Source organism: Burkholderia sp. 4M9327F10 (genome assembly GCF_005503145.1).
In the GTDB taxonomy this organism is placed as follows: domain Bacteria; phylum Pseudomonadota; class Gammaproteobacteria; order Burkholderiales; family Burkholderiaceae; genus Paraburkholderia.
The window spans coordinates 115,343-158,437 of the sequence record NZ_SCNV01000014.1; the positions used below are offsets into that span (position 1 = coordinate 115,343).

At 60.6% G+C, this 43,095-nt stretch carries 38 protein-coding genes (1 of these 38 running past the window's edge); 6 read left to right on the top strand and 32 right to left on the bottom strand.

Going from position 1 to position 43,095, the window contains the following annotated elements; translation table 11 throughout:
* From hflX to ndk, 10 genes are all read right to left on the bottom strand, one after another.
* A protein-coding gene (hflX, locus tag FFS45_RS15710) for a GTPase HflX (RefSeq protein ID WP_137955567.1) crosses the window boundary here: on the bottom strand, positions 1–96 show its start. The gene continues 1,095 nt to the left of window position 1, outside the view; the window shows 96 of its 1,191 coding nt (coding positions 1–96); the start codon lies at positions 94–96; its stop codon lies beyond the left edge, outside the window.
* A gap of 58 nt (positions 97–154) precedes the next feature.
* Positions 155–391, bottom strand: a complete 237-nt coding sequence (gene hfq, locus FFS45_RS15715) for an RNA chaperone Hfq (RefSeq protein WP_006051315.1) — start codon at positions 389–391, stop codon at positions 155–157.
* 142 nt (positions 392–533) lie between these two features.
* On the bottom strand, positions 534–1,871 hold the full coding sequence (der, locus tag FFS45_RS15720) for a ribosome biogenesis GTPase Der (protein WP_137955568.1): 1,338 nt from the start codon (positions 1,869–1,871) through the stop codon (positions 534–536).
* A 425-nt stretch (positions 1,872–2,296) separates the two neighbouring features.
* A complete protein-coding gene (gene bamB / locus FFS45_RS15725; RefSeq protein ID WP_137955569.1) occupies positions 2,297–3,442 on the bottom strand; it encodes an outer membrane protein assembly factor BamB in 1,146 nt (381 codons plus the stop codon).
* A gap of 60 nt (positions 3,443–3,502) precedes the next feature.
* Positions 3,503–4,132, bottom strand: a complete 630-nt coding sequence (locus FFS45_RS15730) for a tetratricopeptide repeat protein (protein WP_137955570.1) — start codon at positions 4,130–4,132, stop codon at positions 3,503–3,505.
* A gap of 67 nt (positions 4,133–4,199) precedes the next feature.
* Entirely contained in the window at positions 4,200–5,540 is a 1,341-nt protein-coding gene (gene hisS, locus FFS45_RS15735) for a histidine--tRNA ligase (RefSeq protein WP_137955571.1), read from the bottom strand.
* Between the two features lie 20 nt (positions 5,541–5,560).
* Complete coding sequence (gene ispG / locus FFS45_RS15740) at positions 5,561–6,877, bottom strand: flavodoxin-dependent (E)-4-hydroxy-3-methylbut-2-enyl-diphosphate synthase (protein WP_137955572.1); 1,317 nt, start codon at positions 6,875–6,877, stop codon at positions 5,561–5,563.
* A gap of 82 nt (positions 6,878–6,959) precedes the next feature.
* Complete coding sequence (locus FFS45_RS15745; protein ID WP_137955573.1) at positions 6,960–8,159, bottom strand: helix-turn-helix domain-containing protein; 1,200 nt, start codon at positions 8,157–8,159, stop codon at positions 6,960–6,962.
* A 215-nt stretch (positions 8,160–8,374) separates the two neighbouring features.
* A complete protein-coding gene (gene rlmN, locus FFS45_RS15750; RefSeq protein WP_137955574.1) occupies positions 8,375–9,526 on the bottom strand; it encodes a 23S rRNA (adenine(2503)-C(2))-methyltransferase RlmN in 1,152 nt (383 codons plus the stop codon).
* Positions 9,527–9,638: 112 nt separating this feature from the next.
* Positions 9,639–10,064 (bottom strand): nucleoside-diphosphate kinase, encoded by a 426-nt coding sequence (gene ndk, locus FFS45_RS15755; protein ID WP_074299811.1) that lies wholly within the window; start codon positions 10,062–10,064, stop codon positions 9,639–9,641.
* 268 nt (positions 10,065–10,332) lie between these two features.
* Here ndk and FFS45_RS15760 point away from each other — a divergent pair, with 268 nt between their 5' ends.
* Positions 10,333–11,031, top strand: coding sequence for a Bax inhibitor-1/YccA family protein (locus tag FFS45_RS15760; protein WP_137955575.1), 699 nt, complete (start codon positions 10,333–10,335; stop codon positions 11,029–11,031).
* Positions 11,032–11,200: 169 nt separating this feature from the next.
* On the opposite strand, the gene FFS45_RS15765 is transcribed toward FFS45_RS15760, so the two are convergent.
* The 10 genes from FFS45_RS15765 to FFS45_RS15810 all read right to left on the bottom strand — a co-directional run bounded on the left by FFS45_RS15765 (position 11,201) and on the right by FFS45_RS15810 (position 20,477).
* The gene (locus FFS45_RS15765; RefSeq protein WP_137955576.1) at positions 11,201–11,974 is read right to left on the bottom strand and encodes an MBL fold metallo-hydrolase; all 774 of its coding nucleotides are present in this window, start codon (positions 11,972–11,974) and stop codon (positions 11,201–11,203) included.
* An 8-nt stretch (positions 11,975–11,982) separates the two neighbouring features.
* Positions 11,983–13,119: an outer membrane protein assembly factor BamC gene (gene bamC / locus FFS45_RS15770; protein ID WP_137955577.1), complete on the bottom strand. Its 1,137-nt coding sequence runs from the start codon at positions 13,117–13,119 to the stop codon at positions 11,983–11,985.
* A 111-nt stretch (positions 13,120–13,230) separates the two neighbouring features.
* The gene (gene dapA, locus FFS45_RS15775; protein WP_137955578.1) at positions 13,231–14,163 is read right to left on the bottom strand and encodes a 4-hydroxy-tetrahydrodipicolinate synthase; all 933 of its coding nucleotides are present in this window, start codon (positions 14,161–14,163) and stop codon (positions 13,231–13,233) included.
* A gap of 42 nt (positions 14,164–14,205) precedes the next feature.
* Complete coding sequence (locus tag FFS45_RS15780; RefSeq protein WP_137955579.1) at positions 14,206–14,862, bottom strand: class I SAM-dependent methyltransferase; 657 nt, start codon at positions 14,860–14,862, stop codon at positions 14,206–14,208.
* Between the two features lie 58 nt (positions 14,863–14,920).
* Positions 14,921–16,123 (bottom strand): tryptophan--tRNA ligase, encoded by a 1,203-nt coding sequence (locus FFS45_RS15785; RefSeq protein ID WP_137955580.1) that lies wholly within the window; start codon positions 16,121–16,123, stop codon positions 14,921–14,923.
* A gap of 4 nt (positions 16,124–16,127) precedes the next feature.
* Positions 16,128–16,793, bottom strand: a complete 666-nt coding sequence (locus tag FFS45_RS15790) for a site-2 protease family protein (RefSeq protein ID WP_137955581.1) — start codon at positions 16,791–16,793, stop codon at positions 16,128–16,130.
* A 107-nt stretch (positions 16,794–16,900) separates the two neighbouring features.
* Positions 16,901–17,536: an L-threonylcarbamoyladenylate synthase gene (locus FFS45_RS15795; protein WP_137955582.1), complete on the bottom strand. Its 636-nt coding sequence runs from the start codon at positions 17,534–17,536 to the stop codon at positions 16,901–16,903.
* A gap of 80 nt (positions 17,537–17,616) precedes the next feature.
* On the bottom strand, positions 17,617–18,447 hold the full coding sequence (locus tag FFS45_RS15800; RefSeq protein ID WP_137955583.1) for a 3',5'-nucleoside bisphosphate phosphatase: 831 nt from the start codon (positions 18,445–18,447) through the stop codon (positions 17,617–17,619).
* 106 nt (positions 18,448–18,553) lie between these two features.
* The gene (locus FFS45_RS15805) at positions 18,554–19,438 is read right to left on the bottom strand and encodes an alpha/beta hydrolase (protein ID WP_137955584.1); all 885 of its coding nucleotides are present in this window, start codon (positions 19,436–19,438) and stop codon (positions 18,554–18,556) included.
* A gap of 121 nt (positions 19,439–19,559) precedes the next feature.
* Positions 19,560–20,477, bottom strand: a complete 918-nt coding sequence (locus FFS45_RS15810) for a ferritin-like domain-containing protein (protein WP_137955585.1) — start codon at positions 20,475–20,477, stop codon at positions 19,560–19,562.
* Between the two features lie 242 nt (positions 20,478–20,719).
* On the opposite strand from FFS45_RS15810, the gene FFS45_RS15815 reads away from it, so the two are divergent.
* The 3 genes from FFS45_RS15815 (at position 20,720) to FFS45_RS15825 (ending at position 22,776) form a co-directional block, all read left to right on the top strand.
* A complete protein-coding gene (locus FFS45_RS15815) occupies positions 20,720–21,244 on the top strand; it encodes a gamma carbonic anhydrase family protein (RefSeq protein ID WP_137955586.1) in 525 nt (174 codons plus the stop codon).
* Positions 21,245–21,311: 67 nt separating this feature from the next.
* Complete coding sequence (hslO, locus tag FFS45_RS15820) at positions 21,312–22,262, top strand: Hsp33 family molecular chaperone HslO (protein ID WP_137955587.1); 951 nt, start codon at positions 21,312–21,314, stop codon at positions 22,260–22,262.
* A 121-nt stretch (positions 22,263–22,383) separates the two neighbouring features.
* A complete protein-coding gene (locus FFS45_RS15825; RefSeq protein WP_137955588.1) occupies positions 22,384–22,776 on the top strand; it encodes a hypothetical protein in 393 nt (130 codons plus the stop codon).
* A gap of 81 nt (positions 22,777–22,857) precedes the next feature.
* Here the strand turns inward: FFS45_RS15825 and ftsB are convergent, their stop codons facing one another.
* From ftsB to FFS45_RS42890, 6 genes are all read right to left on the bottom strand, one after another.
* On the bottom strand, positions 22,858–23,295 hold the full coding sequence (gene ftsB / locus FFS45_RS15830) for a cell division protein FtsB (protein WP_137955589.1): 438 nt from the start codon (positions 23,293–23,295) through the stop codon (positions 22,858–22,860).
* Positions 23,296–23,430: 135 nt separating this feature from the next.
* Positions 23,431–24,714 carry a phosphopyruvate hydratase gene (gene eno, locus FFS45_RS15835; RefSeq protein WP_090685539.1) on the bottom strand — a complete coding sequence of 428 codons (1,284 nt, stop codon included), beginning with the start codon at positions 24,712–24,714 and terminating at the stop codon, positions 23,431–23,433.
* A 168-nt stretch (positions 24,715–24,882) separates the two neighbouring features.
* Positions 24,883–25,737, bottom strand: coding sequence for a 3-deoxy-8-phosphooctulonate synthase (gene kdsA, locus FFS45_RS15840; RefSeq protein WP_137955590.1), 855 nt, complete (start codon positions 25,735–25,737; stop codon positions 24,883–24,885).
* Entirely contained in the window at positions 25,734–27,395 is a 1,662-nt protein-coding gene (locus FFS45_RS15845; protein ID WP_137955591.1) for a CTP synthase, read from the bottom strand. Before FFS45_RS15845 ends, kdsA begins: the two co-directional genes overlap by 4 nt.
* Positions 27,396–27,605: 210 nt before the next feature.
* Entirely contained in the window at positions 27,606–28,409 is an 804-nt protein-coding gene (locus FFS45_RS15850) for an alpha/beta hydrolase (protein WP_137955592.1), read from the bottom strand.
* 66 nt (positions 28,410–28,475) lie between these two features.
* The gene (locus FFS45_RS42890) at positions 28,476–28,601 is read right to left on the bottom strand and encodes a hypothetical protein (RefSeq protein WP_349292318.1); all 126 of its coding nucleotides are present in this window, start codon (positions 28,599–28,601) and stop codon (positions 28,476–28,478) included.
* Between the two features lie 284 nt (positions 28,602–28,885).
* On the opposite strand from FFS45_RS42890, the gene FFS45_RS15860 reads away from it, so the two are divergent.
* Together FFS45_RS15860 and FFS45_RS15865 are read left to right on the top strand one after the other, a co-directional pair.
* The gene (locus tag FFS45_RS15860; protein ID WP_137955593.1) at positions 28,886–29,284 is read left to right on the top strand and encodes a hypothetical protein; all 399 of its coding nucleotides are present in this window, start codon (positions 28,886–28,888) and stop codon (positions 29,282–29,284) included.
* Positions 29,285–29,452: 168 nt separating this feature from the next.
* A complete protein-coding gene (locus tag FFS45_RS15865) occupies positions 29,453–30,025 on the top strand; it encodes a hypothetical protein (RefSeq protein WP_137955594.1) in 573 nt (190 codons plus the stop codon).
* 62 nt (positions 30,026–30,087) lie between these two features.
* On the opposite strand, the gene FFS45_RS15870 is transcribed toward FFS45_RS15865, so the two are convergent.
* From FFS45_RS15870 to FFS45_RS15895, 6 genes are all read right to left on the bottom strand, one after another.
* Positions 30,088–31,380 (bottom strand): hypothetical protein, encoded by a 1,293-nt coding sequence (locus FFS45_RS15870; RefSeq protein ID WP_137955595.1) that lies wholly within the window; start codon positions 31,378–31,380, stop codon positions 30,088–30,090.
* Between the two features lie 561 nt (positions 31,381–31,941).
* Positions 31,942–33,309, bottom strand: a complete 1,368-nt coding sequence (locus FFS45_RS15875) for a TolC family protein (protein ID WP_349292319.1) — start codon at positions 33,307–33,309, stop codon at positions 31,942–31,944.
* Between the two features lie 151 nt (positions 33,310–33,460).
* Positions 33,461–34,882: an HlyD family type I secretion periplasmic adaptor subunit gene (locus FFS45_RS15880; RefSeq protein WP_074302015.1), complete on the bottom strand. Its 1,422-nt coding sequence runs from the start codon at positions 34,880–34,882 to the stop codon at positions 33,461–33,463.
* A gap of 29 nt (positions 34,883–34,911) precedes the next feature.
* Positions 34,912–37,041, bottom strand: a complete 2,130-nt coding sequence (locus FFS45_RS15885; RefSeq protein WP_137955596.1) for a type I secretion system permease/ATPase — start codon at positions 37,039–37,041, stop codon at positions 34,912–34,914.
* An 86-nt stretch (positions 37,042–37,127) separates the two neighbouring features.
* Positions 37,128–41,645: a DUF3060 domain-containing protein gene (locus tag FFS45_RS15890; RefSeq protein ID WP_137955597.1), complete on the bottom strand. Its 4,518-nt coding sequence runs from the start codon at positions 41,643–41,645 to the stop codon at positions 37,128–37,130.
* A gap of 39 nt (positions 41,646–41,684) precedes the next feature.
* On the bottom strand, positions 41,685–42,371 hold the full coding sequence (locus FFS45_RS15895; protein WP_137955598.1) for a hypothetical protein: 687 nt from the start codon (positions 42,369–42,371) through the stop codon (positions 41,685–41,687).
* Between the last annotated feature and the right edge of the window lie 724 nt (positions 42,372–43,095).

Genomic DNA, 43,095 nt, shown 5'->3' on the forward strand with positions numbered 1-43,095 from the left:
CGCGAGCAGGCTGAGTTCTTCGAGACTGGCTTCGAAATCGATCTTACCGAAGTCGATACCGACAAGCGCTGCGTTGGTCAAATTGGAGGGTGTCAAAATGAAGCGGCCGGGAGAGATCGCCAACGGGCGACACTACGCCGGCCGCGACGAGAGGTTAGGACTGTTCGGAATCCGGGTGGAAATTCACCGGACGGGCCGGCACGACAGTGGAAATGGCGTGCTTGTAGACCATCTGGGTAACCGTATTCCGGAGCAACACGACGTACTGGTCGAACGATTCGATGTTCCCTTGAAGCTTGATGCCGTTGACCAGGTAGATCGACACCGGCACGTGCTCTTTACGCAGTGCGTTCAAAAACGGGTCTTGTAACAATTGCCCTTTGTTGCTCATAGCAAACTCCGTATTTTTTTGCAGGTTGACTAAATTGACGGCGAAGAAAAAGAAATCCGCCGTCAACCGCTACACTATAGCCGATTTTCGTTTTTGCGCGAGCGGGCCGGCCATCCGGCCAAACCCAACACACACGCGGGTTTCAGCCTTTGTCCGCGTAAGGGTTCGTCGATGATCTGAACTCTATGCGCAATGGAGTCCCGGTCAGCCCGAAAGTTTCCCTGAAGCGGTTTTCGAGGTAGCGTTTGTAAGTGTCTGTGATCGCGTCGAGCGCGTTGCCGTGAATCACGATGATCGGTGGATTCTGGCCTCCCTGGTGCGCGTAGCGCAGCTTCGGACGCACCGGACCCCGGCGGCGCGGCTGCTGGAATTCCACGGCTTCGATCAGCGCGCGCGTGAGTTTGGGCGTGGGCAGCTTCGACATCGCGGCTGCATACGCATCGTCAACCGAGCGCATCAATGCACCAATCCCCGTCTTCTCCACCGCTGAAATAAAGTGAAACTTGGCGAAGTCGAGAAATTTTAGTTTGCGTTCGAGATCGGCCTTGGTGCGCTCGCGCACATGCGAGTCGAGGCCGTCCCATTTGTTTACGCCAACCACCAGCGCGCGGCCCTGCTCCACCACGAATCCGGCAATGTGCGCGTCCTGATCGGAGATGTCCTGACGGGCGTCGAGCAGCAGGATCACCACGTTCGCATCCGAAATGGATTGCAGCGTCTTCACCACCGAGAATTTCTCGATCGCTTCGAAGACCTTGCCGCGGCGGCGCAGGCCGGCTGTGTCGATCAGCGTATAGGGCTTGCCCTGACGCTCGAAGTCGACGTAGATCGAGTCGCGCGTGGTGCCGGGCATGTCGAAGGCGATCACACGGTCTTCGCCGACCAGCGTGTTGATGAGCGTCGACTTGCCGACGTTCGGACGGCCCACGATGGCGATCTTGATGCCGTGTGCGGCCTTCTCCTCGTCGCTCTCCTCCGGCTGACCCGCATAGGCGACTTCCAGCGCCTCGTTGATCATCTCGGTCACGCCGTCGCCGTGCGCCGCCGAAATGGCGCGCGGGTCGCCCAGACCCAGCTCGTAGAAATCCGCCGCCACCGCGCTGTACTTCATCCCCTCGGCCTTGTTGACGACGAGGAAAATCGGCCGGCCAGTCTTGCGCAGATAGTCGGCGATTGACTTGTCCTGCGGCGCGAGGCCGTTACGGCCGTCGACGATAAACACGACAATGTCCGATTCCTCGACCGCCTGGCGGGTCTGGCGCGCCATCTCGTGGAGAATGCCGTCCTTCGCGACCGGCTCGAAACCGCCGGTATCGACGACCAGATAGGGGCGCTCGCCCGTGCGGCCTTCGCCGTAGTGACGATCGCGCGTGAGACCCGGGAGGTCGGCAACGAGCGCATCACGCGAGCGCGTGAGGCGGTTGAATAGCGTGGATTTCCCCACATTGGGGCGCCCAACAAGGGCAATTACGGGTTTCATCAGATGTTGTTCACGGTGAAACGCGAGGCCGAGATCGACCACCCCGCGCACGACGCCATGCGGCCGCGTCGCGGCTGCGTTTGACGCAAATTATCACGAATTCGGCCGGCCCCGGATGCGCAGTAGATATGCCCATCCAGGCGGACGCTGGGTTGGCTGTATGGGCGGCGCCGGGGCACTGGGGCCGGCGCAGCGCCTTGTGCCGTAGCACGGACAGCGCTTTGTACTTGTTGATCTTTACTTATTGACCCGGGTTGCCGGACCGCTTCTACGACAGCACGGCCCCGGATATTTCAGGCGCAGGGCGACCGGCGGCTGACAAGCGCGGCGGCATGCCACGGCCCGACGCGACAGACGCCCTGCGGCAAAAACGCACGCGGCCGGCTAAGCCGGCCTGCGCGTGACCGCATCGGCCCTGGCCGCGCTTAACGCGGACGGAAGCCGTACAGGTCGCCGTCGTGCGTCTGCACCACCAGCGTGTCGCCCGCCAGCACCGGCGCAGCGGTAATCGGGCTGCCGTCGGTCGGCATGCGTGCGACAAACGTGCCGTCGTCACGCGAGAGGAAATGCACAAAGCCCTGATAATCGCCCATCACGGCGGCATGGCCCAGCAGGAACGGCACGCTGACTTCGCGGTTCTTCAGCTTGTCGTTGGTCCACAACGGGTTGCCGTTGGTCGCGTCAAATGCGTTCACCACGGACCAGTCATCGCCACCCACCACGGTGTTTTCATCCTGCGCAACACCGGTCGTGCTCGAGAACGGCTTCTCCCACAGCGGGCGGCCGGAGTTCGCGTCGAAGCAGCCAATCTGTCCCTGGAACGTCACGGCACAGGTCTCGGCGCCGACCAGCGTCGGCGGCCCGGTCACGTCATTGATCCGCTCGACTTCCGTCACGCCCTTCGGATAGGACACCGGCGTTTCCCAGAAGCTGTCGCCGGTCTGCAGGTTGATGGCGGCAAACCCGCCGCCCGGGAAGCCTGCGAGCACCGCCGCATCGCCCGCGAAGGTCATGCCCGAGGACACCCGCAGGTTGAGCGGTACCGCGCGATTGCGGTACACCCACTTCTGCTCGCCGGTCTGGGCGTTGAACGCGGTGATCTGGCCGTCGACCGTGCGCACGATCACGTAGCCGTTGCCCACCAGCGGCGGCGAGATGATTTCGCCGGGCGCCGTGTTCTTCCACAGCAGCTTGCCGTCCTGGCCGAGCACATAGACTTCGCCCTTGAGCGCGCCGACGGCCGTCAGCGTGCCGTCGGTGCCTACACCTGCCGACAGGTCGCTGCCGACCTTGATGCGCCAGATGTCCTTGCCGGTCTGAGCGTCGATCTTGGCGACCGAACCGTTCGCGCCCGCGGCATAGACCGCGTTGCCGAACGCCACCGGCGAGAACAGGTAGCGCCCTGCCTTACCGACGCTGGATTTCCAGGCCTGCTGCACGTTCAGCACGGGTTTGAACTCGGTGAGCGGCGTCGGCTCGCGGCGCTCGTCCTTCGTGGATGAGCAAGCCGTCAAGACGAGGACGGTCATCGCACAGGCAACGGGCACAGCGTAGCGTTTCAGCAGATTCATCGGTTGACGTTGCATTTAGGAAGATTAATCAAATAGGGCTGGCGAGGCGTCACGCGACGCTCAACCGCCCAACGCGTCCAGCTTGAACTGGATCAACTGGCGCGTGGATGTATCGGTTTTCGGCAGCGAATCGAGTGCGAGCTGGTAGGCGGCACGCGCGTCCGCACGCTTGCCCTGGGCTGCGAGCAGATCGCCGCGGCCATTTGCCACCACACCCTTGAATGCGTCGGACTGCGGCTCTGCGAGCAGCGCGAGGCCCTGGTCGTAAGACTTGTCGTCGAGCAGCAGCGAGGCGAGACGCAGCTTGGCGATCTGCTTGAACTCGTCGTCCCTGGCGTGATCGATGGTCCATTGCAGTTGGGCCTTGGCGCCCGCTTCGTCGCCGGCCGCGTACAGCGCCTTGGCCGCCAGCAGCGCCGTCATCTGCGCATACGCGGTGCCGCCGAACTTGTCTTCCATGTCGCCGGCCACGCGGGTTACCTGAGCCTTGTCGCCGGCAGTCACCGCCTGTTGAACCTGGTCGTACAGCACCGCGGCTTCCGCTGCCTGGTGCCGTTGCCAGTAATTCCAGCCGTTCCAGCCTGCGGACGCGAGCAGCGCCACCAGCACGATCCACGTGGTGGCATTGCCCCACTGCGCCCACCATGCCTTCAGACCTTCAATTGATTCTTGTTCGTCGTGGTAACTCATCGCCAGGCGATTCCTTCTCTTTTATTACCTTGTATGTGTCGAACCACATGGCCGACGACATGACGCGTCAGTCGTCGCCGTCTTCGGCGGATGCAACCATCGCATTGATTAGAAATTCGGTCAAGTCTTCGGCCGGCACGTTCTGTTGCTCGCTCTTACCGCCGTCCTGGCCGGCGTTGCGCAGCGGCTTCACGCCGACCGTGCCGTTGGCGATCTCGTCTTCGCCGAGGACCACCGCAAAGGCCGCACCGCTTGCGTCCGCACGCTTCATCTGCGACTTGAAGCTGGCGGTCTGGCCGTCGGCGCTGCAATGCAGGATGACGTCAAGACCGGTATCGCGCAGCCGCTCGGCAATGATGAAGGCCTGCTCGCGCGCCGCGTCGCCCTGATGGACCACGTAGACATCGCAACCCTCGTCTTCCGGCACGAGGTTCTCTTCCTTCAGCAGCTCCAGGATACGCTCGATGCCCATCGCCCAGCCGCAGGCCGCCGTCGGCTTGCCGCCCAGTTGCTCGATCAGCGGATCGTAACGGCCACCGGCCGCCACCGTGCCTTGTGCGCCGAGCTTGTCGGTTACCCATTCGAACACGGTCTGATTGTAATAATCGAGACCGCGCACGAGACGCGGGTTGATCGTGAACGGCAGGTTGTTCGCCTTCAGCAGACGCTGCAGCCCTTCGAAGTGCGCGCGCGACGCCTCACCGAGGAAATCGATCAGCTTCGGTGCGTTCTGCGCGATTTCCTGCAGCGCCGGGTTCTTCGTATCGAGCACACGCAGCGGGTTCGTGTAGAGACGGCGCTTCGCGTCTTCGTCCAGCACGTCCATGTGCTTTTCCAGATACGCGATCAGTTCGACACGGTGCGCCGCGCGTTCTTCGGCGAGGCCCAGCGAATTGATTTCGAGACGAATGCCGGTCAAGCCGAGGTCGTCCCACAGACGCTGGCACATCATGATGATTTCAGCGTCGGCATCCGGGCCGGCAAAGCCGAGCGCCTCGATACCCACCTGATGGAACTGGCGATAGCGGCCGCGCTGCGGGCGCTCGTGCCGGAACATCGGGCCGATGTACCACAGACGCTTTGGACCGTCGTACAGCATGTTGTGTTCAATCGATGCGCGCACAACGGCCGCGGTATTCTCCGGACGCATCGTCAGATTTTCACCGTTCAGCGCATCGGTAAAACTGTACATCTCCTTCTCGACGATGTCCGTCACTTCGCCGATACCGCGCGTGAACAGTTGCGTGTGCTCGACGATCGGTGTGCGAATGTTCTGGTATCCGTAAGAACGGAGCATCGACTTGACGGTCGCTTCGAAAAACTCCCACAGCCCTGCGTCCTGAGGGAGGATGTCGTTCATGCCCTTCACACCGGACAATTTCTCGAGCTTTTTCTTCTGTTCAGTCATCTGTGTTCGCTTGATACTTCTTAGTTGAGCGCAGTCGCGCGGCCATAAGTGCGCTCGACGTAGTCGCTCACGATTTGCTGGAATTCTTCGGCGATATGCTCGCCGCGCAGCGTCTTCACCTTTTCGCCGTCGATAAACACCGGCGCAGCCGGGTTCTCGCCCGAGCCCGGCAGGCTGATGCCGATGTTGGCCTGCTTCGATTCGCCAGGCCCGTTGACGATGCAGCCCATCACGGCCACGTGCATCTTCTCGACGCCAGGATACTGGTCGCGCCACACCGGCATCTGCAGGCGCAGATAGGTCTGGATCTGCGAGGCGAGCTCCTGGAACAGCGTGCTGGTGGTGCGGCCGCAACCCGGGCACGCAATCACCATCGGCGTGAATGAGCGCAGACCCATTGTCTGCAGGATTTCCTGACCGACGATCACTTCGCCGGTACGCGGGCCACCCGGCTCCGGCGTCAGCGAAATGCGGATCGTGTCGCCGATGCCCTGCTGCAGCAGCACCGAGAGCGCCGCCGTCGACGCCACGATGCCCTTCGAGCCCATGCCGGCCTCGGTCAAGCCGAGGTGCAGGGCGAAATCGCAGCGGCGCGCGAGTTCGCGGTACACGGCGATCAGATCCTGCACGCCGCTGACCTTGCACGACAGGATGATCTTGTTGCGGCCCAGGCCCAGTTCCACCGCGCGCTCGGCCGAGCCGATCGCCGACTGGATCAGCGCTTCGTACATCACGCTCTGCGCTTCCCACGGCGTGGAACGCGCGGCGTTTTCGTCCATCATCTTCGCGAGCAGGTCCTGGTCGAGACTGCCCCAGTTCACGCCGATCCGCACCGGCTTGTCGTACTGGATCGCGGCTTCGATCATTTGCGCGAACTGCGTGTCGCGCTTCGCGCCGTGGCCGACGTTGCCCGGATTGATCCGATACTTCGACAGCGCTTCCGCACACGCGGGGTAGTCGCGCAGCAGCAGGTGGCCGTTGTAGTGAAAGTCGCCCACGAGCGGCACCGACACGCCCATGCGATCGAGCTGGTCGCGCACGGCCGGCACGGCCGCCGCGGCTTCCGGCGTGTTGACCGTAATGCGCACCAGTTCCGAGCCGGCCTGAGCCAGTTCCTTGATCTGGATCGCCGTACCAATCGCGTCCGCGGTATCGGTATTGGTCATCGACTGCACGCGCACCGGCGCGTCGCCGCCGATCGTCACGAGATTGCCGGCCCAGCGGACGTCGACAGCATGCGACTTGCGCCGCGGTGCCTGGCCGCCGAAAACCGGTTCGTTCGAAGAAATCTGACTGCTGGATTGGGATTGAGCTTCGGAGTGCATCGAAAAACCCATTTACGCCGCATGCGTCACGCGCGACGCATGCCACATGAATTGAAAAAGCGCCGCCGCCCTGAGGGCGGCGACGCATACCGTATTAAGGCAGCGTCAGGCGTGCCACATTGCCCTTGGCGGACGCATACTTCGCCGGATCGACAGGCTGGCCGTCGAGCGACATCGACTCGAGTCCCGCCTTGTTGCCGACCGTCACCTTGAAAGGCCCGACGCCGGAAATTTCCTTGCTTTCGCCTGCGTGCACGAGGCCGGAGAACAACTCCTTGCCGTCGCTCTGACGCACGCTGAACCAACTGTCTTCGCTCACGCGCACAGCGACGATCGACTCGCCCTCAGCCGCTGCCGCCGCATCCGACGCGCCGTTGGCAGTCGTCGCCACGGCGGGCGCACTGGCAGCCTTCGTCGTGGCAGGCGCGGCCGTCTGCGCCGTTGCCTGGGCGTTGACCTGCGCGGCTGACTGCGCGTTTGCCTGCGTACTTGCCGGGCCACCCGCCTGCGAAGCCGCTTTCGGCGCCGCCACAACCGCCGTCGACGAACCCGCTTCGTCACCCGACGGCAACGGCGCCGGCAGTTGCGCAGCCGAAGCCGCATTGTCCGTTGCTGCCTGGGCCTGATCGGGCGCAGATGCGCCAGACGCCGCGTCGTCGCTCACGGCTTCCGAGCCGCCCGCCGGCGCCTGCGCCACCGCACCCGAGGCGCCGTTCGCGTTGCCTGCACCGTTGCCGGCGCTGGCCCGCAGGCGTGCAAGCCACGCGGACGAATCGCCGCCATTGGTATGCCACATGCCCAGCGCGATCACGGCCACGATAACCGCCGCGACACCCCACAGCCACGAGCGATGCTTCTGGGTACCGCTGCCGCCGAGCGACAGCGACACCTTGCCGCGCGGCAGATCTCTGCCCGACGAGGCCGGCATCGACAGGTCCGGCTCCGGCACGCCCTTTTCGCGGCGCAACGCCTGCGTGAACGGCGCCGGATCGGCGCCGAGCATCTTGGCGTAACTGCGCACCACGCCAAGCGCAAAGGTAGTGTCCGGCAACTGGCTGATATCGCCCGCCTCGAGCGCGCGCAGTTTGGCCGAAGACACCTTCAGCCGCGCCGATACGTCGTCGATCGACCAGTTTTTCGACTCGCGGAGTTGCGTCAGCCGCGCCCCCACCGCCATCAGCGAATCCAACCCCGTCTGCACAGCGGGCTGCACCACTGCCCGTGCGGCTGCGGGCGCCGGATGGCTTGTGTCGGTCCCTGTGTCCTGCGGGTGCGGGTGCTGCGGCTCACTCATCCCAAATCCTTTCGCGTCGATTCTTTTTCACTCGTGCGAACCGCCGGGCAGCATGCCTCAAGCCGGTTGCGCAGACCGTTTATAACAAAATGTGCGGCCTCATGTGCCGCTTCCGATCGCTTCTGCAAACTTTCTTTTCAATACCATGTGACACGCCGGTTTTTTCGCGCCCCGCTACCTGACGGTTTCGCGATGCGCACTCCCCGCCGCCGTGCTCACACTGCGCGGACCTCGATAACCTTGGCCGCCTTGCCCATCCGCTCCGCGAGGCGCGTGCGATCCTGCACCGCCCCTGCCAGTTGACCGCAGGCCGCGTCGATGTCGTCGCCGCGCGTCTTGCGCACCGTGGTGACAACGCCCGCGTCCATCAGCACCTGGGCAAACCGCTTGATCTGTTCAGGCTTCGAGCGGATCAGCCCGGACTCCGGGAACGGATTAAACGGGATCAGGTTGAATTTGCAAGGCACGTCGCGCGTCACGGCCAGCAGTTCGCGCGCCTGCGCCTCGCTGTCGTTGACGCCGTCGAGCATGCAGTATTCAAATGTAATGAAATCACGCGGCGCGACTTTCAGATAGCGCTGGCAAGCCGCCATCAGTTCGCGCAACGGATACTTTTTGTTCAGCGGCACCAGCATGTCGCGCAGCGGATCTGTGGGCGCATGCAGCGAAACCGCCAGCGCCACCGGCAGATCCGCGCCGAGCCGGTCCATCATGGGCACCACGCCTGAGGTGGACAACGTGACGCGCCGGCGCGACAGGCCGTAGGCGTTGTCGTCGAGCATCAGGCGCATGGCCGGCACGACCGCGTCGTAATTCAGGAGCGGCTCGCCCATGCCCATCATCACGACGTTCGTGACGACCCGCTCGCCCTTGCCTTCGCCTCCCACCGCCCGGCCGCCGGCCTCGCCACGCGAGGCGCGCAGCGCGAATTCGGCCATGCGGAGCTGGCCGATGATTTCAGCGGTGGTGAGATTGCGTGAGAAACCTTGTTTGCCGGTGGAACAGAACCGGCAGTTGACCGCGCACCCGGCCTGCGACGACACGCACAGCGTGCCCCGCGTTTCTTCCGGGATGTAGACGGTTTCAACCGCGTTGCTGTTACCGACGTCGATCAGCCACTTGCGTGTGCCGTCGCTGGAGATGTGATCGCTGACGATGCCGGGCATTGCGATGGTTGCGCGGCCCTTGAGCTTTTCGCGCAACGACTTCGCCAGATCGGTCATACCGTCGAAGTCTGCAGCGTTGTACTGGTGAATCCAGCGCTGCAATTGCTTGGCGCGAAACGGCTTCTCGCCCAGGCTGTCGCAGTATGCGACAAGCCCTTGGGCGTCCAGATCGAGAAGGTTGACGGTTGGACTGCTCGTCATATCGAATCCTGCCATTTCAGTGCGAGACTTTACGTTCATGCAACAAGCTGCATGAACGTATATGCCGTTCGCGCCCGTTCCTGCTGCTTTACCTTACTACTTCGCCGAGCGATTAGCGCGAGTAAACGTTGACTTCCGGGAAGAAGAAAGCGATCTCGACCTTGGCGGTTTCCGGTGCGTCCGAACCGTGCACGGCGTTCGCGTCGATGCTGTCAGCGAAGTCAGCACGGATGGTGCCCTTTTCTGCCTTCTTCGGATCCGTTGCGCCCATCAGGTCGCGGTGCTTCAGGATGGCGTTTTCGCCTTCGAGCGCCTGCACGATCACCGGGCCGGAGATCATGAAGTCGACGAGGTCCTTGAAGAACGGACGTGCAGCGTGCACAGCATAGAACTTCTCTGCGTCGGCGCGCGACAGATGAACCATGCGGGCAGCAATGATCTTCAGGCCAGCGTTTTCGAAACGGCTGTAGATCTGGCCGATCACGTTCTTGGCCACAGCGTCCGGCTTGATAATCGACAGGGTGCGTTCGATCGCCATAAAAACTCCAGAAAATTAAGAGGTTACAGATTCAAATGAATCAGCTATTGTAGCATGTTCCCATGTATCATTGCGATTGAACCCTTTCAGCATTGAAAGACTCCAAGGAGGAGTCTGTATTTCTCTGTAACAGGGCGCCGCGGGGGATTGAAACTCCCCGCCCCGGCGCTAATCTTAGGGTTGTACGGATCAAGCGACTGGCGGCAGGTTTGCCGGCCGGCGCTGCATAAACCACGGCGAGTCACTGCGCCTGACGCAAGGAGAAACCATGAACGAGCATCCCTATAGCTTTGGCCGCAATGGCGCTGTCAGCACGGCCGAAACCCGCAACCGCGTGCTGCGCAACACGTACTGGCTGCTGGCATTGTCCATGGTGCCAACGGTGCTGGGGGCATGGGTTGGCGTCGCCACCGGGTTCTCGCTGTTCGCGGCCACCAGCCCGGCCATGAGCATGCTGGCGTTCTTCGCCATCGCGTTCGGCTTCATGTTCGCCATCCAGCGCACCAAAGACAGCGCAGTCGGCGTGTTCGTGCTGCTCGGCTTCACGTTCTTCATGGGCCTGATGCTCTCGCGCATGCTGAGCTTCATCCTCGGCTTTTCGAACGGACCGTCGCTGATCATGCTGGCGTTCGGCGGCACCGGGGTGATCTTCACCGCCATGGCCACCATCGCCACGGTCAGCAAGCGCGACTTCTCGGGTCTCGGCAAGTGGCTGTTCGTGGGTGTGATCGTGCTGCTGCTCGCCATGGTCGCCAACATGTTCCTGCAGTTGCCGGCGCTCATGCTGACGGTCTCGGTGCTTGCCATCGCCATCTTCTCGGCGTACATGCTGTTTGACGTGCAGCGCGTCGTGAACGGCGGCGAGACGAACTACATCACCGCGACGCTGGCCATTTATCTGGACCTGTACAACGTGTTCGTGAACCTGCTGGCGCTGCTCGGCATCTTCGGCGGCAACCGCAACTAAGCGCGAAGGCGTCAGCGCAGAGGCGCTGGCGCGGTAACTCCACGCAACCATGCGGGCCTGGCGCCCGCATGAAAAAACGCCCATCACGGTCAACCGTCATGGGCGTTTTCTTTTGTGCTGCTGCGCTTGCCTTCGGGCGCCCGTTACGCCGTGCGTGCCGATTAAAACTTCAAAGGCTCAGCCAGTCGAAGCCGTCATCCTGCGACGCCACCACCACCTCGGTGGCCGCCGTACCCAATACGCCCGCCATGGCGGCCCGGGCAAGTTCCGGGGAATTGTTCTGCTGGCTCAGATGCGCCGCGACCAGATGACGCAAGCGCGAGCGGTCGAGAGAGGCGAGGATTTCCGCTGCCGCTTCGTTGTTCAGATGGCCGTGATTGCCGCCGATGCGCGCCTTCAGCGATTGCGGATAACGGCTCGCCGCCAGCATCCGCAGGTCATGGTTGCATTCGAGCACGAGCGCATCGCATCCGCTCAGCACGGCGCTGATGTGCGGCGTCGAAGTGCCGACGTCGGTCAGCACGCCCAGCCGGCTCGCGCCGTCGGACATCACGTATTGCAAAGGCTCACGGGCGTCGTGGGGAACGGTATAGGGCAGCACGCTCAGGTCGCCGATGGCAACCGCCTCGTCGCCCCACAACACGCGCAGGTCGACCTCGGCCTCGTCGGCGCCCACTGCGCGCGCCGTGCCCCAGCTCATGTACAGCGGAATCGACCATTTGCGCGCCAGCGTCAAGGCGCTGCCGATATGGTCGCTGTGTTCGTGGGTGATAAGAATGGCGTCGAGACCCTCGACGCCCGAGCCGAGCCGCCCAAGACGGCGTTCGACTTCCTTTGCCGAGAAGCCGCAGTCGAGCAATACGCGCGTGGTGGTCGCGCCGCTTTGCACTTCCACGAGCAAAGCATTGCCTTCGCTGCCGCTTCCCAGGCTGGCGAACCGCACGGCTCGCCTTAGTTCAGTTGCGCGTGCAGCAGCGAAACGATGTGCTGCGCGTCCGACGAGGTGTCCACCTGACCGTTGGCGTCGACCACCGCCACCTGGGTGAGCGCGTCGCCCTTCGGCCGCACGTTGACGAGGAATTCCTGGGCGGGCTTCTTCGAATTGCCGCTATAGAACAGCTTGCCGAGCAGGCCTTCCTTCTTCAGCTCCTGCATCGTGTCCGCATAGCGCACGTAGTAGATGCCCTTCTCGCGATCACGGTTGTCGACGGCAAAATTCGTACGGTCAAGCGCAAGGCCCACGCGCAGCCAGGCACGGTCGAAGGATTCCTGCAGGTCGAGCGTCGCAGCGCCCGCAGCCATATCCACCGTGACCGGCGCGGTAGCCGGGACAGCATCGGTCAGCAGTTGCTTTGCCTGGGCGTCCGTCAGACCGAACTTCTCCATCAGCTTGGCGAGGAACAGCGCTTCCAGCGCCGGATCGCGCGGACGCTCCACCCAACGCGACGAGGTCTTGTCCTGGCCCGTCAGCATTTCTTCCATCTTGCTGTGGGTGATGGAAATGTCCGTGGCGTCGTTCGGACCGCGCGAGACCAGCGTGCGGAAGCTGTCGCGGGTGCCCGACGAGTAAGCGAAGTCCACCACCTTGCCGATCGTGTTGCGGAACCAGTCGTCCGGAATGTTGGCGCGATTCTCAGCCCAGTCGGTCGACATGATGCCGGTCGTCGGCGCGTCGGTCTTCAGCACGAAGCCGTTGTCCTGCCAGAAGTCCTGCAACTGGGGCCACAACTGTTCGGGCGTGCGGCCATCGACCACCAGCCAGCGATGGTCGCCGTCGCGCTCGATGTGCATGCCGAGCGGGTCTTGCGCGTTGGGCACGCCTTCGGTCGAGTTGCCGGCCGCCGTGACAGCGCGCGTCGGTGCACCACCCAAGGCCAGGTTGGCCGGCGGTGCGACATATTTCTGCTGGGTCGGCGTAGATTGCAGGTCGCTCGGCACGTTCAGCGGCGGTGCAATGGACGTGGCCTTGTAATTGACGCGATCGGAAGCAAACCAGTCGTTCAGCGTGTCACAGCCGGCGAGCGTCACCAGGGCAAGCGCCAGCGCCGCCATGCGGGTTGCGTGGAGGGAAAGTGCGGAACGTTTCATGAGGTCCTTCGTGAAGCTGGAACGCGGTGCCTGGTTCAATGCCGGGAACGCGGGCGATATCGACGTCGGTTAAAAAAATGCCGGTGACGGGCTGCTCTGCACTGAAACGGCTCAGCCGAGCAGACCCGCTTCGCGCAGCGCCGCACGCACCACTTCGTGGTAGCGCGCATCGAGCGGGGTGAGCGGCAGGCGGATTCCGCCTTGCACGCGCCCCAGTTGCTGCAGGGCCCACTTTGCCGGAATCGGGTTCGATTCGATAAAGAGGTTCTTATGCAGCGACAGGAGTTTCAGGTGAATCTCACGCGCGGTTTTCGCGTCGGCCGCGAGAGCAGCCTTGCACAACTCGCTCATGGCGCGCGGCGCAACGTTCGCGGTCACCGAAATATTGCCGTGGCCGCCCAGCAGCATCAAGGCGATCGCAGTCGGATCGTCGCCGCTGTAAATGCCGAAGTGCGCCGGAGCCGACTTGATCAGGTGCGCCGCGCGGTCGACATTGCCCGTCGCTTCCTTCACGCCCACGATGCCCGGCACCTGCGCACAACGCAAAATCGTTTCGTTAGACATATCCGCGACCGTGCGGCCGGGGACGTTGTACAGGATCACCGGCAGATCCACCGTCTCGGCGATCTTGGCGAAATGGCGGTAGATGCCTTCCTGCGTCGGCTTGTTGTAGTACGGCACTACTTGCAGGGTCGCGTCCGCGCCAACCTCTTTGGCCTGCTGCGTCAGCTCAATCGCCTCGGTCGTGGAGTTGCCGCCCGAGCCGGCGATCACCGGAATGCGGCCTGCCGTGTGATCCACAGCGGTCTTGACCATCAGCACGTGCTCTTCGACCGACAACGTAGCCGATTCGCCGCTGGTGCCGACCACGACGAGCGCGTTCGTACCCTCTTCGATATGCCAGTCGATCAGCTTGCGGAACGCCGGCAGGTCGAGGCTGCCGTCTTCGAGCATCGGGGTGATGATGGCCGGAATGCTGCCGCGAATCTGGGGACCGTTACCGTGGATGCCGCCTTGAGTGCCGCTTTGAGTACCGTTAGACATGAAACGCCATGAATTTAATCAGTAAACCGCGATTGTAGCGGATTAGCCAGCCAGTTCGTAACAAGGCGGGGGCGGTACCGGCGTATCTGCCTTTCCGTCTCCCCGTACCTCACCGGAAGCCGGCTCCGCCTCCAGAATTGCGCAGATCCGCTGAACGTAAGCCGGGCGCGGCTGCGCAAGAAAACCATCTTGAAATGCAATCACCCGCAAGCGCAGGCGCACGACGTCGAGCAACTCCCCCGGCTGCAGCAGGAACGCCGGGTTGGACGGCTTGCCGACAGTCTGGTTGCCGTGCGCGAAGGTCTCGTAAATCAGCACGCCGCCTGGCGCAAGTGCCTCGAGCAGACGCGGAAACAACGGCCGATGCAGGTAGTTCGTCACCACCACCGCGGCGAATTTCGCATCGTCGGGCAACGGCCAGGGCGCGCCTTCGAGATCGGCCACGTGCGCCGTAATCTGGGGCTCGTCCCGCATGGTGGAGAGCGCTGCCGCATCGCGATCAAGCGCCGTCACGGGATGGCCATGCGCGGCGAACCAGCGCGCGTGCCGCCCTGCCCCCGCGGCTACATCGAGCACCGCACCGCCGGGCGCCACCAGATGAGTCCAGTGACGCACCCAGCGCGACGGCTCGCCGAGCGTCACGCCGGCCGCGCTGGGAAGCGCGGCGCCGGTAGAAATGGCGGATACGGGTTCGCTCATGGCCTGCGGAAAACGGTGTACACGGTTCGTGTCCCGCGAGTCACGGACAACGACGCCCTCAATTGTACGAGAGGCCCATCGCCTCGCGCACATCGCGCATCGTTTCGGTGGCGAATCTGCGGGCCTTGTCGCAGCCGTCGGCGACGATGGCGCGCAGCAGCGATGGGTCGTCCATGTATTTCTGGGCGCGCTCGAGCATCGGTTGCTGTTCGCGCAGAATGCCTTCGATCACCGGCTGCTTGCACTCGAGACAGCCAATGCCGGCCGAGCGGCAGCCCTTTTGCACCCACTCGTGAGTGGTTTCGTCCGTGTAGACCTGATGCAGTTGCCACACCGGGCACTTGTCCGGATCGCCCGGATCGGTGCGGCGCACGCGCGCCGGGTCGGTCGGCATGGTGCGGACTTTCTTCGTGATGGTTTCCGCGTCTTCCCGCAGGCCGATCGTGTTGCCGTAAGACTTCGACATTTTCTGGCCGTCGAGACCGGGCATGCGCGACGCCTCGGTCAGCATGGCTTGCGGCTCGACCAGGATGATCTTGCGCGAGCCTTCGAGGTAGCCGAACAGGCGCTCGCGGTCGTTCAGCGACAGGCTTTGCGACTCTTGCAGCATCGCGCGGGCCTGTTCGAGCGCTTCGTCGTCGCCTTCCTGCTGGTAGGCGTTGCGCAGCTCGTGATACAGCTTCGAGCGCTTGCCGCCAAGCTTCTTCGCCGCTTCGTTGGCCTTCTCTTCGAAGCCCGGTTCGCGGCCGTACAGGTAGTTGAAGCGCCGGGCAATTTCGCGCGTCATCTCGACGTGCGGCACCTGGTCTTCACCGACCGGCACCAGCGAGCCGCGATACAGCAGGATGTCCGCCGCCATCAGCACCGGATAGCCGAGGAAACCGTAGGTGGACAGGTCCTTGTCCTTCAGCTTCTCCATCTGCTCCTTGTAGGTCGGCACGCGTTCGAGCCAACCGAGAGGCGTGCTCATGCCGAGCAGCAGCGCCAGTTCCGCATGTTCCGGCACCTTGCTCTGGATAAAGAGCGTGGCCTGGGCCGGATCGATGCCCGAGGCGAGCCAGTCGATCAGCACTTCCCAGACGTTCTTTTCGATAACCTCGGGCGTTTCGTAGTGCGTCGTGAGGGCGTGCCAGTCGACCACGCAGAAGAAGCACGGGTATTCGGACTGCAGCCGGACCCAGTTTTTCAGCACACCGTGATAGTGGCCGAGGTGCAGGGAGCCGGTAGGCCGCATGCCGGAGAAAATACGGTCAGGGAACATGGTTTTATTGAAAAAGCGAAACGAGAGGGGTCAGGATGGCGTTGACAGCATCGTAGCCAAGATAGACGAGCGGGTTCAGCCAATAGCGGGTCAGCACGCCTGTCATCACCAGCGCCATCACGATGAAAAAACCATACGGTTCGAGGCGCGACAACGCAATCGCCTGACGCGGCGGCAGCAACGCCGCCAGCACGCGCCCGCCGTCGAGCGGCGGCAGCGGAAACAGATTGATCACACCCAGCACCAGATTGACGAGGATGCCCGCCTGAGCCATGCGCGTGAAGAACGGCTCGTCGACGCCCAGCACTCCCAGTGCGATGCTCACCACGGCCCACGCCAGCGCCTGGACGAAATTGCACATCGGGCCGGCCAGCGCGACCCACAGGCTGCCCCAGCGTGGATTTCGCAGGTTGCCGAAGGCCACCGGCACCGGTTTGGCGTACCCAAACATGAACATGCCCTTGGTGGCGATATACAGCACCAGCGGAATGACAATAGTGCCGATCGGGTCGATATGGCGCATCGGATTGAACGACACGCGACCCAGCGCGTAAGCGGTATTGTCGCCGAGCAGGCGCGCCACGTAGCCATGGGCGGCTTCGTGCAACGTGATGGCGAAAATCACGGGCAACGCGTAGACCGCGATGGTCTGTATCAGGGAAGAGTCCATAACCAGTTATTGTAACAACGCCATTGCCTGCATCTGTCCGCTTTCATCCATACAGGCGTCAGGATGGACTGTCAGGCCGGCCAGCTTGCGCGCACCGGGGCAGACTCTCATGCCGGCTGCTCAAGCCCGAATGGCGCGAGACTGCCGCGCCCTGCGCGCACCAGTACCGGTTCCGGCCCGGTCAGATCGACTACCGTCGACGGCTCGCAGCGGCACGCCCCGCCGTCGATCACCAGATCGACCTGCTTTTCCAGGCGCTCACGGATCTCCTCAGCGTCGTTCAGCGGCTGGGTCTCGCCCGGCATGATCAAGGTGGAGCCGAGCAGCGGCTGGCCCAGTTCCTCGAGAATCGCCAGCGTGATGGCGTGATCCGGCACCCGCAGCCCGATCGTCTTGCGCGACGGATGCGACAGGCGCCGCGGGACCTCCTTGGTCGCCTCGAGCACGAACACGTACGGACCCGGCGTGACCGATTTGATCAAACGGTATTGACGATTGTCGACCATCGCGAAGTTCGCGAGCTCGGACAGATCGCGCACCAGCAGCGACAGCAATTGACGCTCGTCGAGTCCACGAATCCGCCGCAGACGCTCGACCGCGTGCTTGTCGTCGAGGTGGCAGGCGAGCGCATAGCTCGAATCGGTCGGCAGCGCGACCACGCCGCCGTCGTTGATGATCTGCGCGGCCTGCTTGATCAGACGCGGCTGCGGATTATCCGGATGGAGCCGAAAGAATTGGGACATGGTTGTTATCGGGAGAGTCGGAGTGGCCGGGGCCTCTTACTGCAACCGCGGCAAGCGCGCCGCCGCGGCGCGGCCTGCCCTCACAACCAGCGTTCCCAGACGGGCTTCAGGTCGGACGGCAAGGGCGGCAAGCTGCCGAGTTCGACCCGGCCCTCACCCGCTGCATGGAAATCAGAGCCGCGTGAAGCCTCGAAACCGAAGCGGCGCGCGACGTCTGCGTACTCGCGATACTGGTCCGGCGTATGGCTGCCCGTCACCACTTCGATGGCCTTGCCGCCCAGATCGATAAACTCGCCGAACAGCGTATCGAATTCCAGTGGGGTGTAGTCGTAGCGCCCCGGATGGGCGATCACGGCTTCGCCGCCCGCCGCCTGAATCCAGCGGACCGCATCCGCGAGCTTGGACCAGCGGTGCGCGATATAGCCGGGTTTGCCGTCGCCCAGGTAACGCGTGAACACGTCCTGGGTCGATTGCGCGTAGCCGTGTTCCACCATGAAGCGCGCGAAATGCGTGCGCGAGATCATGTCCGGGTTCGACACATACTTCAGCGCGCCCTCGTAGGCGTTCGGCACGCCGAGCGTATCGAGCAGCTCGCCGATCGCCTCGGCACGCGCGGCGCGGCCGTTGCGGGTGCGCGCGAGGCCGTCGATCAGCGTCTGGCAGGTGTCGTCGACATGCAGGCCGACGATATGCACCGTGCGTGCGGCCCACGTCACCGAAATTTCCACCCCGCCCACGTAGCGCATGCCGAGCTCCTTGGCGGCCTGGCGTGCTTCGGCCTGACCGCCCACCTCGTCGTGATCGGTCAATGCCCACAGGGTCACGCCGCCGGCGTGCGCGCGGCGCGCGACGTCGGCTGGCGCAAGCTGGCCATCGGAAACGGTGGAATGACAGTGCAGGTCGGCGTTCATCTGTATTTTGGGAGGGTTCTGGGCTCATTTTACTGCAACGCAGTAAGCCCAGCAGACGATTCGCCAACGCACAACTCTTTGCGAAAAACGCGCTGACCGAAAAATGTTATGCGCAAAATCCCTCGATCAGCGCAGCAACCTGCTCCGGTTGATCGTGATGGACCATATGCCCTGCGTCGTCGATGATCTTTTCGCGCCAGTCGGGAAACGCGTTGAAGCGCGCCTTGAATTCCGCAAGCGGCACTTCGCCGGCAATCTGCGCGAGCGTGGGCGAGCCGGCCGCCTCGACGTGCAGCACCTTGGCGCGCACTTGCGACCAGACCGCCATAATTTCGTCGAGGCGGTACAGGAGCGGGCCACGCACCTTATGGGCCGGGTCGGCGAGCAGCATGAAGCCGCCCTCGCCATCCGGCTTCGACCAGTGTTCGGCCAGAAAGCGCGCACGCTGCGGCGCGAGACGCGGGTTGGTCTTCGTCAGGCGAGCCGCCACCTCGTCGAGCGACGCGTAGGGCCTCAAACGCGGCGGCTCGCGCAACTCGTCGAGCCAAAGGCGCAAACGCTTCGGCGCCTGGCTGGATTTGGCGGCGGCAAGGCCGAAGCCTTCCAGATCCACCACCCGGCGCACCCGCTCGGGGCGTGCCCCGGCGTACAGGCACACTACGTTCGCCCCCATGCTGTGGCCGATCAGGTTCACTTCGCCGCTCGGGGCGTAATGATCGAGCAGCGCATCGAGGTCCGCCACGTAGTCCTGAAACCAATAGCTGCCGCCGCCACGCTCGGCCACCGTCCAGTCGGACAGCCCAAAACCGCGCGCATCCGGAGCGATCACCTGCCAGTCGCCGCCGAGCGCGTCGACCACGAACTGGAACGACGCCGCCACGTCCATCCAGCCGTGCAGCATGAACAGCGCCGGGGCGCCCGGATTGCCCCAGCGCCGCACGTGCAGGCGTACACCGCGCACGGAGATGAAATCGGACTCTGAAGTGTTCATGAGCAGGCAGCGCCTAAAAAAGAATGATCGTTCGATTATAACGAGGTGGGCGGCGGGAAGGCGGCGGCGTGTCTCGAGTGTCAGTTCAGACAACCGCTCGGGCGCCGGACCGTACGCCGGCTCAAACCCCGGGCGGAGGATTCGAGCCGCTATCGTCAGGTCGGCCAGGTCCGCCAGCTCGGCCAGATCCGTCAGATCCGTCAGATCCGTCGAGTCCGGCGAGCGCAGCCAGTTCGGCCTCGTCGAAACCGGCGTCGCGGCGAGCCTCGAAATTGAACGGACCGCGCAATTTCGGCGCGTGATACTGGTCGGCAAGTTGCGTGTAGGTGGTGTGCGGATCGAGACCGCCCTCGTCGCACAGGTAGCGGAACCAGCGGTTACCGATCAGCACATGGCCGATCTCGTCGCGCAGAATCACGTCCAGAATCGCCGCCGAAGCGTGGTCGCCAGCCTGCTGCAGGCGCGCCCGGATCGGCGGCGAGGCGTCGAGGCCGCGCGCCTCCAGCGTGCGCGGCACCAGCGCCATGCGTGCCAGCACGTCGCCGCGCGTGCGTTCGCACATATCCCACAACCCGTCGTGGGCGGGAAAATCGCCGTATGCGTGACCGAACTCGGCGAGCCGTGCGACCAGCAGCGAGAAATGGTGAGCTTCTTCCGCGGCCACCTTCAGCCAGTCGGCGTAGAAAGCCGCAGGCATGCCGCCAAAGCGCCAGACCGCGTCGAGGGCGAGATTGATGGCGTTGAACTCGATATGCGCCAACGCGTGCAGCAGCACCGCACGCCCTTGCGGCGATTGCATGCTGCGGCGGCCGAGCTTGCGCGGCTCCACCAGTGCGGGCCGATCCGGCCGTCCGGGCAGGCCAGCGGGCTCGACGATCGGCGTGGCTGGCAGGTAGGCGGCGTTACCGTCCAGTGCCGTGGCGTACAAAGCGCGCACGGTGGCCGCCTTGGCCAGCGGGTCGCGCTCGCGCAGCGCCTCCAGCGCCTCGGTACGGGCGCAGCGCGTTGAGCAGGATGCAAGAGGAACGGCGGAATTCATCGTGGCGGAACGAGCAAGCAACTGGGGAAAGGGACAAACACCGGGACGGGCGCGCCCCGGAAACACAAGGACAAGAGCAAAGACGGGCGCAAGGACAAACCGCTCAGCTTGCCTGGCGGCGCCTTCGAGCGGCCTATCTACGCAACCGTTTACAATACGCCATTCGACCATACGGCGCGCTGCTCGCGCTGCCGTCACACCCGCCGGCGACGACGCGGCGACCGATCGACCCAGGAGACAGTGTGGCAATCTACAAGCTTGGCGATGCAGCCCCGACCATCCACGAAAGCGTGTTCGTGGCCGATACCGCAACCATCATCGGCAAGGTCACGCTCGAAGAAAATTCGAGCGTCTGGTTTGGCGCCGCAATCCGCGGCGACAACGAGCTGATTTCGGTCGGCGCCGGCAGCAATGTTCAGGAAGGCGCCGTGCTGCATACGGACCCCGGCTATCCGCTGACGATCGAAGCCAACGTCACCATCGGCCATCAGGCCATGCTGCACGGCTGCACCATCAAGGAAGGCGCCCTCGTCGGAATTCAGGCGGTGGTCTTGAATGGTGCGGTGATCGGCCGCAACTGTCTGGTCGGAGCAGGCGCCGTCGTCACCGAGGGCAAGGTATTTCCTGACAATTCGCTGATTCTGGGCGCGCCGGCCAAGGTTGTGCGCGAACTGACGGAAGCCGACATCGCCGGCCTGCGCCGCAACGCGGCCAATTATGCCGAGCGGCGAGCCTATTTCAAGGCGCAACTCGTGCGGATCGGCTGACCAGCCGTTCTCGCGCGGCGCGCGCACGCGTGGCATCACTGCTGCGCCATTCGACCGAGGAAAAGTTGTGAACGACCAGTTGCAAAAATTCATGTTCAGCGCGGCGCCGGTGCGCGGCGAAATCGTTTCGCTGCGCAACACGTGGCAAGAAGTGCTGACGCGCCGCGACTACCCGGCGCCGGTGCGCACGATACTGGGCGAAATGATGGCCGCCTGCGCGCTGCTGTCGGCGAACCTGAAGTTCGACGGCACGCTCATCATGCAGATTTTCGGCGACGGTCCAGTCAAGATGCTGGTGGTGCAATGCAGCTCCGACCTGTCGATGCGAGCCACCGCCAAGTTTTCCGGCGAGGCGGCCAGCACCATCGGCGACGACACCACGCTGATCGAACTCGTCAACGCCAGCGGCCACGGCCGTTGCGTGATCACGCTCGACCCGCGCGTCAAGCAGCCGGGCCAGCAGCCCTACCAGGGGATCGTGCCGCTGTCGGGCGTCGACGGCCCGCTCAACTCGATGTCGGAAGTGCTCGAGCACTATATGCACCACTCCGAACAGCTCGACACGCGTCTGTGGCTCGCCGCCAATACCGAGCGCGCAGTCGGCATGCTGCTGCAGAAGCTGCCCGGCGACGGCGGCATCGTCCCGCATCCAGGCGAGCTCGACGTGGATACCTGGGAGCGCGTCTGCACGCTGGGCAGCACGCTGTCGCAGGACGAACTGCTGAAGGAAGAGCCGGAAACCGTGTTCCGGCGCCTGTTCTGGCAGGAAAATGTGCAGCATTTCGAGCCGGCGCAGGCGCGTTTCGAATGTTCCTGCTCGCGCGAAAAGGTCGGCGCGATGCTGAAAATGCTGGGCCGCGAAGAGGTGGATAGCGTGATCGAAGAACGCGGCCACGTGGAAATTCATTGCGAGTTCTGCAACCAGCGCTACGAGTTCGATCCGGTCGATGTGGCGCAACTTTTTGTCGCCAGCGGGCTCTCAGAAGGAGTCTCTCCCGCTGCTGAGCAGCGGCATTAAAACGCGCCGGACGCGCCCTCTGCAAAGCTGCTCAGGCAGCGCGCCGCGCGATATCGTTGAACATTGGCCGCGCCTGCATTTTCCGGTTTGCTCGGGCATGCGACCGATGGAGGTCAGAAAAATGAACAACCCTACTCCGTTTCCTTTCCTGCACGGGCTTCGCAGCGCCGTCGCACTGTCGCTCGTGGCGGGCAGCGTCATGCTGAGCGGCTGCGTGATGGATCCGCCCGGCCCGTCGCCTATCTACAGCCGGTTGCCGGCCGACCAGTCCGGCCTGCCGAACGGCGCCCGCCCGCTCACTGAGGAAGAACGCCAGCGCTACGACGCCATCGACAAACAGGTGATGGCCGAGCAGAACCAGGCAATCGCCGCCGACAACGCCGCGCAGGCGTGGGCACGCTACTACACGCCGCCGGTGACGGTGTACGGCGGCTACTATGGCGGAGGCTGGGGACCGGGCTGGGGTGGCGGCATCGGTTACGGCTATGCGCCCGGCTGGGGATGGGGCTGGTAATTTGCAGGACGCGGGTCAATCCGGCGTGGAACCGGGCATCCAGCCCAGCATCTAGCCCCTGCGGCCCGAAGGCTATCCGGCTCAATGCGCCGGTTTCTTCTCTTTCGTAGTCTTGTCCTTGCCACTGTGCTTGCGATCCGGCTTCGCACGCGATTCCGGATTCGGCACCACACGCACCGGCGCGGCCGAGACCTCACCGCGCGTCGAAGTAGCCACCGGTGCGTTATTCGGCGCAGGCAACGGCGCATTGGGCGCGACGAACTGCACGAACACTTCGCCGTCCTTGACCATGCCCATCTCGTAACGCGCGCGCTCTTCGACCGCAGCCGTGCCGTTCTGCAGATCCTGCACTTCGCCCGCAATGCGTTCGTTGCGCAGCTTCTCGTCGACGTTCTTCTGCATCTGCTGCGCCAGTTCGCCTTGCAGTTCATGCACGCGCAGCCAGCCGCCATGCCCCCACCAGAGCGGGTACTGGATCAGCGCCAGCAGTACGATCAGGACAGCAGTGACAAGCCGCATGAAGTAAGCACAATAAATACACGCCGCCCTGCGCTATACGCAGGGCGGCGTGCTGAATCAGAAACGAAAGAGAACCGGCTCAATGGTCAAAACCTGCGTCAAGCCTCACGGTCACGTCGGGTTACCAACGCACAATCAACGCAGATTGTAGAACGCCGACTTGCCCGGGTAGCTGGCGATATCGCCGAGGTCCTCTTCAATACGCAGCAACTGGTTGTATTTCGAGATACGGTCGCTACGCGACAGCGAGCCCGTCTTGATCTGACCGGCGTTCAGGCCAACGGCGATATCGGCAATCGTCGAATCTTCCGTTTCGCCCGAGCGGTGCGAGATCACAGCCGTGTAACCCGCGCGCTTGGCCATTTCGATCGCAGCGAAGGTTTCCGTCAGCGTACCGATCTGGTTAATCTTGATCAGGATCGAGTTGGCGATGCCCTTTTCGATGCCTTCCTTCAGGATGCGCGTGTTGGTGACGAACAGATCGTCGCCCACCAGCTGGATCTTCTTGCCGAGCTTGTCGGTGAGGATCTTCCAGCCGGCCCAGTCGCTTTCGTGCATGCCGTCTTCGATCGAGACGATCGGGAACTTGTCGGCCAGCGCGCCCAGGTAATCGGCGAATTCACTCGACGACAGTTGCAGGCCTTCTCCCGCCAACTGGTACTTACCGTCGTGGTAGAACTCGCTCGCCGCGCAGTCCAGCGCCAGCAGCACATCTTCGCCGGCACGGTAGCCGGCCTTTTCGATGGCTTGCAGGATGGTCGACAGGCACTCGTCGTTGCTGCCGAAGTTCGGCGCGAAGCCGCCTTCGTCGCCCACGGCCGTGCTCATGCCGCGGTCTGAGAGAATCTTCTTCAGCGCGTGGAACACTTCGGCGCCGCAACGCAGTGCTTCGCGGAAGGTCGGCTGGCTGACCGGCACAATCATGAATTCCTGGATGTCCAGGCTGTTGTTGGCGTGCGCGCCACCGTTGACGATGTTCATCATCGGCACCGGCAGTTGCATTGCGCCCGAGCCGCCGAAGTAGCGGTACAGCGGCAGGCCGGCTTCTTCAGCCGCGGCCTTGGCAACCGCCATCGACACGGCCAGCATCGCATTCGCGCCGAGACGCGACTTGTTGTCGGTGCCGTCGAGTTCGAGCAGGGTCTTGTCGAGGAAAGCCTGCTCGGAAGCGTCGAGGCCCATGATCGCTTCGGAGATTTCGGTGTTGATGTGCTCAACGGCCTTCAGCACACCCTTGCCGCCGTAGCGCCCGGTTTCGCCGTCGCGCAGTTCGATCGCTTCGCGCGAACCCGTCGATGCACCCGACGGAACCGCGGCACGACCCATCGTGCCGGACTCGAGCAGCACGTCGCATTCGACGGTGGGGTTGCCTCGCGAATCGAGAATCTCTCGACCGATGATATCTACGATAGCACTCATGGTTTCCTCAAGAAATGACGTTGGATTCTTACGGTGAAACGGCATCTGGCGTGCGAGGCACAGCCTCTAACCAGACACCCTGGACAACCATTGGGTTCAACTCGGGATTTAAAACGAATTCGGACGCGCCGCGTCGGCCCGGAAGTCGACACAGCGCACGGACCAGCATCAGTTGAAATCGCTTTCGAGGAACGGCGTGCGCTTCACGGCCTGATCGAGCGTCAGCAACGTTTCGAGCAGGTCGGCCATGCGATGCAGGGGCACGGCGTTCGGACCATCCGACTTGGCTTCCGCCGGCTTCGGATGGGTTTCCATGAAGAGCCCGGCCACACCGGTCGCCACAGCGGCACGTGCAAGCACCGGCACAAATTCGCGCTGGCCGCCCGAACTGGTGCCCTGCCCGCCCGGCAACTGCACCGAGTGAGTTGCATCGAACACGACCGGTGCGCCGGTTTCGCGCATGATCGCGAGCGAGCGCATGTCCGAGACGAGGTTGTTATAACCGAACGACACACCGCGCTCGCAGGCCATGAAGCGGTCTTCCGACAGACCGGCTTCACGGGCGGCGGCGCGCGCCTTGTCGATCACGTTCTTCATGTCGTGCGGCGCGAGAAACTGGCCTTTCTTGATGTTGACCGGTTTGCCCGAACGCGCGCAAGCGTGGATGAAGTCCGTCTGGCGGCACAGGAACGCCGGCGTCTGCAGCACGTCGACCACCGAGGCGACCTGCTCGATCTCGTGTTCCGCATGCACGTCGGTCAGCACCGGCAAGCCGAGCTGGCGCTTCACTTCCGAGAGGATGCGCAGGCCCTCGTCCATGCCCAGACCGCGGAACGAGGTGCCGCTGCTGCGATTGGCCTTGTCGTACGACGATTTGTAGATGAACGGGATGTTCAGCTTCGCGCAGATTTCCTTGAGCCGGCCGGCCGTGTCGATCGTCATCTGTTCGGATTCGACCACACAGGTGCCCGCGATCAGGAAAAACGGCTTGTCCAGCCCGATTTCGAAATCGCCCAGTTTCATGCTTTCTCCTCGGCGAACGACTGCTGGTGCGCCAGCGCCGCTTCGACGAACGATTTGAAGAGCGGATGCCCGTCACGCGGCGTGGACGTGAATTCCGGGTGGAACTGCACGCCGACGAACCACGGGTGCAGATCGCGCGGCAACTCCATCATTTCCGGCAGATCTTCGCTCGGGGTACGGGCGCTGATGATAAGGCCGCCGGCTTCGAGCTGGGGCACGAAGCGGTTATTGACTTCATAACGGTGACGGTGACGTTCGTTCACATCCTTGCCATAAATCTCTTCGGCCATCGTGCCGGGCTTGATCGGGCAGCGCTGCGAGCCGAGACGCATCGTACCGCCGAGGTCCGACTCTTCGGTGCGCGTTTCGACGCGGCCGTCGCGGTCGTACCACTCGGTAATCAGGGCGACCACGCGGCTCGGTGTGTTCGGATCGAACTCGGTGCTGTTCGCGCCTTTCAGGCCGACCACGTCACGCGCGAATTCGATCACGGCGAGCTGCATGCCGAGGCAAATGCCAAGGTACGGCACTTTCGCTTCACGCGCGTATTGAATGGCCCTGATCTTGCCTTCGGTGCCGCGCCGGCCGAAACCGCCCGGCACCAGCACGGCGTCGAGATGCTTCAGGCTTTCGACACCTTGCGTTTCGACCTCTTCCGAATCGATGTATTCGATGTTCACCTTGGTCGACGTGTGAATCGACGCATGGCGCAGCGCTTCGATCAGCGACTTGTACGACTCGGTCAGATCGACATACTTGCCGACCATGCCGATGGTGACTTCGTGCTTCGGATGCTCGAGCTTGTCGACCATCCCCGACCACATCGACAGGTCGGCGGGCTTCGGCGTCAGGCGGAGCTCTTCGCAGACGATCGCGTCCATGCCCTGATCGTGCAGCATTTGCGGAATCTTGTAGATGCTGTCCGCGTCCCACACCGAGATCACGGCGTCTTCCGGCACGTTGGAGAACATCGATATCTTCGCGCGCTCGTCGTCCGGGATGGGACGGTCGGCACGGCACAGCAGCACGTGCGGCGAGATGCCGATTTCACGCAGCTTCTGCACGCTGTGCTGGGTCGGCTTGGTCTTCAGTTCGCCGGCCGTGGCAACCCAGGGCACCAGCGTCAGGTGCACGAAGCACGAGCTGTTGCGACCGAGGCGCAGGCTCATCTGGCGAGCGGCTTCTAGGAACGGCAGCGATTCGATATCGCCCACCGTGCCCCCGACTTCGACGATAGCGACATCCGGCTCGCCGCACGTTGCCGACGCTGCGCCACGTTCGATGAACGCCTGGATTTCGTTCGTGATATGCGGGATCACCTGCACGGTCTTGCCCAGATAGTCGCCGCGGCGTTCCTTGCGGATTACCGATTCGTAAATCTGGCCCGTGGTGAAGTTGTTGGCCTTGCGCATCTTGGTGCTGATGAAGCGCTCGTAGTGGCCGAGGTCGAGGTCAGTCTCCGCCCCATCTTCCGTCACGAACACTTCGCCGTGTTGAAACGGGCTCATCGTGCCGGGGTCGACATTGATGTAGGGATCGAGCTTGAGGAGGGTGACTTTCAGACCGCGCGATTCGAGGATCGCGGCGAGGGAAGCGGCGGCAATACCCTTGCCGAGGGAAGAGACTACGCCGCCGGTGACGAAAACATATTTGGTCATCGCTGGATGCTCGCGGGAAAAACGGATTATACCGTAAAGCAGGGCCTCAACCCAGCAAAATACGAGGCATCCGTGCCGATCCTGCACCGTTTCTGTGCCGCCTGTGTCTATGCCACCTATGTCTGTGTCACCTATGGCTGCTGCGATGCGGCTGCGTGGTTACCGCGTGCTTGCCACAGGAGCGCCGTGCGACCCGCCCGCCGCTTCGCATCAGGTGCGCCGCTCCAGCTCGCGTAGCATCCGCTGCACCGCCCGCGCAGTTTCCAGCGGCTTTTCCATTGGGTAGAGATGACTGCCCTCGATCCATTCGAGGTGGCCGCCGGTGGTCCGGCGGGTGGCATCCAGTCCCGCCTGGCGGACTTCCTTCGAATGGGTCCCGGCGATAAAGCCGACCGGCACCGGCGCGCCGCGCGCAAGGCGCGAGCCGAGCGTATGCGGCAAGGTCTTGTAGATCCTGTATTCGGTGCGCCGATCGAACGCCAGCGTGCGCGTGCCGTCCGGCGAAGTCTGCGGAATGCCAAAGTCGATATAGTCGGACAACATCCGTTCGTCCCAACGCGCGAAAGCCGGCTTCGAATGAAAGTGGCGCCACGCCTCTTCCCGGCTCGCCCATTGGGTGCGGCGCGTGCGCGTGGCGGCGGCGGGCGAGATACGTTCGTCGAGTCCGGTCCATTGCGAGACCCGCAAGATGCTGCTGCGCCAGCCCGCGACCACCGGCGAGTCCAGCATCACCACGCCCCTCACCCACTGCGGCTTCTTCAGCGCCGCCATCAACGACAGATAGCCACCGAGCGAATGTCCGACCAGCCACACTGGCTGCTCATACGACCGGCTGATATCGTCGAGCAGTTGCTCCACCAGATGCGGCCAGTCCTGCGTCACCGGAAAGCGTGCATCGTGGCCGATCCGCTCGATGAAACGCACGTCGTAGTCGTCCTCGAGCTCGGCGAAGATGGTCCGGTAGATCGACGCGGGAAACCCGTTTGCGTGCGAAAAGTGAATGATGTTTTTCAAGTGCTGCTGTCTCCGTTCCTGATTCTGTTGCGCAAGACGCCCAGCCGGGCGCGGCACGCGCTGACTTCACTGATCCATCCAGTACCGGTGATGCGCTGTGCGATAGCGTTCGAGCGTGAGCGTCGCCTGCGGGGCCGCAGCGGACTGCGCGCGGCCGCTCTGCTTGAGGCTGCCCTGCGCCAGGATTTGCACTGCGCCGTCCTCGTCGCTGCGCGCGAGTTCGATATGCCGCGCCTCGTAGCGTTCGAAAACCCCTGGATTCGGATGATGAAAACGGTTGCGATAGCCTATCGTAGCGCAAGGATCACAAAGCCAACTTAACCATCTGATTTATAACGAATAGTCTCGCGCCGGTCAGCTTTGAGATTATCAGGGTTTTGAGAGATTTCCCGAACCTCACTATGGATTATGGGCACAGTTTGGGCACAGCATTAATGGATGCGCGCCACCACTCTAAATGTTCACGAGGATAGGATTTGACTTCAACTCAGCTACCATCGGTTGCCAACAATCACTCGACTCACACTGAAAAGGGGGAAGAAAATATGGGTCGCTGGATTGGCAGTCTGTCGAACTTTGCGCTGATGTTCGTGATTCCAGTCGTCGGCTGGTGGGGATATCTGAGTTATGGGGCGAAGAGGCACTGGTTTGACTATATCGCACTGGCACCTGGTCCGTGGCACGATCCGGAGCGCTCACGGCTCATTGGGGGATTGTTGCTGGCGCTTGCTCTTTTGGGCTTGTATCGCGCTACGCCACGCTGGCCATGGCTCGTCAAAGGCGCGTGTGCAATCGGTCTGGCAAGTTTTCTTCTCTGTACATTTTTTCTTTTTGCTTTCGCCACAGCGCTTTCCGGTTCGGCCGCGATGCCGTAAATGCACTGATTGGTAATGACTGGGGCGAGGTGGCGAAGTGACTTTCGTCCATCGTCGAACGTCTCAAGTCGAGCAAGGAGCGGTCAGTCGACTCTCATACACGAATCGTCGACAATCGCGGAGCATATGGGCTCGCAAGCATACTTAACTTACTCATGAGGCTCTGGAATGGATCGCACATGGCTACGTTTTGCGCGCAAGCTTGAATATCGAGATCCTGTATCTCTCCTGAGAAGTCTCCGGAAAATTGAGCTGCAGATAGCAACGTCGAACACTACCGACAAAATAAAGGAACTACGGACCAACGGCCTGAAAGAGTTTAGGGAAATCCGTGAGGCGGCAATTTTCTGTCATGGGATGTCTCAGCGACTCGGCCAGACGGTCTTTGTCGGCAGGGGGGAGTCGCGAGACTACGATTTTGTCGCCTCGTGGTTCGAGGGCGACACGCAACAGCTAGCCCCTGTTCAAATCAAAGAAGTAGTGCCTGACAAGCTAAATCCGAAGGCATCCGTGCAAGCCACAGTTGACGCATTGACGAAATACGTCGACTCCCGAGACCTTGTGGTGGCCATCCACCTTAACCGGCGAACCTCGTTCGATCCAGCCCAGTTGGTTGTACCCGACCTCAATATCGCCGAGCTTTGGATATTTGGAGGGTTGGCACCAGACCAGTCTATTTGGGGGCTATGGGGAAACTTCATGAAAGCACCCACTGGGACGTGCTATTCATATCCCGTTTAGTTCCGGCCACGTCAACAGCAAAATACTGCCCGCACCTGCAGATGTCGCGGTTAGATCTGGGCTTAGGATTTGTGCCCACCACCAAAAATATTGGTGAAGTCGTTATGCCACAGTGAGCTTTCCTCTTTCCGAAAGCTATAGATCGAGCCCCCAGTCTCAAGTGCGCCATCGCTTTGCGGTGTGAGCGTGCTCCGACTGACAAACCCTATGCCCACCACGTGATCACGTGATTCGCCAGAAAGAAACTGACTGACGCCAATACGCAACGCCGTCGGCTTCTGTGGATTCTCAAAATCATCCTCGGCTACGCTCCGCAGCCGATCGGCCTCCATTCCGTTAAAGCCAAGGATAAGAAGACCGGGGCGTGTTTTGGTCAATTGCCGCTTCGCGGCATCGGCAGCCGTCTCGAACGCCGCTCCGAGTACGCTGTCGTCTTGAGCGCTCTGGGGTACGAATGCGATCGCACCGACGTTCGGTCGGCCAATAATCATAGCGTTTCTGTTTCGTGTACCTGTCACCTTCTCTATCACTGCCCGTACCGCAGGGGAGTTTGAAATCATCGGCATGTCTTTCAACAAGGCGATGTCGAAATCGGATACGCGCACATTCGAACCGTCGTCGAACACTTTGCTTTCGTTCAACAACACCTGGTCTCGCACGCGGTCAGCCAGCAGCTCCAGTTCTTTATGCGATTTTGGCAGACGATCAGGTACCGTGAGAATTACGGCAACACCAGCTTTAATGCTCTTGATGAGAGGTTCAAGCCTGCGCTTGACTAACTGCTGCAAGGCCAACAGTTCCTCTTGATGAAATTTGCGGCCTTTATCGTCAGAGACCGACTTGCATTCGACTTCGAGCCCATTCGAGCCAAGGTCCTCGATGAACAGGTCGTAGGTTGACCCTGCAATTGGAGAGTCGGCCGCTTGGAACTCGGGCCACAGAACATGGTTTCCGCGGCGGATGAAATGTGTTGCCGTGGCAATTTCGAGTAGCAAGCCCCGCATGTCGTCGGGATTTTTAAGCGCACCCCGAATTCTTCCAGCGAACGCCGTACGGTATTTTGCCGGCAAGCTTTCCAGGATGGACAGCGTTTGACCGGCGAAACCACATGCGTGATGAAGCCGCGCGAGTTCGGCTGCGGGCAATTTGCCGTACCTAGTCAAAAGCTCACTGCACTTGGCGAGCTGAAAGGCGACTCTATACTCGCCCTCGTAATACTCGCGAAGAAACGGATTAGCCTGCGAGTGTTGCTTTTTATTGCGGACTACCTTGTTCCAACTGGCCTCCCCCACGGCGTCCGAAAACCCTCGGAAGATCCGAGGCATTTCTTCGATTCGAACTTGAAACTCGAGCATGTCGGAGGCCGGAATCGGTGTGTGCAGGGCTAACAGTCTAGCGGATCGCTGCTTTCCCGCGATAAGTGAAGGGGCTTGAACGGATTGCGACGCCGTATATAGCGTCAAGCAGCTTGGCCGGCGGCCAAAGTGATTGTCGCCGCGCAATGCCGGCCTGCCATCAAACGATAATCGGGCAGAATTGCTGTGACCCAGATTGCCTGATCCCCCAGTCTAGTACCCGCCGCGCAAGACTCGCTCAGGCACGGCGCGGCCACCCTCGGCGATTTGTCACTGACCACCTTGAACGGCCGTTTCCGGCAAGATCGAACGTCCCTTCAGGGTCGAATTGGGACACCCAAGGTCGCTTTACCGATACAAAGACCCGACCAGGCTCAACAGGCACAAACGGCTTTGCAGGCCGCTGTATATTTATTTAAATCAGTAACTTACTGACATTAACCACCCAATCCAGCCACCCGCGATGCGTCGCACACCCGGGACCGTCCGCATTAGCGGCGCGCACATGGATCGAAAACAGGCGCGATGAAGCGAGAACCAAGAATCTCTACTTTACTCATGCTATTCCACGCTCCGGGTCTGCTGATCAGCAATATCCCACATCCGCAGCTTGCCGAGCTTAGCCGCCAGTTGAAGCCGCGCTGAACGCCAGTCAGTCAGGGCCTGGATGCGCTGGCGCTTTGCTGCGGCCAAGGACGATTGCGCATTGAGCAGTTCGAGAATGTTTCCGACACCAACTTGATACCGGCGCTGCGCAGCTATATAGGAGCGTCGGGCGACATCAAGCAGCATGGCACTGTTACCCAGATTGTGCGTCGCAGTCTGCAACGTCTGATAACTCGTCCAAACATCAAGGCCAACCTGCTGCTGTACCTCATTCAGCGTGTCACGTTGCAATTCGGTTTGCGCCTCGGCCTGGCGAATCTGATAGGTCCGGGTGAAGCCTTCAAAGATAGGTATGGAAAGCTGAATACCCAGATACCACTCGTGTCCGTTCGCGGGAAGCTGCGGGAAGCCGACATCGAGGGTGGTAGGCTGATTGTTCCAACTGTACTTTGCGACAAAGCTAACGCTCGGCAACCCTTCCGCCCGTGTCTGACTTACTTTTGCCGCGGCCGCTTCGACCTGCGCCTCAGCGGCCAGAACGCTCGGATGGGAACGTTTTGCTTCTTCGATAAGTTCTGCGACCGAATCGTCAAAGTCCGCGTCCGGCGTCACGCCGTCACCGACATCAGGCAAGGTTATCGGCATACTCGGGTCAAGATCCATATCGGAGGCTAGCGTCCCAAGGGCGGATTGCCAGTCTCCCTGCGCTTTCGTCCGGTTGATAACGGCCTCCGCCCACGACGTCTGGGCCTGCAGCTCGTCGGTAATGGGTGCTATACCTTTGCTGACGCGAGCGGTCGCGGCCTTGAAACTGTCGTTTGCGGTCTGCTCGATTTCCTGGGCGGCAGCAAATGCGCCTTGGGCAGCCTGTGCTGCGTAGTAATCTTTCGCCACGTCCGCAAAAGCCTGTTCCAACGCTGCTTCCTGGCTGGCCCGCGCAGCAGCGAGCAGCGCCGTCGCGTTCGCCAGCGCCGCCTTGCGCCCTCCGAAGTCGTATAACACCCAGTTCAGCGACACACTCTCAGTTCTGAGTACGCTGTTCCGGTAGTCCGAACTGTATTGGGGATAACCACTGACGTTCGTGGCGGTGTCGTCCCGTACACCCTGCCAGTTACCCGTCACTGTGGGCAAATATGCGGCTCGACCAATGCCGACTCCTGCCGCCTGAATCTTGACCTGCGCCCAGGCCTCGCGCGTTTTGGGGTTGTTGCATAGGCCGCGCTCTACCGCATCCTGCAACGGCAGCGGATTGGGCAACGGGCCAAATGCACAGACACCAGCGCTGCCATCGCCAAGCATCGCCGCTGCGGCGGTCGCTGGCACCGACCGTCCGGTTAGCATTGGATCAAAAGCCCACGCAGGATATACGCCGCCGCACGCCATCGACAAGACCAATAGCCCGACTGCGCGGCCTCGTGTGTACCGACTCTTTCCCATACCCGATCGGCCAGCCTCCTGCCCATTCCAGTTTCTCTTACCGCTCACGCATGCTCTCCTGGCCCGTCTGCATCACGGGATCGAAGAAGTAGTGCGCCACGCTACGTTTGCCCGTCTTGATCTCGGCCGTCACTTCCATACCGGGTGTCAGGTTGATCCACTGACCGTTGGCGAGGATGCGATTCGTGGGTAGCCGGATGTGAGCGACGAATGTCAGGCCGAGTTTCTTGTCCTGAACTGCATCGTTCGACACAGCGACGACCTTGCCCGTCAGATAGCCGTAACGGGTATATGGAAATGCCTCGATCTTGACGGTCGCAACCTGTCCGGTCTTCACAAATCCGATATCCTTGTTTTCGATATTTGCTTCCACTTCAACCGAATCGATCGGTACAATTTCCATGAGCGACTGCGCAGAAGTAGCGACGCCTCCGACCGTATGAATAGCCAGTTGCTGCACTGTCCCATCTACAGGAGAGGCTAGGCTCATCAGCTTCTGTCGGGTATCCGCCTTGGTCTCGTCGTTGCGGCTTTGCTCCAGTTGCTGGGTCGCCTTATCGAGTGCATCAAGCTGGGTGCTGCGAAACTGCGATGTGGTCGATGCGATGTCCGCGCGCTGCTCAGCTATGCCTCCGACCAGTTCGTGAGCGTGACTCTGCTGAGCAGCAAGCTCGTGCTCTTTCTCGAGCGCGGCCTGCTCCTTGTCCAGATAATCAGTCTGGGCGACGTAATTGTCCGCAGCGAGTGACCTGTACTGATTTGCCTGCTGTCGTGCGAGCGGCGCTGTAGCGACGAGCTTGGCGATTTCCTGGCGAGTCTCATCCAGTTCGGCCTCACGTTTGAGCAGTTCGGCCTGCGCACTGTTCAGCTTGTCCTGATATTCGCGATACAACCCATCGGCAAAGTGCTGCGATTCCTGCTGCTCCGCGGGTGACGCGCCGTCGACTCGTGCCATTTCAGGCGGTCGTCCTGCGCTTTGTGCCGCGAGTAATGTCCTGGCGCGTTCTGCCGCGAGTGACGCATCGACGCGCGACGAACGAGCCTTATCGGCATCTGCAGTTGCCTGGGTTGGGTCGAGCTCCATCAGCAATTGCCCCGCATGTACGCGTTCACCGTCCTGCACGAGAATCCGTCGAACGACGCCCGTAATTGCAGGTTGAATCACTTTTACCCGCTCGTCGGGTAACAGCTTGCCCTTTGCTACCGCCACAATGTCAAGCTGACCGAAGAGTGCAATCAGGATAATCAGGATCGCCAGTAAGACGATGATCCGCATTGTCCATCGTGGTGCGGGATGGACCGGCGTTTCCACCAGTTCGAGATTGGCTGGCAGGAACGCGCGTTCGTGCGAAAGGCGTGGTTGGGTATCGAGTTGATGGCGAATCGACCATGCTGTGCGAAACACGGCACCGTAGCGACGCAGCAGGTCACCCAGCGCCTGTGCTCTTATAGAATTCATAATGAACTTTGCCGTATCTGTGTGTCGTGTCAGCTGTTCTGAAGCGAGACCAGGTGAGAGTAATAGCCACCTAACTCGATCAGTTGTTCGTGGCCTCCGCGCTCGACAATCTTTCCCTTGTCCATCGCGACAATGTGATCGGCATGCCGGACGGACGTCAATCTGTGCGCAATAATGATTACGGTGCGCCCCTGACACATCGCACGCATGTTGTTCTGGATGACCCGCTCGGTTTCAAAATCGAGCGCACTGGTCGCTTCGTCGAATATGAGAATGCGCGGATTAGTCACCAATGCGCGCGCGATCGCGATGCGCTGCCGTTGACCACCAGAGAGATTTGAACCGTGCTCGCCCACTGTCGTGTCATAACCTTCGGACATCTCCGAAATGAAGTCGTGCGCACCGGCGAGGCGGGCCGCGTTCATGACCACTTCTAGCGAGATACCAGGGTCGGTCACGGCGATGTTGTCGCGGATTGACCGGTTGAACAACAGGTTCTCCTGGAGAACGACGCCAATCTGTCGCCTTAGCCACGCGGGATCTGCGAGTGCGAGATCGATTCCGTCGATGCGGACCCGCCCATGCTCCGGAATGTAAAGACGCTGTAGCAGCTTGGTCAGGGTGCTTTTCCCCGATCCTGAGCGGCCAACGATGCCGATGACCTCACCTGCACGGATGTCGAGAGAAACATCATTGAGAATCGTCGGACCATCCGCGCGGTACCGGAAACGAATGTTCTGGAAACTGATGTCACCCTTGACAGCGGGCAACGCCTGACGGCTTTGCGGCACTTCTGTACGGGTGTTAAGAATGTCACCGAGCCGTCCCATGGAGATACCAATCTGCTGGAAATCCTGCCAGAGCTGGGCGAGGCGCAAAACGGGCGCTGCGACCCGTTGGGACATCATGTTAAAGGCGATGAGCTCGCCTACCGAGAGCTTGCCGTCGATCACCAGTTTTGCGCCGAAAAAGAGTGTGCACAGTGTCACGAGCTTGCCGACTAGCTGGATAAGCTGCTGTCCGATATTTCCAAGTTCGCTTACGCGAAATCCTGCCGCCACATAGGCAGCAAGCTGGTTGTCCCAGCGCCGGGTAAATTGCGGTTCGACAGCCATTGACTTCACCGTCTCCGCGCCTGAGATGGTTTCGACCAGGAAAGACTGGTTGTCGGCGCTACGTGCGAATTTCTCGTTCAGGCGGCGGCGCAGCACTGGATTAAGTGTCATCGAGATTGCGGCGTATACAGGCAGTGAAATGACTACGATGAGTGTCAGCCATACGCTGTATACGGCCATGACGGTCAGAAAAATGAAGGAGAAAAACAGGTCGATGACTGCAGTCACTGCCTGTCCGGTCAGGAAGCTGCGGATATTCTCAAGCTCACGCACACGTGCGACGGTGTCCCCTACGCGTCGCGAACCAAAATAGTCCAGCGGAAGCGCGAGCAGATGCCGGAAGAGCCGAGCACCCAGCTCAACGTCGATGCGGTTCGCCGTATGCGAAAACACATAGTTGCGTAGCCCAGTCAGCGAGATCTCGAATATCGAACTGACGAAAAGCGCGATACACACGACATTCAACGTGTTGAACGCACGGTTGACCAGCACCTTGTCCATGACTACCTGGAACATCAGCGGTGACACCAGACCGAATAGCTGCAAGATAGCGGAGACCAGCAGCACTTCGAGCAGCAGTCGCCGGTATTTGACGACCGCGGGGATGAACCAGGAAAAGTCAAATCGCGCGAGCTCGCCAGCGAGGGACGCACGGGACGCAAACAGCAGCATCTGGCCGTCACAACGCGCTATCACTTCGTCAGGGGAGCTCGCGGCAGTCCCGCTTGCGCCTGAGTCAAGTATGAGAGCGCGTTCCGAATTGCAACCTGCAACGATGAAGTGTCGACCGTCCCGGTCAAGTGCAAGGGCGGGAAAAGGTGTTCGGGGCAGGCGGTCGGTTGAAACCCTCACCTTGCGCGTCTTGAGGCCTAGCGAACGGGCGGAGAGCGCCAGTTCACTGTCGTTAAACGCGTCAGACTTAATACCGGCAGCGTGACGCAGTTGTTCAGCGTCAGCCGCGATGCCATGGAAGCGGGCGATCAGCACGAGCGCGGCAAGTCCGGGGTCGCTCTCTGCAGCAACATTGTTTTCTTGGTCAGCCATGGAGATTGCAGGTCTCGCGTGAGACCTGCGAAATACGCGTTAATGAAATGCCCGCAACCCAGGTCGCGGGCATTGTGCACAGCCGTTTAGTGCGAACTGGCGGCCAGGACCATGTGGTGCTGGCCGTGCTCGTCGTGCATCAGGTTCGTGCTGCCAGCAGGCTGAGGGTTGAAAGACGCCATTCCAGCGATCAGCTGGTTGAGCCGGTGATCGACAAACGCCTGGCTGGTGACCGATGCATTCCCACCCGCTGCAGTCGATTGAATCGATCCTGGGTTGAACTGCAGCGCGACCCCGGCGACATCTCCCGTGCTGCCATCTGTTCTTGTGAATGTGCTGTTGGCCAGAATGACGTTGCCGTTCTGACTGACCTCTTCGGCAGTGGCGTTCAGGTTGATCGAACTAATGCCAAGTTGGCCTAGCGTAAATAACTGGTCTGGCTGCCCGTTGCCGATGTCTACCAGCACCCTCAACTGACTCCATGCACTATCGCTGGCGTTCAGTACGCCATCGCCGTTACTGTCGAGTGCATCTAGCGCAGCGAAGCCGGATACAAGGTCTGCATCATCAGTCGCCGAGTTGGGGTTTGCCGGGTCATAGACCAGCATGCCTTCGCCCGGGGTCATCCATGCGGTCTGTACCGACTGGCCGTCGTTCTGCATGTCAAAGTAGGTGGTTGAACCCGTAACGGATGTCGTCTGGACCTGGCCACCGCTCAGATTCAATATGACCGGATCGTCTGTGCCATCGTCAGGGGGCGGGTCCGTGTCACCATCGTCGTCATAATCTCCCCCGCCATCCGACGTAGCACCATTGCTATTGATGTCGTAGTTGGTGCCATCCGATAGATCGTCGCCGTTCAAGAAGTCATCGCTACCCGATGCGACTACTGAAGTGTTGTCCCCAGCGTTGGCAGTGTCACTTGAACCAGACAGGTCAATGTCGGTGTCGTACGCCGTGTTCGACGCCCAGGCGGTGCTATCGCTCCCAGTGACATTGATCTGGTCGTCAGAGCTCAAGGCGTCGCCGTGAGAATCGTTACCATAAACGTCAACCGTATCGTGCCCCGCGTCAGCTACCCCGCTATTGTCCGACCCCGAAACGTATGCAGTGTCGTCACCCCCGGTTAGATCGATGTTGGAATTTGTAGCGGTGCTCGAAGTCCATCCGGTGCTGTTGCTTCCCGTTACGTCGATCGTATCGCTTGAGCTTAATGCATCGCCATGAGAATCGTTGCCGTAGACGTTCACCAAGTCACCCGACGCGCTCGCTATTCCGGTATTGTCCGACCCCGAGATATCGGCAGTATCGATGCTTCCGGTCAGATCGATGTTGGCATTGGTTGCAGTGCTTGAGCTCCATCCGGTGCTGTTGTTTCCGGTGACGTCAATCTGATCGTTAGCACTTAACGCATCACCGTTGGAGTCGTTGCCGTAAACGTTCACCAGATCACCCGACCCGTCTGCTATTCCGACATTGCCCGACCCCGAGATATCCGCAGTATCGCTGCTCCCGGTCAGATCGACGTTGGCATTCGTGGCGGCGCTTGAGCTCCATCCGGTGCTGTTGTTCCCGGTGACGTCAACCTGATCGTTCGCACTTAACGCGTCGCCGTTGGAGTCGTTGCCGTAAACGTTCACCAGGTCACCCGACCCGTCTGCTATTCCGACATTGCCCGACCCCGAGATATCCGCAGTATCGCTGCTCCCGGTCAGATCGATGTTGGCATTCGTGGCAGCGCTTGAGCTCCATCCGGTGCTGTCGCTCCCGGTGACGTTGATCTGATCGTTCGCACTTAACGCGTCGCCATGGGAGTCAGTACCGTACACATATACCGTTTCATTCGAACCCGAGGCAACGCCGGTGTTACCCGTGCCGTCAACGTACGCGATGTCTCCGGAGCCCTGCACGGTAAGACTCGCGTTCGTGGCCGCGGTTGAACTCCAGGCGGTGCTGTTGCTACCACTAACTACCACGGAATCACTGGAGCCAAGCGCATCGCCGCCGGAGCTATTCCCCGTCACTTGTATCGAGTCGCCTGAACCGGATGCTATGCCGGCATTCCCAGTCCCTCCAACGGTGGCGGAGTCACTTGTGCCCTGCAAATTCAAAGACGCATTGGTCGCTGCACTTGAACTGGATAGCGCGTCGTCGCTACCGGTCGCATTCACGATGTCGCCCGAACCCGCGACATTCCCCTGATCGCTTGTTCCCTGCAGATTGATTACGTCGCTCGCGCCCGTAGCGTTGGCGATGTCGCTCGCGCCGTTAAGCGTCGCGGTGGTGCCAGTACCCAGGGTGACCGTATCTGATCCACCCGTAAAGGTAGCCTGTGAGTCAGCCCCAAGGGTGATCTGATCGCCGGTAGCGCTCACCGCGTCGCCAGTTCCGGTGAGAGTCACCTGCGTACTGGTGCCGAGGTTGACCTGGGCTCCACTTGCGTCCAGCGTATCGCCGGTGCCAGTAACGGTTGCAGTCGCATCACTTCCAGCGCTTATGCCGTCGTCGTTGCCCGCTATATCGAACGAGCTTCCGGTGCCCGCACTCACGCTGTCGCTGCTGCCGTCGATGGTGATGTTGTCGCTCGCCGCGCCGACGATGGTGTCGTTGGAGCCGTCGATCGTGACCGAACTATCTGCCGTGAGGGTGATGGTGGCGTTGCTCAGGTCAATCACGTCGCCCGAGGCAGCTGCGACATTGTCACCTGTACCCGAGATGGTTGCCTGGCTGTCGGCGGCGAGATCAATCGTGCTGCCAGAAGCCGTGACGGAATCACTTTGCCCGCTGACGTCAATCGTGCTATCGGTTCCGGCGGTAACGGTATTGCCGCTGCCATCCAGTGTGATGCTATCGCTCGTGCTGGCCGTCACCGTGTTGTCCGATCCGCTCAAAGTTGCCTGATTGCCCGACGCAATCGACACCGTGCTGTTCGAGACATTTGCCGTGTCACCAGTGCCTATGAGGCTGTACTGACCCGCGGTGGCATCCAGCGTCACGTTGCTACCTGAGACCGTCAGATTATCGCCGGTCGTGCCAGTTACAGTGCCGCCGCCATTGACACTGGTCACAGTCAGGCTGTTGTTGATGCCCAGATCAACCATGGTCGTGGCGTCGCCCAGCAGCGCCGTGACATCCGTCGCGCCCGCGAGATTCAGGGTGTCGGCATTGGTGCCCGTGCCTTCGAGCGTGAACGTGCTGCCCGAGGCACTGCCATCCGCTGAGATAGTGTTGCCGCCACCGCTAATCGTCGCATCGGTGCCATTAGCAAGGGCGATCGTGTTGCCGGTGGTCGTGACACTGCTGCCCGAGCCATTGATATCGATGATATTTCCGGTACCGGTTATGGTTCCGCCCGATCCGGCTTCGAAAGTAACCGTCGACCCGCCCGCACTGGTTAGATCGACATCATACCCAACACCCGTTAGCTGAAAGTTATCGCCGGCCTGAGCGTTGATGACATGATCGCCGTTCAGGATCGTCGTATCGTAGTTTTCCCCGTTGATGTCGATTACGTTGGCGTTCGTGGTCAAGGTTATGCCTGACGCGTTGACATCAGCAGGAGTATCAACGCTCGCAACTGTATCAACTTCAGTAGAACCGTCGCTTGAGAATTGCTGCGTTGACACAACACTGCCGGTGCCGTCGGTCATCGTCGCGGAATAACTGCCGTCAGCATTGTGGCTATAGGTGATGGTTGAGACGATACTCCCAGACCCATCAGTATATTGAGCAGAGCTAATCTGGGAATTCGAGAAATTTATTGTCTCCTGCTCTCCCGATGAAAACGTCAATGTAGAGGCACTGAGGGCACCCGTATCCGGATCATAGTTGGTAGAGATGTTGGTTATATCCGCATCTGAAGATCCCTGAAGCCCGAGATTGATCTGAGAAGCTGTCGGGTTAAAATAGTGATCTACTGCAACTGCATTTGCTGCGTAGTATTGCGCAAATGTATAGCTCCCACCATTTCCGTCTGGAAGCGCCGGAAAATTCCCCATAATGCCGGATACAGATTCAACAAACACGCCGTAGTCATCGGCCGGCGGAACTCCGTTCGCTTTATCGGTGGCATATGCTGAGTCAAACGCCGCCTGGAGTGCCCCATTTGCATTATTAGGGCCATCTCCATTGAGATTTATCTTAGTTCCTGTCGCCGCCATAATTTCTTGCTGCACGACGTAGTTATTTGCGGCAGACTCTTGCTCTCCTATTACCCCAGAGATGGCAGCAATCTGACTGTAGCTAGGATCATTCGGCGAAAGCGACAGCGACTGATACAAATTCTGATCACCTGAATAATTGTCAACATGCCCCAGTTCGTAGCTCAGATCGGTGATCAGATTGTTATTGGTATCACTATAATTTTCCAACCTCGTCGACCCAAAATCGATCTGAAGTTGTCCCGATGAATTCGGTACAGTTTGCAACACGTTGGGCTGCGCCGAGTCCAAGGAGAACGGCAAGGCCTTCCCCTGATCAATTGCGGTTTGGTAATTGTTTAACTCTTGAACCAGCGTCGGGCTCGAATTTATTAGAGCCAAGGTGGCCGCAGACGGCGTCCCAATTGACTGCCACATAGTCTCATTGCCAGTTATTGCCGTCATTGTCACTCCTCAAGTTACATTATTTAATAAAAATTAAAACTAGAAAATTTCGGGTGAGAAATCATTTTGATCAAGAACAACAGTATTTACACATATCTCCCCGGCACGCGTCGACTCAATACGCATCACGATATGATTATTCATGTCGCCAGTGCGATACCTCACACTAAACCCCCCTCTTGATTCAGAATAATAAGCATCTTTAAAATGCATTTTTACGTCGGCAAGTTTGATGCAAACATATTTTATATTTAAATTTATACTTAGCGATGCCGCAATATGCATGGGATTTTTTTCGTCAATTACATATGGGTTGTAGCATTTTGATGTAGCCGGAAACGGCTGAGGCGCAAGGTAGGCTGGCTCGCTATCATAGCGATAGCGCCGCCCCTTCCAGATTCTTGCATCTGTGTACGACGGTAACGCACATGCATATATCATGTCTCCACGCCCACTTTCCAACTCGCCGCCTACAAGGCGAACATCAAGGACCCTGGAAATGTATGCATCGTCGTCAAGACGAGCATGCTTCAAAAGCAACTCTATCTTTGTCAGCACCATGTCAGCATTCGATGTCACCAACCCCTTACCACCGGATTTATCATCGGCCTTGCCCGAACTTAATAAATTCGGGGTGGAAGCGGCGCACCCTGAAATCACAAATATAATAAGGATGCAAGATCGAATATTCTTTAAAAAATTTACACATCGTGCAATTAGATCCATAATTTATCTCTATTTACTCGCTTGCTATTGTCGAAAATTTCAGCCACGTCCGGGCACAGCGAGGACCCAACCGCGAAAACGCGACTTAAGAGGGCCTCGAAGGCAATACGTTCCCGTGTAAAGTGGTTTTTAAAATTTCGGCCGTTGTCGCAGTGGCATTGCTGCGTAAATCTAGGCACCGGACTGTGAATTGACGTTTACACGCGGCGGTGAGTACAACATTAACTGCGGTGTAAAAATCATCAAAGACGATCGCAAAGCGCACAGTTTAATTTGCACGATCATCAAAATCCAAAATAAACAATACGAGTCCCATGGACACCAACTCTGAAAATTACGTTTTTATTTCGGCATTCTTTCAAATAAATTTATTCCATTCCCTTACTGTTTCATACTAAGTATGTCTCCGCCCGGAAGTCAAGTATTATCAAATAACAGATTTTTTCAAAGTCTCACATGATGCAAATCACATACTTTCCGCGCACGCAAACGTTTTACAAAACTAGAACAAACCCGCCGGCTCCGCCATTTCATTCCAGCTATAAATGACGATTTCCTTACGGGCCGCACCCTTGCCATCTCCGACGGCGTAATGGATGTTCGCGGTCTCAATGGCGTTGTTGCATAAATCGAATTTGAAGGCAAAGGTGGACCTTTGATGCTGACTTCAAACGATGCGAACGGATTGCGGGCGAGCGAGAGCCGTCATGCGGTTGAGCACGCC

What these genes read in the sequence shown, in the direction of transcription:
- hisS (WP_137955571.1), bottom strand. Translation starts at nt 5,540, where the DNA reads ATGACTGAACAGAAGAAAAAGCTCGAGAAATTGTCCGGTGTGAAGGGC.
- bamC (WP_137955577.1), bottom strand. Translation starts at nt 13,119, where the DNA reads ATGAAACGTTCCGCACTTTCCCTCCACGCAACCCGCATGGCGGCGCTG.
- ftsB (WP_137955589.1), bottom strand. Translation starts at nt 23,295, where the DNA reads ATGCGGCTTGTCACTGCTGTCCTGATCGTACTGCTGGCGCTGATCCAG.
- FFS45_RS15845 (WP_137955591.1), bottom strand. Translation starts at nt 27,395, where the DNA reads ATGACCAAATATGTTTTCGTCACCGGCGGCGTAGTCTCTTCCCTCGGC.
- ndk (WP_074299811.1), bottom strand. Translation starts at nt 10,064, where the DNA reads ATGGCGATCGAACGCACCCTGTCGATTATCAAGCCGGACGCTGTGGCC.
- FFS45_RS15880 (WP_074302015.1), bottom strand. Translation starts at nt 34,882, where the DNA reads ATGAATTCTATAAGAGCACAGGCGCTGGGTGACCTGCTGCGTCGCTAC.
- FFS45_RS15760 (WP_137955575.1), top strand. Translation starts at nt 10,333, where the DNA reads ATGAACGAGCATCCCTATAGCTTTGGCCGCAATGGCGCTGTCAGCACG.
- FFS45_RS15885 (WP_137955596.1), bottom strand. Translation starts at nt 37,041, where the DNA reads ATGGCTGACCAAGAAAACAATGTTGCTGCAGAGAGCGACCCCGGACTT.
- FFS45_RS15895 (WP_137955598.1), bottom strand. Translation starts at nt 42,371, where the DNA reads ATGGATCTAATTGCACGATGTGTAAATTTTTTAAAGAATATTCGATCT.
- FFS45_RS15730 (WP_137955570.1), bottom strand. Translation starts at nt 4,132, where the DNA reads ATGAGTTACCACGACGAACAAGAATCAATTGAAGGTCTGAAGGCATGG.
- FFS45_RS15795 (WP_137955582.1), bottom strand. Translation starts at nt 17,536, where the DNA reads ATGTCCCAATTCTTTCGGCTCCATCCGGATAATCCGCAGCCGCGTCTG.
- dapA (WP_137955578.1), bottom strand. Translation starts at nt 14,163, where the DNA reads ATGTCTAACGGTACTCAAAGCGGCACTCAAGGCGGCATCCACGGTAAC.
- FFS45_RS15825 (WP_137955588.1), top strand. Translation starts at nt 22,384, where the DNA reads ATGAACAACCCTACTCCGTTTCCTTTCCTGCACGGGCTTCGCAGCGCC.
- FFS45_RS15805 (WP_137955584.1), bottom strand. Translation starts at nt 19,438, where the DNA reads ATGAACACTTCAGAGTCCGATTTCATCTCCGTGCGCGGTGTACGCCTG.
- ispG (WP_137955572.1), bottom strand. Translation starts at nt 6,877, where the DNA reads ATGGGTTTTTCGATGCACTCCGAAGCTCAATCCCAATCCAGCAGTCAG.
- FFS45_RS15790 (WP_137955581.1), bottom strand. Translation starts at nt 16,793, where the DNA reads ATGGACTCTTCCCTGATACAGACCATCGCGGTCTACGCGTTGCCCGTG.
- FFS45_RS15870 (WP_137955595.1), bottom strand. Translation starts at nt 31,380, where the DNA reads ATGCTCGAGTTTCAAGTTCGAATCGAAGAAATGCCTCGGATCTTCCGA.
- eno (WP_090685539.1), bottom strand. Translation starts at nt 24,714, where the DNA reads ATGAGTGCTATCGTAGATATCATCGGTCGAGAGATTCTCGATTCGCGA.
- FFS45_RS15810 (WP_137955585.1), bottom strand. Translation starts at nt 20,477, where the DNA reads ATGAATTCCGCCGTTCCTCTTGCATCCTGCTCAACGCGCTGCGCCCGT.
- bamB (WP_137955569.1), bottom strand. Translation starts at nt 3,442, where the DNA reads ATGAATCTGCTGAAACGCTACGCTGTGCCCGTTGCCTGTGCGATGACC.
- FFS45_RS15800 (WP_137955583.1), bottom strand. Translation starts at nt 18,447, where the DNA reads ATGAACGCCGACCTGCACTGTCATTCCACCGTTTCCGATGGCCAGCTT.
- kdsA (WP_137955590.1), bottom strand. Translation starts at nt 25,737, where the DNA reads ATGAAACTGGGCGATTTCGAAATCGGGCTGGACAAGCCGTTTTTCCTG.
- hfq (WP_006051315.1), bottom strand. Translation starts at nt 391, where the DNA reads ATGAGCAACAAAGGGCAATTGTTACAAGACCCGTTTTTGAACGCACTG.
- FFS45_RS15780 (WP_137955579.1), bottom strand. Translation starts at nt 14,862, where the DNA reads ATGAGCGAACCCGTATCCGCCATTTCTACCGGCGCCGCGCTTCCCAGC.
- FFS45_RS15865 (WP_137955594.1), top strand. Translation starts at nt 29,453, where the DNA reads ATGGATCGCACATGGCTACGTTTTGCGCGCAAGCTTGAATATCGAGAT.
- der (WP_137955568.1), bottom strand. Translation starts at nt 1,871, where the DNA reads ATGAAACCCGTAATTGCCCTTGTTGGGCGCCCCAATGTGGGGAAATCC.
- FFS45_RS15890 (WP_137955597.1), bottom strand. Translation starts at nt 41,645, where the DNA reads ATGACGGCAATAACTGGCAATGAGACTATGTGGCAGTCAATTGGGACG.
- FFS45_RS15785 (WP_137955580.1), bottom strand. Translation starts at nt 16,123, where the DNA reads ATGTTCCCTGACCGTATTTTCTCCGGCATGCGGCCTACCGGCTCCCTG.
- FFS45_RS15745 (WP_137955573.1), bottom strand. Translation starts at nt 8,159, where the DNA reads ATGAGTGAGCCGCAGCACCCGCACCCGCAGGACACAGGGACCGACACA.
- rlmN (WP_137955574.1), bottom strand. Translation starts at nt 9,526, where the DNA reads ATGACGAGCAGTCCAACCGTCAACCTTCTCGATCTGGACGCCCAAGGG.